37 protein-coding genes are annotated in these 41,951 nt (G+C 59.2%); 21 read left to right on the forward strand and 16 right to left on the reverse strand.

What is annotated here, in order from left to right:
- Positions 1–187: 187 nt before the first annotated feature.
- Positions 188–1,486 carry a fumarylacetoacetase gene (gene fahA, locus ACRER8_RS00065; protein ID WP_431744344.1) on the reverse strand — a complete coding sequence of 433 codons (1,299 nt, stop codon included), beginning with the start codon at positions 1,484–1,486 and terminating at the stop codon, positions 188–190.
- A complete protein-coding gene (gene hmgA / locus ACRER8_RS00070) occupies positions 1,483–2,799 on the reverse strand; it encodes a homogentisate 1,2-dioxygenase (RefSeq protein ID WP_431744345.1) in 1,317 nt (438 codons plus the stop codon). Before hmgA ends, fahA begins: the two co-directional genes overlap by 4 nt.
- Before the next feature lie 109 nt (positions 2,800–2,908).
- On the opposite strand from hmgA, the gene ACRER8_RS00075 reads away from it, so the two are divergent.
- Positions 2,909–3,697 carry an IclR family transcriptional regulator gene (locus tag ACRER8_RS00075; RefSeq protein WP_431744346.1) on the forward strand — a complete coding sequence of 263 codons (789 nt, stop codon included), beginning with the start codon at positions 2,909–2,911 and terminating at the stop codon, positions 3,695–3,697.
- A 184-nt stretch (positions 3,698–3,881) separates the two neighbouring features.
- Here the strand turns inward: ACRER8_RS00075 and hppD are convergent, their stop codons facing one another.
- The 3 genes from hppD to glcC form a co-directional block, all read right to left on the reverse strand.
- A complete protein-coding gene (hppD, locus tag ACRER8_RS00080) occupies positions 3,882–4,958 on the reverse strand; it encodes a 4-hydroxyphenylpyruvate dioxygenase (protein ID WP_431744347.1) in 1,077 nt (358 codons plus the stop codon).
- A 142-nt stretch (positions 4,959–5,100) separates the two neighbouring features.
- A complete protein-coding gene (gene maiA, locus ACRER8_RS00085) occupies positions 5,101–5,733 on the reverse strand; it encodes a maleylacetoacetate isomerase (RefSeq protein ID WP_431744348.1) in 633 nt (210 codons plus the stop codon).
- An 81-nt stretch (positions 5,734–5,814) separates the two neighbouring features.
- Complete coding sequence (glcC, locus tag ACRER8_RS00090; protein ID WP_431744349.1) at positions 5,815–6,588, reverse strand: transcriptional regulator GlcC; 774 nt, start codon at positions 6,586–6,588, stop codon at positions 5,815–5,817.
- Between the two features lie 460 nt (positions 6,589–7,048).
- Here glcC and glcD point away from each other — a divergent pair, with 460 nt between their 5' ends.
- The 5 genes from glcD to ACRER8_RS00115 all read left to right on the forward strand — a co-directional run bounded on the left by glcD (position 7,049) and on the right by ACRER8_RS00115 (position 13,694).
- Positions 7,049–8,548, forward strand: a complete 1,500-nt coding sequence (gene glcD / locus ACRER8_RS00095; RefSeq protein ID WP_431744350.1) for a glycolate oxidase subunit GlcD — start codon at positions 7,049–7,051, stop codon at positions 8,546–8,548.
- Between the two features lie 23 nt (positions 8,549–8,571).
- A complete protein-coding gene (gene glcE, locus ACRER8_RS00100) occupies positions 8,572–9,645 on the forward strand; it encodes a glycolate oxidase subunit GlcE (RefSeq protein ID WP_431744374.1) in 1,074 nt (357 codons plus the stop codon).
- A 3-nt stretch (positions 9,646–9,648) separates the two neighbouring features.
- Positions 9,649–10,872: a glycolate oxidase subunit GlcF gene (glcF, locus tag ACRER8_RS00105; protein WP_431744351.1), complete on the forward strand. Its 1,224-nt coding sequence runs from the start codon at positions 9,649–9,651 to the stop codon at positions 10,870–10,872.
- A 45-nt stretch (positions 10,873–10,917) separates the two neighbouring features.
- Entirely contained in the window at positions 10,918–11,325 is a 408-nt protein-coding gene (locus ACRER8_RS00110) for a heme-binding protein (protein ID WP_431744352.1), read from the forward strand.
- A 191-nt stretch (positions 11,326–11,516) separates the two neighbouring features.
- Positions 11,517–13,694 carry a malate synthase G gene (locus tag ACRER8_RS00115; protein WP_431744353.1) on the forward strand — a complete coding sequence of 726 codons (2,178 nt, stop codon included), beginning with the start codon at positions 11,517–11,519 and terminating at the stop codon, positions 13,692–13,694.
- Between the two features lie 210 nt (positions 13,695–13,904).
- Here ACRER8_RS00115 and ACRER8_RS00120 read toward each other — a convergent pair whose 3' ends face one another.
- Positions 13,905–14,921 (reverse strand): LacI family DNA-binding transcriptional regulator, encoded by a 1,017-nt coding sequence (locus ACRER8_RS00120; RefSeq protein ID WP_431744354.1) that lies wholly within the window; start codon positions 14,919–14,921, stop codon positions 13,905–13,907.
- Positions 14,922–15,194: 273 nt separating this feature from the next.
- Here ACRER8_RS00120 and ACRER8_RS00125 point away from each other — a divergent pair, with 273 nt between their 5' ends.
- The 3 genes from ACRER8_RS00125 (at position 15,195) to csrA (ending at position 17,904) form a co-directional block, all read left to right on the forward strand.
- Positions 15,195–15,731, forward strand: coding sequence for a gluconokinase (locus ACRER8_RS00125; protein WP_431744375.1), 537 nt, complete (start codon positions 15,195–15,197; stop codon positions 15,729–15,731).
- A gap of 115 nt (positions 15,732–15,846) precedes the next feature.
- Positions 15,847–17,199: a GntP family permease gene (locus tag ACRER8_RS00130; protein WP_431744355.1), complete on the forward strand. Its 1,353-nt coding sequence runs from the start codon at positions 15,847–15,849 to the stop codon at positions 17,197–17,199.
- Between the two features lie 516 nt (positions 17,200–17,715).
- A complete protein-coding gene (gene csrA, locus ACRER8_RS00135; protein ID WP_062380972.1) occupies positions 17,716–17,904 on the forward strand; it encodes a carbon storage regulator CsrA in 189 nt (62 codons plus the stop codon).
- A gap of 299 nt (positions 17,905–18,203) precedes the next feature.
- Here csrA and ACRER8_RS00140 read toward each other — a convergent pair whose 3' ends face one another.
- Positions 18,204–18,446, reverse strand: a complete 243-nt coding sequence (locus ACRER8_RS00140; RefSeq protein ID WP_431744356.1) for a DUF465 domain-containing protein — start codon at positions 18,444–18,446, stop codon at positions 18,204–18,206.
- A gap of 180 nt (positions 18,447–18,626) precedes the next feature.
- Between ACRER8_RS00140 and ACRER8_RS00145 the strand changes: the two genes are divergently transcribed.
- Positions 18,627–19,871: a M20/M25/M40 family metallo-hydrolase gene (locus ACRER8_RS00145; protein WP_431744357.1), complete on the forward strand. Its 1,245-nt coding sequence runs from the start codon at positions 18,627–18,629 to the stop codon at positions 19,869–19,871.
- A 146-nt stretch (positions 19,872–20,017) separates the two neighbouring features.
- Here ACRER8_RS00145 and ACRER8_RS00150 read toward each other — a convergent pair whose 3' ends face one another.
- Both ACRER8_RS00150 and ACRER8_RS00155 read right to left on the reverse strand, forming a co-directional pair.
- Positions 20,018–20,959: a ketopantoate reductase family protein gene (locus ACRER8_RS00150; RefSeq protein ID WP_431744358.1), complete on the reverse strand. Its 942-nt coding sequence runs from the start codon at positions 20,957–20,959 to the stop codon at positions 20,018–20,020.
- A 196-nt stretch (positions 20,960–21,155) separates the two neighbouring features.
- Positions 21,156–22,586 (reverse strand): pyridine nucleotide-disulfide oxidoreductase, encoded by a 1,431-nt coding sequence (locus tag ACRER8_RS00155; RefSeq protein WP_431744359.1) that lies wholly within the window; start codon positions 22,584–22,586, stop codon positions 21,156–21,158.
- Positions 22,587–23,498: 912 nt separating this feature from the next.
- Here ACRER8_RS00155 and ACRER8_RS00160 point away from each other — a divergent pair.
- Complete coding sequence (locus ACRER8_RS00160) at positions 23,499–23,813, forward strand: hypothetical protein (protein WP_431744360.1); 315 nt, start codon at positions 23,499–23,501, stop codon at positions 23,811–23,813.
- A 74-nt stretch (positions 23,814–23,887) separates the two neighbouring features.
- On the opposite strand, the gene ACRER8_RS00165 is transcribed toward ACRER8_RS00160, so the two are convergent.
- From ACRER8_RS00165 to ACRER8_RS00175, 3 genes are all read right to left on the reverse strand, one after another.
- Positions 23,888–24,307 (reverse strand): hypothetical protein, encoded by a 420-nt coding sequence (locus ACRER8_RS00165; protein WP_431744361.1) that lies wholly within the window; start codon positions 24,305–24,307, stop codon positions 23,888–23,890.
- Between the two features lie 388 nt (positions 24,308–24,695).
- The gene (locus ACRER8_RS00170; RefSeq protein ID WP_431744362.1) at positions 24,696–24,959 is read right to left on the reverse strand and encodes a DUF1652 domain-containing protein; all 264 of its coding nucleotides are present in this window, start codon (positions 24,957–24,959) and stop codon (positions 24,696–24,698) included.
- A 371-nt stretch (positions 24,960–25,330) separates the two neighbouring features.
- The gene (locus ACRER8_RS00175; protein ID WP_431744363.1) at positions 25,331–25,807 is read right to left on the reverse strand and encodes an N-acetyltransferase family protein; all 477 of its coding nucleotides are present in this window, start codon (positions 25,805–25,807) and stop codon (positions 25,331–25,333) included.
- A 404-nt stretch (positions 25,808–26,211) separates the two neighbouring features.
- On the opposite strand from ACRER8_RS00175, the gene ACRER8_RS00180 reads away from it, so the two are divergent.
- Entirely contained in the window at positions 26,212–27,144 is a 933-nt protein-coding gene (locus ACRER8_RS00180; RefSeq protein WP_431744364.1) for a hypothetical protein, read from the forward strand.
- 224 nt (positions 27,145–27,368) lie between these two features.
- On the opposite strand, the gene ACRER8_RS00185 is transcribed toward ACRER8_RS00180, so the two are convergent.
- The 3 genes from ACRER8_RS00185 to ACRER8_RS00195 all read right to left on the reverse strand — a co-directional run bounded on the left by ACRER8_RS00185 (position 27,369) and on the right by ACRER8_RS00195 (position 29,522).
- Positions 27,369–28,139 carry a molybdopterin-dependent oxidoreductase gene (locus ACRER8_RS00185; RefSeq protein WP_431744365.1) on the reverse strand — a complete coding sequence of 257 codons (771 nt, stop codon included), beginning with the start codon at positions 28,137–28,139 and terminating at the stop codon, positions 27,369–27,371.
- The gene (locus ACRER8_RS00190) at positions 28,132–28,755 is read right to left on the reverse strand and encodes a cytochrome b/b6 domain-containing protein (protein ID WP_431744366.1); all 624 of its coding nucleotides are present in this window, start codon (positions 28,753–28,755) and stop codon (positions 28,132–28,134) included. The genes ACRER8_RS00185 and ACRER8_RS00190 overlap by 8 nt, the downstream gene beginning before the upstream one ends.
- A gap of 161 nt (positions 28,756–28,916) precedes the next feature.
- Positions 28,917–29,522: a hypothetical protein gene (locus ACRER8_RS00195; protein WP_431744376.1), complete on the reverse strand. Its 606-nt coding sequence runs from the start codon at positions 29,520–29,522 to the stop codon at positions 28,917–28,919.
- A 291-nt stretch (positions 29,523–29,813) separates the two neighbouring features.
- Here ACRER8_RS00195 and ACRER8_RS00200 point away from each other — a divergent pair, with 291 nt between their 5' ends.
- Both ACRER8_RS00200 and ACRER8_RS00205 read left to right on the forward strand, forming a co-directional pair.
- Positions 29,814–30,509: a heavy metal response regulator transcription factor gene (locus ACRER8_RS00200; protein ID WP_431744367.1), complete on the forward strand. Its 696-nt coding sequence runs from the start codon at positions 29,814–29,816 to the stop codon at positions 30,507–30,509.
- Positions 30,510–30,544: 35 nt separating this feature from the next.
- Positions 30,545–31,876, forward strand: a complete 1,332-nt coding sequence (locus ACRER8_RS00205) for a heavy metal sensor histidine kinase (protein WP_431744377.1) — start codon at positions 30,545–30,547, stop codon at positions 31,874–31,876.
- A gap of 126 nt (positions 31,877–32,002) precedes the next feature.
- On the opposite strand, the gene ACRER8_RS00210 is transcribed toward ACRER8_RS00205, so the two are convergent.
- Complete coding sequence (locus tag ACRER8_RS00210; protein ID WP_431744368.1) at positions 32,003–32,671, reverse strand: polysaccharide lyase family 7 protein; 669 nt, start codon at positions 32,669–32,671, stop codon at positions 32,003–32,005.
- Between the two features lie 616 nt (positions 32,672–33,287).
- Here ACRER8_RS00210 and ACRER8_RS00215 point away from each other — a divergent pair.
- From ACRER8_RS00215 to ACRER8_RS00245, 7 genes are all read left to right on the forward strand, one after another.
- Positions 33,288–33,740: a MarR family winged helix-turn-helix transcriptional regulator gene (locus ACRER8_RS00215; protein WP_431744369.1), complete on the forward strand. Its 453-nt coding sequence runs from the start codon at positions 33,288–33,290 to the stop codon at positions 33,738–33,740.
- A gap of 5 nt (positions 33,741–33,745) precedes the next feature.
- On the forward strand, positions 33,746–35,836 hold the full coding sequence (locus ACRER8_RS00220; RefSeq protein WP_431744378.1) for an FUSC family protein: 2,091 nt from the start codon (positions 33,746–33,748) through the stop codon (positions 35,834–35,836).
- On the forward strand, positions 35,833–36,042 hold the full coding sequence (locus ACRER8_RS00225; protein WP_110948379.1) for a DUF1656 domain-containing protein: 210 nt from the start codon (positions 35,833–35,835) through the stop codon (positions 36,040–36,042). The genes ACRER8_RS00220 and ACRER8_RS00225 overlap by 4 nt, the downstream gene beginning before the upstream one ends.
- Positions 36,039–36,956 carry an efflux RND transporter periplasmic adaptor subunit gene (locus ACRER8_RS00230; RefSeq protein WP_431744370.1) on the forward strand — a complete coding sequence of 306 codons (918 nt, stop codon included), beginning with the start codon at positions 36,039–36,041 and terminating at the stop codon, positions 36,954–36,956. Before ACRER8_RS00225 ends, ACRER8_RS00230 begins: the two co-directional genes overlap by 4 nt.
- On the forward strand, positions 36,953–38,413 hold the full coding sequence (locus ACRER8_RS00235; protein WP_431744371.1) for an efflux transporter outer membrane subunit: 1,461 nt from the start codon (positions 36,953–36,955) through the stop codon (positions 38,411–38,413). The genes ACRER8_RS00230 and ACRER8_RS00235 overlap by 4 nt, the downstream gene beginning before the upstream one ends.
- Before the next feature lie 345 nt (positions 38,414–38,758).
- On the forward strand, positions 38,759–39,592 hold the full coding sequence (locus tag ACRER8_RS00240; RefSeq protein WP_431744372.1) for an aldo/keto reductase: 834 nt from the start codon (positions 38,759–38,761) through the stop codon (positions 39,590–39,592).
- A gap of 266 nt (positions 39,593–39,858) precedes the next feature.
- Positions 39,859–41,475 (forward strand): inorganic phosphate transporter, encoded by a 1,617-nt coding sequence (locus tag ACRER8_RS00245; RefSeq protein WP_431744373.1) that lies wholly within the window; start codon positions 39,859–39,861, stop codon positions 41,473–41,475.
- Positions 41,476–41,951: the final 476 nt, after the last annotated feature.

A 41,951-nucleotide genomic window follows, 5' to 3' on the forward strand; every position in this document is an offset into this window, starting at 1 on the left:
TAGGAGCCGGCTTGCTGGCGAACAGCGGTGTGTCAGCTACATGGGTATTGGCTGACACGACGCGTTCGCCAGCAAGCCGGCTCCTACAGTGAATAGCGGCGTGTCAGCTACGTGGACGTTGGCTGACACGACGCGGTTCGCCAGCAAGCCGGCTCCTACGGTAAGCGTTCGTCCAGGTCCGTGGGACTCAACCCACAATCACTCCACGACACTCGCCAAACCCAATAGCCACCTGGCCCTCTCGACGGCATCTTGCCTTGAGGATCACCTCGTCCCCCGCCTCGAGAAACTTGCGCGTCTCGCCGGAGGGTAACTCCACCGCGTGTTTGCCGCCTTCGGTCATCTCCAGCAGGCTGCCGAACTGCCCTGCCTGCGGGCCGGACAACGTGCCGGTGCCGAACAGATCGCCCGCCTGCAATTTGCAGCCGTTGACGCTGTGGTGAGTGACCATCTGCGCGACGGTCCAGTACATGTTCAGCGTATTGCTCAAGGCCAGACGCTGCGGCGCAATGCCCTGTTCTTTCATCTGCGCGGTCAGCAGCAGCACTTCAAGTTCGATATCCAGCGCGCCCTGCTTCTGATCCTGTTCGTCGAACAGATAGTCCAGCGGTTGTGGATCGCCAGACGGACGCTTGGGTTGTGCGGCGCGGAATGGCGCCAGCGCCTCAGCAGTTACAACCCAAGGGGAAATACTGGTGGCGAAGCTTTTCGATAGAAACGGCCCCAGTGGCTGATACTCCCAGGCTTGCAGATCGCGGGCAGACCAGTCGTTGAGCAGGCAGAAACCGGCGATATGCTCGCTCGCATCGGCAATGCCGATCGGCTCGCCGGCCTCATTGCCCTGCCCCATCCAGACCCCGACTTCCAGCTCATAATCCAGGCGCTTGCTCGGCCCGAATCCGGGCACATCCGCGCCGGGTGCCAGGGTCTGGCCATTGGGGCGTTTGACCGGAGTCCCCGACACGCACAGCGTCGAGGCACGACCGTGGTAGGCGATGGGCACGTATTTGTAGTTCGGCAGCAGGGGGTTGTCCGGGCGGAACAGCTTGCCGACGTTCATCGCGTGGTGAATGCCGACGTAAAAGTCGGTGTAGTCGCCCACGTGCGCGGGCAAGTGCATCTGGCAGTCACGCATCGGCACCAGCAGGGTTTCGCCCAACGCTTGCAGGCGTTCGCGCTGCGGGCTGTTTTCATCCAGGAGCTTCAACAGCTCGCGACGCAACGCCTGACGTGGCGAAGCACCCAAGGCAAAGAAATCATTGAGCTGCCCACGGCTGGCCGCCTCGGCGGCAACCCGCGAGGTGCCGTCGAACAGGTTCGCCTCGATGGCCACCTGCAGATCGAAAATGCAGTCGCCGACCGCCACCCCGCCACGCTTATCGAGGCCAGGACGGCTGAACACGCCAAATGGCAGGTTCTGCAGGGGGAAATCAGGATGCTCGTTGGCCGAGGTCACCCAACTGCGCAAGTGTTCAAGAGAGCTCATCGGTGGCTGTCCGTATCGAGGGGGATGAAGGTTCTGGCGATGCCGTTCCAGCAGGCGTCGTAGTCACTTTGCAACTGCGGGCACTGCAGTGCGTGGCGGCTGGGGCGCAGGACTTTGCCGGTCTCGAACATGAAAGCCATGGTCTGTTCGATCTTGTGCGGTTTGAGTTCGGCGCTCATGGCTTTTTCAGCAGTGGCATTATCTGGGCCGTGGGCGCTCATGCAGTTGTGCAGCGAGACACCGCCGGGCATGAAGCCCTCGGCCTTGGCGTCATAAGCGCCGTCGATCAGGCCCATGAACTCGTTCATCAGGTTGCGATGGAACCACGGTGGACGAAAGGTGTTTTCCGCCACCATCCACCGCGGCGGAAAGATCACGAAATCGACATTGGCCTGGCCGTGAGTCGCGCTTGGTGAAGTCAACACAGTGAAAATCGAAGGGTCTGGGTGGTCGTAGCTGACGGTGCCGATGGTGTTGAACAGGCGCAAGTCATATTTGTAGGGCACGTTGTTGCCGTGCCAGGCGACCACATCGAATGGCGTGTGCTCAAGCCGGGTGCCCCAGAGTTCGCCAAGGAATTTCTGCACCAGCACGGTGGGTTGCGCGCTGTCGTCGAAATGAGCCACCGGCGCCTGAAAATCCCGCGGGTTGGCCAGCCCGTTGCTGCCGATCGGCCCGAGGTCCGGCAGACGTAGGGCACAACCGTGGTTTTCGCAAATGTAGCCGCGGGCCTGCCCATCGAGCAATTGCACGCTGAACTTCAACCCGCGCGGGATAACGGCAATTTCTTGCGGCTCAATGTCAAGCAGGCCGAGTTCAGTGATCAGGCGCAAGCGGCCCTGTTGCGGAACGATCAACCATTCGCCATCAGCATTGAAGAATGCACGCTCCATGGAGCGGTTGGCGGTGTAGACGTAAACGCTGACGCCTTCGGCCTGATCCGGAGCCGAAGTGCTGGCCAGAGCGATCAGGCCCTCGATGAAATCAGTGGGCTCGGCGGGAATATCAAAGGCGTTCCAGCGCAGGCGGTTAGGGTTGATTGGCCCTTGCCCGCCGCCAATGATCTGCCGCTCCAGACGCTGAAACTGTGGGTGCGCTGCAGATGGTTTGATCCGGTACAGCCAGGTGCGTCGGGCTTCCGCGCGGGGGACGGTGAAGGCAGTGCCGGAGAACTGCTCTGTATAGAGGCCCAACGAATGGCGTTGCGGGGAGTTCTGGCCTACGGGCAATCCACCGGACACTGCTTCGCTGCTGAATTGATTGCCGAAGCCGGATTGATACCTCAAAGCCTCGGATGCAGGTGTAGTGAACATCTCGACCTCTTGTTCTTGTTTTACGTAAGCGGATTACGCATAACGTAATTTGAGTTTGCCGAACGGTCAAGCTATAAAGCAGCCTTCCCAATTGGCGCACTTCTCGCTCATGACCGAAGACACCGCAAATCCCACCGCTTCGCGCCAGCAGAAAGTGCAATCCGCCGAAGTCGGCATGGGCATCCTCAAGGCGCTGGCCGAACTCGCGCCTGCCACCTCGTTGTCAAAACTCGCCGAATACGTCGGCATGCCTGCCAGCAAGGTCCACCGCTATCTGCAAGCCCTGGTGGACAGTGGTTTCGCCGAGCAGGATCCGGCCACCAATCATTACCGCTTGGGACGTTCAGCCTTGCAGGTCGGTCTGGCCGCGCTGAGCCAGCTGGATGTGTTGAAAATCAGCGCGCCGGAGCTGATCGCACTGCGCGACGAAATCAACGAAAGCTGTTTCTTGGCGGTCTGGGGCAACAAAGGCCCGACGGTGGTCTACGTTGAACAGTCGTTGGGCGCGGTCACGCTGGTCACGCAGATCGGCTCGGTGTTGCCGCTGCTCAGTTCGTCTACGGGGCTGGTGTTCGATGCGTTTTTGTCGGATGCCGAAACCGCAGCATTGCGCGAAGCCGAGTCCACAAGCCTCAGTGGCAAACAATTGAAAGAGATCGACCGCCACATCAAGGAAATCCGCAGCACCGGTGTGCATCAGGTTCATGGCTTGCTCATGGCCGGGGTCAATGCCGTGTCGTCGCCGGTGTTCGCCATGGGCAGCAAACTGGTAGGCGTGGTCACGATCGTGGGTTCAGCGTCGGTGTTTACCGACGAGCGTCAGGCTGCGGCAGCGCAGCGGCTGCGGGAAACGGCGCAGGCCATCAGCGCACGGATGGGTGGGCACATGCCGGGCTGAGCCCTTGGGTTTACGTCGAACACAAACCTTGTGGGAGCGAATTCATTCGCGAAGCGGCATTCCAGGCGCTGGTTGTGCATCGCCTGCACTGGCCAATCGCGAATGAATTCGCTCCCACAGGTCAAACAGCATCAGCCATAAGACCTCAATCCCACACAGGTCAAATAACGTCAGCCGCGGGATTTCAATCCGCAGTTAAAACGCCACGACGCAGCTGATCACGCTCAATGGATTCGAACAGCGCCTTGAAGTTGCCCTCGCCGAAACCATCATCGCCCTTGCGTTGAATGAACTCGAAGAACACCGGCCCCATCAGCGTTTCCGAGAAGATCTGCAGCAGCAGCCGCTTACTGCCGCCCTCGCAGGTGCCATCCAGCAAGAGGCCGCGGGCCTTGAGTTCGTGTTCCGGCTCGCCGTGATTTGGCAGGCGACCTTCGAGCATTTCGTAATAGGTATCAGGCGGCGCGGTCATGAAGCGCATGCCCAGGGCCTTGAGACGGTCCCAAGTATCGATCAGGTCTTCGGTGAAAAACGCGACGTGCTGAATGCCTTCGCCGTTGAACTGCATCAGGAACTCTTCGATCTGCCCGGCGCCCTTCGACGACTCTTCGTTGAGCGGGATGCGGATCAAGCCGTCCGGCGCCGTCATCGCCTTGGAGGTCAGGCCGGTGTACTCGCCCTTGATGTCGAAATAGCGAAGTTCGCGGAAGTTGAATAGCTTTTCATAGAAATTCGCCCAGTACGCCATGCGCCCGCGATAGACGTTGTGGGTCAGGTGATCGATGAACTGTAGCCCCGCGCCTACCGGATGACGTTCGACGCCTTCAATGAACACGAAGTCGATATCGTAGATCGACGTGCCTTCGCCAAAACGATCGATCAGATACAGCGGCGCCCCGCCAATGCCCTTGATTGCCGGCAGACGCAGCTCCATCGGCCCGGTGGCGATTTCGATGGGCTGTGCGCCCAGTTCCAGGGCGCGTTTGTAGGCCTTTTGCGAATCCTTGACCCGGAATGCCATGCCACACACGGAAGGACCATGCTCGGCGGCAAAGTACGACGCTTCGCTGTGGGGTTCGTTATTGAGGATGATGTTGATCGCACCCTGGCGATACAGCGCCACGTTCTTGGAACGGTGGTTGGCGACCTTGGTGAAGCCCATCATCTGGAACACGGACTCCAGGGTATTGGGAGTCGGCGAAGCGAATTCGATGAACTCGAAGCCCATCAGGCCCATTGGATTTTCGTAGAGATCAGTCACGGTCTTGCTCCTGCTAAAAAGTAAAATGCACTGCGGCGAAGATCACTGTTCAGCGGGTGGCGCACACGGAATACCCCGTACGCTGCGGGCGAGGAAGTCGCCGAAGATCAATTGCAAACCAAGGATTTTCATGTAGGAAAGGTTACTCCGGCTTATCTAATTGCGCATCAGGGTGCGCTTTCTGGAAAGCCGGATGCTGCAACGCTAGCGCCTCGACCCGACAGATGCGCGGGAAGGCACTCAGATCGATATTGAAACGGCGCGCCGCGTAGAGCTGCGGCAGCAGGTAGACATCGGCAAGACCGACGGCACCAAAGCAGAAACCTTCGTCGCCGATCAGTGCTTCAACCGCGGCGAAACCTTCGGTGATCCAGTGGCCGATCCAGGCTGTCACATCACCCTCGTCGTGGCCCAGGCCGCGCAGGCGATTAAGCACCGCGACGTTGTGCAGCGGGTGAATATCGCAGCCGATCAGCGCCGCCACTTCACGATGCCGCGCGCGTTCGAGCAGATCGGCAGGTAGCAACGCAGGCGTCGGCGAGCGCTCTTCAAGGTATTCGATGATGGCCATCGACTGAATGATCACCTCACCTGCATCCAGCCTCAGCGCAGGAACCCGGCCCTGGGGATTGATTGCCAGGTAATCGGGCTTGCGGTGCTCGCCGCCGTCACGAATCAGGTTGACCGGGATCGCGTTGACGTCCAGGCCCTTCAGCGCCAGGGCAATTCGCACCCGATAGCTGGAGGTCGATCGGTAGTAGGTATAAAGATCCACGGGTAGGGCCTGTTTTCTTGTTATTTTCGTAAACGATTTACGCAATGCGTAAGTTGCGACATAAACCTGCGACTGTCAAGGTCAGGCCCAGCCCTCCAGCCGTAACGTCGCCCTGACCAGACGCTGCTCTTCGTTTTCGATTTCCCGCAGGTTTTCGCAGATGCTCTGGATATGCGCCACGGCGGCTTTGCGCGCCTGTTCCGGGAGTCGACCGGTGACGGCATTGTAGAGCCGGGCATGATGACGATCGATCTGGCGCTTTTGCGCTTCGCGGTGGTAGAGGTTGTTGACCGAGGCGAACACGGTATTGAGCAGCAGGTCGGTTAATGAGCGTAGGGTCTGGACCAGCACGGCGTTGTGAGAGGCCTCGCTGATCGCCAGATGAAAGGCATGGTCCAGCCGCGCATGGTCGGAGGCCGCCAGTTCGTGATCGTGGGCGGCGAGCAAGGCATCGTAGGCGCGGGTGATCAACACAAAATCGGCGTCGGTGCCACGCAGGACCGCCAACCGCGCGGACTCCCCTTCCAGCAGACTGCGGACTTCGAACAAGTCATACAGCGTACGCGGTTGCGAAGCGAACAGGTGCATGAGGGGCGAGGCATCGGTTATCCCCAAGCCGCCCATCTGCGCGACGAAGGAACCCTGGCCATGTCGGGTTTCGATGATGCCCCGGGCGCGCAGCAGCTTGAGGCCTTCACGCAGCGCCGTGCGAGAGACGCCGAGTTTTTCGGTCAGACGCCGTTCGGAAGGCAGCAACTGCCCGACCTTGAGCACACCATCGACGATCAGCCGCTCGATGCGTTCACTGACCACGTCGGCCACTTGTTGCGGGAGTTTTTTTGCGGGGTGTTCCATACCGTTTGGCTCCAACAAGGAAAGTCGATGCAACGCGAATTCTGTAGCAGCACGGCTTGCCGGCGATGGCTTCCTCCGAACCGGCTAACCCTGTAGAAGCCGGCTTGCTGCCGAATGCGGTGTAGCAGTCAATTCATCACGACCTGACACGCTCGGTTCGCCAGCAAGCCGGCTCCTACTTGTACGCGGTGCTCGGCGGACATGAGGCCAACTGGTATGACCAGAGACAAACCGAGAACCCGTCATCCGCATATTCCTGAACAAGCCATTGATTAACACCATTTTTTTTGAATATCACTGTGCAAATGCCGAAAAAAACTGGTTCGACCAGTGCATTGGGACATAGACAGTAAAGACCGCACGGCCAATGATGCAAGTCAGCCGTAGAACGTTCTGATCAAGAACGGGCCTCATATAAATACGCCCTTTATAAAAACAAGAAGGGAATTGCGAAGCCATCATGAATATTCTTTACGACGAACGCGTCGATGGCGCGTTGCCTGCCGTCGACAAGGCCCAGCTACTGCAGGCCTTGCAAGCGCGACTGCCTGATCTGGACATCCTCCATCGTGAGGAAGAACTGCGCCCTTACGAATGCGACGGTCTCTCCGCTTACCGCACCACGCCGATGCTCGTAGTGCTGCCAGAACGGGTCGAGCAGGTGCAGATGTTACTCAAGGTCTGCCACGAACGCGGCGTACCGGTGGTTGCCCGTGGGGCTGGCACCGGATTGTCTGGGGGCGCGCTGCCGCTGGAGAAAGGCGTGCTGTTGGTGATGGCGCGCTTCAACAAGATCCTGCACATCGATCCGGCCGGGCGCTTCGCTCGGGTACAACCCGGCGTGCGCAACTTGGCGATCTCTCAGGCAGTTGCGCCATATGACCTTTATTACGCGCCTGATCCTTCCTCGCAGATCGCCTGTTCCATCGGCGGCAATGTCGCCGAAAACGCAGGCGGCGTGCATTGCCTCAAGTACGGCCTGACTGTGCACAACCTGCTCAAAGTCGACATCCTCACCGTCGAAGGCGAGCGTATGGTGCTTGGTTCCGATGCGCTGGATACCCCTGGTTTCGATCTGCTGGCGCTGTTCACCGGCTCCGAGGGCATGCTCGGCATCATCACCGAAGTCACGGTGAAGCTGCTGCCCAAGCCGCAAGTGGCGCGGGTGCTGCTGGCTGCGTTCGACTCCGTAGAGAAAGCCGGTCGCGCTGTGGGTGACATCATTGCCGAGGGGATCATTCCCGGCGGGCTGGAGATGATGGACAACCTGGCGATCCGCGCCGCCGAGGATTTCATTCACGCCGGTTACCCGGTGGACGCCGAAGCGATTCTGCTGTGTGAACTGGACGGCGTCGAGGCCGACGTTCACGCCGACTGCGATCGGGTACGCGCGGTGCTGGAAAAGGCCGGCGCTACCGAAGTGCGTCAGGCCAGAGACGAAGCCGAACGCGTGCGCTTCTGGGCCGGGCGCAAGAACGCCTTCCCCGCGGTCGGTCGGCTGTCGCCGGATTACTACTGCATGGACGGCACCATCCCCCGTCGGGAATTGCCGGGCGTGTTGAAGGGCATTTCCTCGCTGTCCGAGGAATACGGCCTGCGCGTCGCCAACGTTTTCCATGCGGGCGACGGCAACATGCACCCGTTGATCCTGTTCGATGCCAACCAGCCGGGCGAACTGGACCGGGCCGAAGCATTGGGCGGCAAGATTCTCGAACTGTGCGTGAAAGTCGGCGGCAGCATCACCGGCGAGCACGGTGTGGGTCGCGAGAAGATCAATCAAATGTGCGCGCAGTTCAACAGCGATGAGCTGACGCTGTTCCACGCAGTGAAAGCGGCGTTCGACCCCAGCGGCATGCTCAACCCCGGCAAGAACATTCCAACCCTGCATCGCTGCGCGGAATTCGGCGCGATGCACGTGCACATGGGCAAGTTGCCCTTCCCTGAACTGGAGCGTTTCTGATGGGTGCCGAACGTCAATTGAATATCAGCGCTCAGGATCGCGATGCCAGCCAAGTGCTGCTCGAACAGGTCAATCAGGCGATTCAAGTCGGCCTGCCGCTGCGCATCCAGGGCGCCAACAGCAAGGCATTTCTCGGTCGAGAAGTGGCCGGTGAAGTCCTCGACACGCGCGTTCACCGAGGCATCGTCACTTATGATCCGACCGAGCTGGTGATCACCGCCCGCGCCGGCACTCCACTCAGCGAACTGAACGCTGCACTGGAACAGGCCGGACAGATGCTGCCGTGCGAGCCGCCGACATTCAGCGACGCCGGCGTAGGTGATGCCACGGTCGGTGGGATGATCGCTGCGGGACTGTCCGGGCCACGTCGGCCCTGGGCAGGGTCGGTACGCGATTTCGTGCTCGGCACCCGGGTGATCACTGGCCTGGGCAAGCATCTGAAATTCGGCGGCGAGGTGATGAAGAACGTCGCCGGCTACGACTTGTCGCGCCTGATGGCCGGCAGTTTTGGCTGCCTGGGCGTGATCACCGAAGTCTCGCTGAAAGTCCTGCCCAAACCGCGGCTGTGCACCAGCATTGCCCTGGAAATGGACAGCACTCGCGCCCTCGCCCGCCTGGCCGAATGGGGTCAGCAGCCGTTGCCGATCAGCGCCGCCAGCCACGATGGTCGCGTGCTGCGTCTGCGTCTGGAAGGCGGCGAAGGCTCGGTGGCGGCGGCCCATGATCGCTTGGGCGGCGAGTCCATCGATCCAGTTTATTGGCGTGCGCTGAACGAACATCGACTGGACTTTTTCACCGATGGCCGACCGCTGTGGCGCCTGTCGCTGCCAACCAACACCGGCGTGCTGGACCTGCCGGGCGAACAGTTGATCGACTGGGCCGGCGCGCAACGCTGGCTGAAGAGCTCCGCCTGCGGCAGCGAGATTCGCGCCATCGTCAACGCGGTCGGCGGCCACGCTACCTGTTACAGCCACGGCTTGGACGACACCCCGTTTCAGCCTCTGGCAACGCCGGTCTTGCGCTATCACCGCCAGCTCAAGGCGCAACTCGATCCGCACGGAGTTTTCAATCCGGGCCGAATGTACGCAGAGATTTGAATCATGCAGACCACCCTGAGCGAACACGCGAAAAGCCTGCCCCGTGGCGAAGAAGCCGAAAGCATTCTGCGCAGCTGCGTGCACTGCGGTTTCTGCAACGCCACATGCCCAACCTATCAACTGCTGGGCGACGAGCTGGACGGCCCACGCGGGCGGATTTACCTGATCAAGCAAGTGCTCGAAGGCCGCGAAGTCACCGAGAAAACCCAGCTGCATCTGGACCGCTGCCTGTCCTGTCGCAACTGCGAGACCACCTGCCCTTCGGGCGTGGATTATCACAACCTGCTGGACATTGGCCGCGCCGTGGTCGATGCCGCCGTGCCACGGCCGATGAGTCAGCGCCTGCTGCGCGAGAGCCTGCGCGCGGTGGTGCCCAACGCCGGGCTGTTCAAGACTCTGACGCAAATGGGCAATTCATTCCGGCCGCTGCTGCCTGGCGGTCTTAAATCCAAGCTGCCCGGCGACGTTCGCCCGGCCAAGTCCCGCCCCACGCAACAACATGCGCGTCAGGTGCTGATTCTGGAAGGTTGCGTGCAGCCCGGACTGTCGCCAAATACCAACGCGGCGACGGCGCGGGTGCTGGATCGGCTGGGCATCAGCGTCAAATCCATCGCCCAAGCCGGCTGTTGCGGCGCGGTGGACTACCACCTCAATGCACAGGAACAGGGCCTGCAACGCGCGCGACGTAACATCGACGCCTGGTGGCCGGGCATTCAGGCCGGCGCCGAAGCGATCGTGCAGACCGCCAGTGGTTGCGGCGCGTTCGTCAAGGATTACGGGCATTTGTTGCGCGACGATCCCGACTACGCGGAAAAAGCCGCGAAGGTCAGTGCATTGACCAAGGATCTGGTGGAAGTGCTGCGTGCTGAACCGCTGGAGAAACTCGGCGCCTGCACCAGCGCCAAACTGGCGTTTCATTGCCCGTGCACGCTGCAGCATGCGCAGAAACTCGGCGGCGCGGTAGAGTCGGTATTGACCCGATTGGGCTTCAATTTGACTACGGTGCCCGACAGTCACTTATGCTGTGGCTCGGCTGGCACTTACTCGATCACCCAGCCGAAGCTGTCGCAGCAACTGCGCGACAACAAGATGAATGCGTTGGAAAGCGGCAGACCGGAGGTCATCGCTACCGCCAACATCGGTTGTCAGACCCACCTTGCCAGCGCCGGGCGTACCCCCGTCAAGCACTGGATCGAACTGATCGAAGACGCCCTGCATCCAAGTTGATCGCAGGTCGTGCGGACCTTTTATGACCATCCTCAGGAGAACTGCATGAAAAGCAAATCCATACTGACCCAGACCGAAGTCACCCAGATCCTGGCCGCCGCCCGCAAAGAAGCTCAGGCCAACGGATGGGCGGTGTCCATCGCCGTGACCGATGACGGCGGTCATCTGCTGGGCTTCGAGCGCCTGGACGGTTGCGCGCCAATCGGCAGTTATATCGCTATCGAAAAAGCCCGCACCTCGGCCCTGGGCCGTCGTGAATCCAAGGGTTACGAAGAAATGGTCAACGGCGGTCGCACTGCCTTCGTCACCGCCCCCTTGCTGACCTCGCTGGAAGGCGGCGTGCCTCTGATCGTGGATGGGGAGACCATCGGCGCCGTTGGTGTGTCCGGTGTGAAGGCCGATCAGGACGCGCAAGTGGCCAAGGCCGGCGTTGCGGCGTTGAATGCGGGCTAAGCAGCCCGCAAACGCTGGTTCCGAATTTCCACTCAATCCATGACAGACCACGAATCTGTGGGAGCGAATTCATTCGCGATACGTCGGCAGGGTCGATGCATCGCCATCGCCTGGAAGATTTTTCGCGAATGAATTCGGTCCCACGGGCACTGCCCCGCCAGCAAACAGAATTTTTAAACGGAGAGTCCGAGATGACCGAATTCGTCAACTGCCACAATCTCAAGGTGGCAGCCAACCTGAAACGCTTCGTCGACGAGGACGTGCTCCCGGGAACAGGGCTGACCTCGGAGGTGTTCTGGGCTGATTTCGACTCGCTGGTCCACGACCTGGCGCCGATCAACGCTGATCTGCTGGTCGAACGCGAGCGTCTGCAGACTCAGCTCGACAAGTGGCATCAATCCAACCCAGGGCCGGTCACCGACATGCCCGCCTATATCGCTTTCCTGGACTCCATCGGCTACCTGCAACCGGTGCCGGGGGAGGTTCAGGCAACCACCAGCAAGGTCGATATCGAGGTCAGCGAGCAGGCTGGTCCGCAATTGGTCGTCCCTGCCGCCAACGCCCGCTATGCGCTGAATGCCGCCAACGCCCGCTGGGGTTCGCTGTATGACGCGCTGTACGGTACCGATGCGATTTCCAGCGCCAATGGCGCGGAGATCAAGGCCGGTTATAACCCGTTGCGGGGCGCCAAAGTCATCGCCTTCGCCCGCGCCCTGCTCGATGAAGCCGCACCGCTTGCATCCGGCTCACACGTCGACGCCAAGGCCTACGCCGTGGACAGCGGTGAACTGCTGGTCACCCTCACCGACGGTAGCCAGTCGCGCTTGGCACAGCCGGAAAAATATGTCGGTTATCAAGGCGAGCCGCTGCAGCCCGATGCGATCCTGCTGAAGAATCACGGCCTGCACATTGAAATCCAGATCGACCCCACCAGCCCGATTGGCAGTACCGACCCGGCGGGTATCAAAGACCTGCTGCTGGAGGCCGCGCTGTCGACCATCATCGACTGCGAAGATTCGGTGGCCGCCGTCGACGCCGACGACAAGCTGGTGATCTACCGCAACTGGCTGGGCCTGATGAAAGGCGACCTGACCGAAGAGTTGGTCAAGGGCGGCAAGACCCTGACTCGCCGCCTCAATCCCGATCGCGAATACACCGGTGCCGATGGCAGCCGCATCACGCTGCACGGGCGCTCGTTGCTGTTCATTCGCAACGTCGGTCACCTGATGACCAACCCAGCGATTCTCTATGACGGCAACAAGAAAATTCCCGAGGGTATCCTCGATGGCGTGATCACCAGCCTGATCGCCCTGCATGACCTGCACAATCGCGCCAACTCGCGGGCCGGCAGCGTGTATATCGTCAAACCGAAGATGCACGGCCCCGATGAGGTCAAATTCGCCGATCAGTTGTTCGGCCGCATCGAAGATGTTCTGAAGATCCCGCGTAACACTCTGAAGATGGGGATCATGGACGAAGAGCGTCGCACCAGTGTCAATCTCAAGGCGTGCATCAACGCGGCGTCGGCACGGGTGGCATTCATCAACACCGGCTTTTTGGATCGCACCGGCGACGAGATGCACACCTCGATGGAAGCGGGTGCGATGTTACGCAAGGGTGACATGAAGGCCACGCCGTGGATCAAGGCCTACGAGCGCAGCAACGTGCTGGTGGGGCTGGCATGCGGCTTGCGCGGTCGGGCGCAGATCGGCAAGGGCATGTGGGCGATGCCGGATCTGATGGCCGACATGCTGGAACAGAAAATCGCTCAGCCGAAAGCTGGCGCGACCACGGCCTGGGTGCCCTCGCCCACCGCCGCCACGTTGCATGCGCTGCACTATCACAAGGTGGATGTGAAGGCGATTCAGCAGGATCTGGAGAAGGTCGACCTGGACAGCGTCAGCGAGGAAATTCTGCTGGATCTGCTGAGCATCCCAGTAACCGCTGACCCGAAATGGACCGAAGATCAGATACGCGAAGAGGTCGAAAACAACGCTCAAGGCCTGCTGGGTTATGTGGTGCGTTGGGTCGAGCAAGGCGTGGGCTGTTCGAAAGTACCGGACATTCACAACGTCGGCCTGATGGAAGACCGTGCCACACTGCGCATTTCCAGCCAGCACATTGCCAACTGGTTGCGCCATAAGGTGATCGACGATCATTACGCGCTGGAAACCCTCAAGCGCATGGCCAAGGTGGTGGACAAGCAGAACGCCGGAGATGCGGCATACAAGCCGATGGCGGAGAACTTCGACAAGTCGGTGGCATTCCAGGCGGCATGCGCACTGGTATTCAAAGGGCGCGAACAACCGAGCGGGTATACCGAGCCGTTGTTGCATGAGTTCCGGTTGGCGTTCAAGAAGGAGTCTTGATCGGTACCAACGATCGTGCCCACGCTCAGCGTGGGCACGATCACAATCCAGCAAGGGTCGTGCGCTTGGCGCAATAGCTGTGGGAGCGAATTCATTCGCGATTCGGCAGTACGGTCAAAGACGATGTATAGACTGCGCTGGCCTCTCGCCAATGAATTCGCTGCCACGCGGTTTTGTGAAAGCCACGACCCCGAGCCAACAACGACAGCATCAGGTGCTTTCCCGCACCACCAACTCAAACCCCAGATCCACCTGCGCCTCCTGCACATTGCCATCCAGCAGCCCGAGCAATAATTGCGCGGCGCGCTGGCCGACCTGTTCGCGGGGGGTGCGGATCGAGGTCAGACGCGGGACCATGTGCGCTGAGGCCGGCAGGTCATTGAAGCCGATCAGCGACACTTGCTCGGGGATCTTGATCCCGCGACGCAGCGCTTCCAGAGTTGCGCCCTGAGCCAGGTCGTCGTTGCAGAAAAACACCCCGTCCACGTCCGGATGTTCGGCCAGCAGGCGGGCGAACAATTCCCCTCCCAGACCGATGGATGAAGGCAACGGCGAGGCCATCTGCAGGGTTTCGTCATACAGGCCCTCTTCTTCAAGGGCACTACGAAAACCGGTGCCGCGCTGGATCACCCGCGGGTCCAGTTGCGCGGATACATAAGCCAGACGCCGACGCCCGCGACCCAACAGATGCCGCGCGGCCGCAGCCCCCGCCTGCTGCTGGGAAAAGCCCACACACGGCTCTGCGCGAGCGGGATCAAGCTCCATCATGTGCACGCACGGCACGCCGCTGGCCGCCAGCAACTGTTGCGCCGCCTGGCTGCGATCGAAGCCGGTCAGCATGATGCCCCGGGGTCGGTTCGCCAGATGACTGCGCAGCAGGTTCTCTTCCTCGACAGGCGAGTAGTGGTAGTTGCCGATCACCACCTCCAGACCACGAGGACGCAAGACGGTCTGGATCGCCTCAAGCGTCTCGATGAACAGCTGGTTGGACAACGATGGCACCAGCACCACCACCGACTGACTTTGCGAGGATGCCAGCGCCCGCGCGGCAGGATTGGCGACATAGCCTAGACTCTGCGCAGCAGCGCGCACTTTCTCGACCAGCTCCGGCGCCACTGTCGCGATGCCGCGCAGGGCTCTTGAGGCCGTAATGGGCGAAACGGCGGCCAGTTTCGCGACTTCGTTGAGAGTGGGACGACCGGTGGAGCGGGAACCAATGCGTGTCATGCGTTGCCAACTGATTGGAAGTAGAAGCCGAAGGGGTTGCGATTGTGTCGGATGGGCTCTAAGGTAGCGCTATCTCACGGAGGCCGGCAACTTTCTTTGATCGTGTTGACGACCGAGGATGATGCATCTCATGTTTCAGCGAGATACCCATAACAATGACTACACCCGGAAACAGTCTTGCCGGACTTGCACACAATCTGGCAAAGACAGCGCTGTCTTCGGGACGAGGTTTTTATGACTACTGCTCCAAATGCTATATCCGCCGTCGTGGTAATGGGTGTTTCCGGCTGCGGCAAAAGCGCCGTCGGCGCTGAAATTGCCAAGAACAGCGGTGGACGTCTTATCGAAGGCGACGCCTTTCACCCCCAAGCCAACATCGACAAAATGAGCGCTGGCCATCCGCTCAATGACGAAGACCGTGCCGGCTGGCTCACCCGCCTGGGTGAAGAAGTCGCCAAAGCCGTGAAAAACGGCGAAAAACCGATCCTGACCTGCTCCGCCCTCAAGCTCATCTACCGCGAGCGTCTGCGCGCAGCCGTGCCGGGCCTGGGCTTCGTGTTTCTGGAATTGACCAAGGAATTGGCGACCGAACGTTGCGCGCACCGCCCAGGGCATTTCATGCCGGCCAGCCTGGTCGACAGCCAGTTCGCAACCCTCGAACCCCCTTATGGCGAAGATCGTACGCTGGTGGTGGACGCCGCCAAGTCGATCGAGACCCTTGGTGCCGATGCGGCTAACTGGTGGAGTGCTTCATTAACTTCTTCCACCGCCGCGTCGACTTCTTCCGCCACCGCTCACACCGGCTCTTGATTGAAGATCTGGCATGAGCAACAAAGATAGCGCTGTCTTATTTTGTACACACGGCAGTGAACCACAGCGCTGAGCAGTAGCTCCAAAAAAACAAAATACAACGGAGAGACACCCCATGTTCGGTATGACTCAAGACACGTATCTAATCGTTGATGCGTTGGTAACGATCATTGGCCTTGTGCTACTGATCACCAAGTTCAAAGTCCATCCTTTTATTGCACTGACCATCGCTTCGGGTTTTCTCGGGTTGACCTCCGGCATGCCGGTCGACAAAGTCATGAAAGCGTTCCAGGACGGTTTCGGCGGCGTGCTGGGCTTCGTCGGTATCATCCTTGGCCTTGGCACCATGCTCGGCAAGTTGATGGCCGACTCCGGTGGTGCCGATCAGATCGCCCAGACGCTCATCCGCCGCTTCGGCAAGGATCGCGTGCATTGGGCAATGATGTTTTCGGCATTTTTGGTCGGCATTCCGCTGTTCTTCGAAATCGGCTTCGTGCTGCTGATCCCACTGGTATTCATCGTTGCCCGACGCAGCGGTGTTTCCATCGTCAAGATCGGTATCCCGCTGCTGGCTGGCCTGTCGGCGGTGCATGGCCTGGTTCCGCCGCACCCTGGCCCGCTGCTGGCCATCGGCATCTTCAACGCTGATATCGGCAAGACCATTTTCTACGGTCTGATCGTTGCCCTTCCCACCGCGATCATCGCCGGTCCCATCTACGGCAACTGGATCTCCAAGCATATCCCTGGTAATCCGTCCAAAGAGCTGGTGGACCAGATTGCCAAGGAATCGACCAACGATAACCTGCCAAGCTTCGGTATCACGCTGGTCACTATCCTGCTGCCGGTCTTCCTCATGCTGCTCAAGACGTTCGCCGACGTGGCATTGCCTGACGGCCATATCTTCCGCGTGTGGATGGACTTCATCGGGCACCCGATCGCCGCCTTGCTCTTCGCCTTGCTGTTGGCGTTCTACACCTTCGGTTCGGCCCGCGGCTTCGGCCGTGAGCAGATCATCAAGCTGCTCGATCAGAGCCTGGCGCCAGTGGCTGCGATCATACTGATCGTCGGCGCTGGCGGCGGCTTCAAACAAATGCTGGTGGAGAGTGGGGTTGGCAACCTGATCGGTCACATGGCCGTGCAGGCACAGATCTCACCGATCCTTCTGGCCTGGCTGGTAGCCGGGGTGATTCGTGTCGCCACCGGTTCCGCGACCGTGGCGACCATCACCGGTGCCGGTATCGTGGCGCCGGTCGTGGCGTTGGTGCCGGGTGTCAACCGCGAGCTGTTGGTGCTGGCCACCGGCGCAGGTTCGTTGATACTTTCCCACGTGAACGATGCGGGATTCTGGCTGGTCAAGCAGTATTTCAACATGACCGTGACCGAGACCCTGAAAACCTGGACTGTGATGGAAACCATCCTGTCCGTGGTCGGTATCATTCTGATCATGCTGTTGTCGCTAGTGGTCTGATTAGCTGACCGCTGCATTCCATGCCCACCCTCGCGGTGGGCATGTCGTTTCTGCGAGCGGCGCAACCTGCAAGCACCCTGCCGATACCCGCAAACGACTAGTCTGTCGCTATTTCTCCCCAAGTTTAGAACTTTGCCTTCCCACAATTCGGATGTCTCCTACAATGCTCTAGGAGATCACGTACAGGTCGACTAATGAAAATTTCATCGCCGCCCGGCACGAGTTCTTTGCAATAAATGCGAAAGAAGTGTGCAATAGGCGCCGCCCCGAATCTGGCTATCAGGGTCATAGCCAATCCCTTCGGGGATTTACCGCCAAAAACAGGCAAAATTCGCATGCCGTTTGGCCTCAGGCAAAATCATGCCCATGACAAGAAGATAAACCTGGGGAATTAAAATCGTGCCAATGGCGTCATACTGATGAACGCATTTGGATGCACTCGGCAATCACCATCACCCAAAGGCTAACGCCAGCCTCCTGGTAGAGGCGCTTCAAGAGGCCATCAAGGAAAAGATTATGTTGATACTCACCCGCAAAGTCGGCGAAAGCATAAACATTGGTGATGAAATCACCGTTACCATTCTGGGCGTACAGGGCCTTCAGGTCAGGCTCGGCATCAATGCGCCGAAGAACGTTTCAGTTCACCGTGAAGAAATCTACAAACGCATTCAAGCCGAGATCGCGCCGAATCAAGAGCCGCAATGAACCGCCCGGTTCATCTTCTTAGCAAGTAGTCTGCTGCTCCCCGGCGGCAGACAAGAATGAACGGCGTAGTCCCTGACGCCGTTTTTTTTCGTCCGAACTATTGGATCCATAAGTGCCGCGGCGATTGTATTACCCGCTAACTAACGCACCACGGTTTATTAAGTCCGGTCCATTTCTCCAACCGCTCTATCGCGTACTTCAATGTATGCATCCTCGACGCAAAGAGTTCGCCATACAAAACAAAAACGGCCGGGATTCCGTGGAATACCAGCCGTTGAGACATACAGGCGCTGTGCTAATCAGCCGACTGGCTCCAGCTGCCGGACGATTTTGTCTTTGGCGAGCAGGCGCTTCTCCTTGAGTTTCTTCAGTTGATCATCCGAGACATCGCCCGCTGATCCTTCCTCTGCCTTGACGACGTCCGCATCGAGCGCGTCGTATTTTTCCACCAATTGATTGAGCTTGGCGTCTTTGCTGCGACGCTTGCTCAGCTCCTCTTTGGTGATCCCCAAATCCGCGAACAAATCGTGCTTGACCGGCATGGTGCGCTGCTCCTCTGACGACTGATGTTGAGTTATTGAGGCCAATGCAACGAGAAGGTTCGACGTTTCTGTCGAACGGCCGTCTGGTGGCTGAGGCGGACGCATTTGAAGATGCACAATCCTGTTCAAACCGCTAGGGTGTAATCCGACACAATTCCAAACAACATCAAGGATCGACACATGACTTCACCCTTTGCCCGTTCTGTGCTCGCCAGTGCCCTGACTCTGGGCCTTGCCTTTGGTGGCGCTGCCCCCGCTTTCGCTGAGCCAGACAAACAAGTGCAGTCCGACGCCGAGCAATACAAGGACGAAGCGCTCAAGCTGTTGGAGCGACTGGTCAACATCGACACCGGCTCGGGTTATGAACCCGGCCTGACTCAGGTCCGCGACATCACCGTCGGTGAGTTGAAGAAACTCGGCGCAACCATCGAAACCATTCCCAACACCGCGCCGGACAAAAGCAGCCATGTAGTCGCCACCTTCAAAGGCACTGGCAAGGCGAAAATCCTGCTGATGGCGCATATGGATACGGTGTTCAAGGAGGGCTCCGCCGCCGCCCGCCCCTTCACCATCAAAGATGGTCGTGCTTATGGCCCTGGGGTGATGGATGACAAAGGCGGGATCGTTGCCGGTCTGTATGCGCTGAAAATTCTGGAGAACCTGAACTTCAAGGATTACGCACAGATCACCTTCCTGCTCGACGCCAGTGAGGAAACCGGCTCCAAGGCAGCCACCGAACTGATTCAGAAAGTCGCCAAGCAACACGACGTGACGCTGAACCTTGAACCGGGGCGTCCAGCGGATGGCCTGGTGGTGTGGCGCAAAGGCAGCGCCACCGCGGTGGTCGAAGTGAAGGGCAAAGCGTCCCATGCAGGCGTGGCGCCGGAGCTGGGACGCAACGCTGCGATGGAAGCCGCGCATCAGATCCTGCAATTGGGCAAGCTGGGCGATCCCGAGAAGAAAACCACGATCAACTTCACGGTGCTCAATGCCGGGGATCGGGTCAATGTGATTCCGGACCAGGCCACCGCCAAGGCTGACGTGCGCGCAGCGGTGCCGGAAGAGTTCGACCGGATCGAGAAAGACCTGGCGCGGGTGTCGGCCGACAAACTGATTCCGGAAACCGAAGTCACTACCCGCCTCGAACGTGGTCTGCCCCCCATGCCGCAAACCGCGGAATCGGACAAGCTCGTCGACATCGCCCAAAGCATCTACGGCGAAATCGGCCGCAAGCTGACCATTGAAGGCAGCGGCGGCGCGGCGGATGCCAGCCTGTCGGCCGGTGTGGGCGTACCAACACTCGATGGCTTCGGCATCGTCGGCGGCAACATCCACACACCAGAGGAATATGCTGAGGTGGACAGCGTTTCGCCAAGGATCTACCTGTTGACCCGGATGATCATGGAGCTGGCGAAGGCGAAGTAATCACCCGTCGGCGAGTCAACGCTGGTCCCGTATGGGAGCGAGCTTGCTCGCGATGAGGTCATTAGACTTGCATCACATGTGGGGCTGGGCAGCCTTCGCAAGCCCACTCCCACAGGTTCATTGCCTGATGGATTTAGGTTTCGCAGTCACTTCTGCTCTCGTACTCTCCGCGCTTCATAGGATTTGAGGTTCAGATAAACGAAATCCAGCGCCGACAGTTCTCCGCTCACCGGCGTGTCGGCGCCAGGACGCCGGGCGATCATGTCGCCGATCAAGTGCTCGACCTCGATGGGCGCGCCGCGCTCGATGTCGCGCAGCATGGAAGCCGTCATCTTCGAGCCTCTGCTGGTCAGCATGGCCTGGAAACGCTGACGCACCTCACTGCGAACCGCATGGCCTGCATGCTCGGCGACACTGGCACATTCAGCCAGTAATCTGAGGACCAACGCCTCGCCATCACTTGCGATCACGTCACCGATGCTCGCTCGCATGGAACCGGTAATGCCCGCGCCGGTAGCGATGAAACACCATTTTTCCCACATCTCCAGAATGATCTGCTGACTCAGATTGGCGTCGAATCCTGCATGTTGGAGGGCTTCTGCCACCTTGAGGATGCGCGGCGTCAACACACCGCTCAGCTCGCCGAAAGACAACTGATTGGTGTCGTTCAGATGCAGAATCGCGCCTGAGGCATCGCGATCCAGAGAGATGAGGCACTGCCCACCCAGCACGTTGTCCGGCGTGAAACGCTCGGCCAGCCGGTCCAGGTGAGCCATACCGTTGAGCAATGGCAGGATCATTGTCTCGGGTCCGACTGCCGGGGCGAACGAATCCATGGCCGCGTCCAGATCGTAGGCCTTGCAACTGAGCAAGACCAGATCGAACGTCTGATCGAGCATCGGCGCCATGACATGGGGCGGCGACGGGTACAGAATATTGCCCAATGGGCTGCGCACAATCAGGCCGCTTCGGTCGAGTTCTTCTGCGCGCCCGGGACGGACCAGAAAGGTCACATCGCGCCCTGCTTCCAGTAACCGGCCACCGAAATAGCCACCTATCGCGCCTGCGCCCACGATCAAAATACGCATCTTGTGTCGTTCCTTATCGAGTCGGTCAGAGGTGCCCGAACACCCCAGAATAGATGAAAGCCTCGACTCTATCCAAAAGCTTGATGATGACCAACATATAAATGCGCCCGGTGATCCGACACAGGCCCGGCAAATTGCGGGTAAAAAAAATCCCGAACCACCCATGGTGGTCCGGGACACAGGCTTGCAAGGAGAGTCAGGATTGCGCGTTGGCCAATACTGGCCACAGGAACGGCTGGCGTTGCTCTTCGCGAATGGCCACCAGTCGGCGGCTGAGGCTGATTGGCTGTACAACCGGCTGTTGCAGTCGCGCCAGCACCGCATCGATCACAGCGCTACTGGCATCGTGGTGAAACTGCCAGACGCCATAAATCCGCCCGTCGAATGACGCCTCGCTGCCCAGGCGGGGGTCAACGCCCAGACCTGCGCCCAGTCCGAACAGATGCAGGCCATAGAGACGCTGGCCATTACTGTCGAGCGGGCAGCCGGACGGGTCGGAATCCACACCGCCTTTGACCTCTGTCAGACTGATGGCGCTGCCACCGGCGTAACTCATGGCAGGCAACAAAGGCTGATAGCCGGTGCATTGCACCACGACATCCGACTTTGCAAGAGCCTGGCGAGCCCTTTCAAACTGCTCCTCGGGGCCGTTCTGGGTCTGCAGCATCTGCACTCGCACGCCAGTTTTGCCGATGTGCCCGTTCGCCAGTGCTTCACGTCCGACGTCCAGAGCGCGATAACGCAGGCCGCCGGAGCGATTGACTCGACCGGATACCGGGCAGACGTCTTTCAACTGATCGAAGACATAACCGGCAGCCATCGCGGCCTGCGCCGTCTCGTAGAACAGTCGGATCGGCGAGCGATGCACCAGCGTCACTTCTTGCAGACCGGCGAACTCCAGCGCGTCGGCGAGATTTTCCAGCACCGAAAACGCGCTGTGAGAACCGCCCACCACGCTGACCCGACCTTTGCGCGCCAGCATCGGAGCGAAGTAGTCACGCAACTGCACGCCGTTCATGCGCAATAAGACGTCGGCGCTCAGCATTCTGGTCGATGGCGGCACGGCGAGACCTTGATCGGCGAGGCTGTGAAGCAGGTGCTGCGGATCTTGCCGCCCACCCAGGTTCAGAACCAGCGCGCGGCAGCGGATACGCCGGGAGCGCCCCTCGGACTCGACCCAGACTTGATACTCGTCGTCATGACTCACGACTTCGGTAATGGTGGTGCTGGTCCAGAGTTTCACACCGTAATGCTCGACGATGAAATTGAGCACCAGTGTCGAGGCCTCAGCCAGCAATTTGGCGACGTCCGACAGCTGCGGTGCGCTTTGCGCCTGGCGACGGATGCGCCAATAGGCGGGTGAGTGCTCAAGAGGCTCGAACACATCGCGCAACGCCGGATCGCGCAGACAGTCGAGAAATACGTCGCCCACCGAGTTGGCGGTAATCTGATACTCCCCCAGCCGGCCCGTACCGGGCGTCGGACTCGCATCGACAATGATCAGGCCTTCCTTGGCCAGCTCCGGCATAGCGCCACTTTTCAAAGCGTTGAAAAGCAACCCCATGCCTGCTGGTCCGGCCCCCCCTACTACGCAACCGCAAACGGTTTCCAGATGATCTCCATACATAATATTGACTCCGAACTTAGTCGATGCATTGAGCGCAGCCCGAACGACTGGCCCAAATAACAGGCACAACCAACCGGCCGCTCTGACGTGACTTCTTTTTATGTTGAAATGCTTATTTCGATGAAAACTGATAAAAACTCGAGGCATGACTACCGTCACGAGCAGCCGTGTAAGCAGGATTTAAACGGGAAGGATGTAATGCAAATCAAGTTCATTCAGCGCATTGAGCCAATGCTCTATTCCACGGACTCAAAGCCTAAACGCGATCAATTGGCACCAGTTGAAAACTCCATGCCAATCAATTACTTGACCAATCTATGACTTGGTCTCCGGAGACGCTACCGCCCTTTCGCGTAGCACCTCGAATCATTCATGAGCGCGAATTTCGAAATGAACCGGCTTTGCCACAAATGGTTACAAACCCAAAAACTGTAAAGCGATAGTTTCAAAAAAGCCGGAGAGTGTCAAATTTTCGAGAAAAAGCATAGATTATGGTTTTACGTATATAAGCGTTTGATTTATATAGATTTATTTTTTTGACGCCCAATTTCCGTTACTCCTGCTCGTTATCATATGATTTTAAAATCAAAAAACCCGATTTACTTCCTGGCACAAGTTTCCTCGCCACTAAAAGCACATGATTAGCGCCGACAGATTAGTCGTAATTCTGTCGTCGTTTTAACATCGCTTATTACGGAAATGCGAAAGACTCTCTTTCTTTTATTAATCATTCTACCCAACAGATTAATGGCGCCAGATTTTTAAATCGAAGCCCAAAGCGATTGCTTGGCGCCGTTTTTTGAACCGATGAACGGTCGCACTCTTTGACGGAAAAAACAGAACTATTTCAAGAAGATCCGCCTCAATTATCAGGCTTATGCTCACTTTTGAATGGATATAGAGGTCGCCGCCATGAATGCTGAGAAAAATCTTCGGTCCAGCATTGCCGAAATCGATTATTCACGGGACACACTGTTCGGTCCTATCCCCATGCAGGCGACTTGCCGGGTCAGGCTAGCCACCATCGAGCAGGACGGGCATACACTGCGCGAGCTGACAATCATTGGCGACGTGCCTGATTACCTGTCCAAGACATCGATCATCCGCATTGCGCTGGATGGCAGGATCGAGGCGGGTCCGGTTCGCGACCATTACGCGATTCAAGACAGCGGAGAGGAGCAGTTCAGACTGCTATTCGAGAACGAGCATCGGCGAAGGGTGCATTGATCGCTCGTGGCTCGTCAAAGAAGGTGTCGTCAACCAAAAGGATTTAGGCCCCGCCGACATCAGCGTAAGGACGTTCATGGAGTCTGAGCAGCGGGACGCAGATCTGAATGAGCATCGGCGTGCAAATCTTCATGCTGAAGAATCAATGTGCGACTGAGCGGCTCTTCACGTTCGGACCTCTCGTCCTCCGGTGCATAACCCTCGACCTTGAGTTCAACCTGCTGGCGATAACGCAAGCCGTCGAGCTTGGGCGCACTATCGAGAACCGGATCCGGCGGCAGAAGGCGCTGACGCTCCAATGCAGTCATGGGCGGCTGAAAAGACGCGTTTCGGGCCTCCAGTCGTTGCAGCATGATGAGAATGGCCGTCACGCACACCACCACGATGCCCAGGAGCAAACCGATGCCGAACACCACCTTGCGTCGACGCAGCATCCGTTTGAAATTCGCACCCCTTGGCAACGTCTGGACGCCCTCGGGCTGATTCTCAGCCATGCATTCCCCTTGAAATCGAAATCGGCGTTCTGCCGTTGTTCGCGACACTAAGATAAAAGGTAAATGAAGGCTTTGCCACAGGCTTTTGATGCTCGAACGCGTCATGCCTTCGAGCCCAAGCTTCACAGGCGACCCAGAGCCGAGAAGAAACGCAGACTCTGCCTTCTTCAATACAACATAGGCTTCACCCGCACTCGGACTTCGCGCGCAACCGCCAACGCCTTTATATCATTCGGGCAATCAACACAGGCCCATTAATGACACGGCTAAAGCTGCCAAAATAAATGTGCTGCACGCGCGGGAGAAAGAATATAAAAACGCCCACGAAAAGTGGAACTTCGTGGGCGTGATTTGCGCTGACGGCGCACAGCATGAAGTGCGTAACTGATTAACTGGCCAGTGCATGCAATTGCATGGGTTGCATGGTTTTCAATTCGGCGTGCAGTCTGGCAATCAGCTCGCTCAGCGCACGGCTGGTATCCAGCGTGTCGAGCTTGATGCCGGTAGCCAGCAGCTCCACGCGCTCTGTGACAGGGTCGATGACCTCCACTGTCATGGTGTCGTCGATGACGGTGCAATTGCAGCGCTTGGGCAGAAACGTACTTTCTATGATGCTGCGCAATTCAAGGTTCGAGAGGGTGCATGCGATCATTAGCGATTCCTCCTGAGGCGGCCTCTGTCACCACGCGTACAGCTCGTCGCCTAACTTATTATCAATGGCTTCCATGGATTTAACAGTTTATCCAGATTCGTCATTTGTACCTCGCGGCTTCTGGCGAATAACCAACTTATACGCCCCGCTCCATATTGAAGCAACTGTACGCCAGACAATGCTCACACTTGGGAATACCAATTATCCGCGCCATGAAGAATCGTTTCATCAATGAAAAACGGCGAGAAACATACCGCATTTATGCATGAGCAGTGAAGATCGACGGGCATAACACTCTGATCTCAGGCCTCTTTATGAGGCGTCCACTCGTCGGCAGTTGTAAAGCTGACCGACGAATGACATGGCCCATCTCATGCGTGAGTGAGACGCAGATGAATCAGGGCGACGCGGTTGCCGCGTTTGTCCTGCCGCTCTTCGATGGCGAATGGTTTGAACCCAAGTTTGGGGTAGAACAACAGACCAGGCACATTGTGGTTGAAGCATGAAGCTGTCAGTTCCTTGGCCTCGTGCTTGCCGAAGGCCAACTCCATCATGCAACCGATCATGTATCGCCCCACCCCCTTGGAGCGGGCGTGGGGCGCCATGATGACATTACCCATGGAGCATCGACCGCGGAAGTCGTAGCGAGAGAAATTGGCGAAGCCAACCACTTCGCCATTCAGCTCGATCACCGTGTTGTCCGAGCGCTGCTCGATGGAGTCGCTCAATTGCGCGGGTGTCAGGGGGAAGACCGCCTTGGGAAACATGTAGAAAAGCTCGTCAACACTCTGTGGCATGTCGCAGATGGCGGGGATGTCTTTTTCTTCCAGGGGACGATGCAGGAACATGGCGATTTACCTCTCGAAGAAACGGGAGCTGAGCGCAAACTATAAGTGAAAAACGCTGGCATCGACACATCATCGGGACCGCTTTAGAGCACATATATATGTCATCACCTCGACCCGGACTGTGCCGCACTGACCCTATCTGACACACGAATGTGGCCGCTTGTTTCGTCAAGTTCATCGCTACACGAGATACATGTGGCAAGCCTCTGATGCAGCTGAACTTATTCGAACCGGGCAGAACGCCCGCGTCAGCATGTCCGTTCATGCAATTTGCATGAGCTTCAGATCTTTAAACATTAATAACTCATTGATATTTAAGTATTTTTTTAATATCTCTGTCTGGCACAGGCACTGCAACAGTCTTTAGCGAAGTCACAACACAATTCGCACGGAGCAGTACAACAATGAATGTCTCGCCTGATTCTTACCCTGCCGCAGTTGAAGAACCCTCCAATGTCTCGGGCGTGTCCTGGGGCGCAATCCTCGCCGGTGCCGCGGGCGCCGCTGCTTTATCGCTGATTCTTGTCCTGCTGGGCTCGGGCCTTGGCTTCTCGGCAATGTCGCCATGGGCCAGCGAAGGCGCCAGTGCCAAAACCATTGGTATTTCCGCCGTGATCTGGCTGGCGCTGACGCAAATCATCGCTTCGGGTCTCGGCGGATACATTGCCGGTCGTCTACGCGTGAAATGGTCGAACATGCATGGCGATGAGGTGTATTTCCGCGATACGGCCCACGGTTTCCTGTCCTGGGCTATCGCAACCTTGGTCGCTGCGGTGCTGATCGTCGGCTCTGTTAGCGGGATGGTTGGCAGTGGCGTCAAAGCCGGTGCCAGCGCCGTAGCAGGCGTCGCCGGTACAGCGGCCGTTGCCGCAGGTTCCGCCGCGGGCAATACCAGTAGCGATCAATACGGCTACTTCGTTGACAGCCTGTTCCGCGATGATCGCCCTGCTGCCGTCAGCGACGATGCTGCCCGCGGCGTGGTGGTACGTATTTTCACCAAGACTATGGCTAACGATGGCCAGCTGGCTCCTGAAGACCGCACTTATCTGGCGCAATTGGTTGCCCAACGGACCAACTTGAGCCAAGCCGACGCGCAGGCTCGTGTGGACCAGGTCTACGGCCAAGCCAAGCAGGCTGTCGCTGACGCCAAGCTGAAAGCTCAGCAAGCCGCCGATACCGCTGCGAAAGTTGCCGCGATGAGCGCTCTTTGGACCTTCGTCGCGCTGCTTTGCGGTGCCTTCGTTGCCAGCCTTGCCGCAATCTGGGGTGGCCGTCGTCGTGACGCTGTGACCTACGTTGAAACCCGTGCCTACACCACCACTTCAAACATTCGCTGATCAAGGAGAAACACCATGCGCTCATTACTTCTGTGGTTCCTGGGTATTCCAATTCCGATCATTATCCTGATCGCGCTGTTCATGCACTGACAGAGTCGTAGACGATCCGCGCAGCGCCCTGAAACCCGGGCCTGCGCGGATTTTTTTTGCCTGTCCCAATACGAATTGGCGGCGGCAACACAACACTGCCCCAAACGCGATGCCTTTCAGGACAAACTTCGGCGTCAGATTCCGCTGAACCAGTTGTATCCCTGATCCTCCCAGTATCCGCCTGGATAATCGTTGGTGACGAAGATCTCGACGATATGCTTGGGATTCTTGAAACCCAGCTTGGTCGGCACCCGAACGCGCAACGGGTATCCGTAGTCTGGTGGCAGGGCGACTTCGCCGAAGTCCAGTGCCAACAGCGTTTGCGGATGCAGCGCGGTGGGCATGTCCAGGCTTGAATAGTAGCGGTCGGCGCATTTGAAGCCGACGAACCTGGCCGTGGTATCAGCGCCCACGTGCTCCAGGAAGGTCTTTAACGGCACTCCGCCCCACTGCCCTATCGCGCTCCAGCCTTCGACGCAGATCAGCCGAGTGATGTCGCTGCGCTGCGGCAATTTGCGCAGCCCGTCCAGGGTCCATGGCGCCTTGTCACGCACCAGTCCCGAGACTCCAAGTTTCCAGTCGGCCACGTCCAGGTCCGGGATATCGTCCTCGCTGTAGAACGCGTTGAACGGAAACGGGTTGCGGATCTGCGCCTTGCTGAACGTAGGCGCCAGTTTCTGGCCGCTGAACAGCCAGGCCTGAACCCGATCGTTCCAGCGCGACATGGCCCACAACACCTTGTCGACCTGATCGCCATCCTGCAGGTTGCAGCCACTGAGCATGGCCATGGCGCCTACCGTCAGACTGCCTTTGAGGAAGTGACGACGCTGAAGGTTTTCCAGCTGGGTCTGTTGCGCCGGCTCCAGTCTGAGGCGCTCGATGGCGCGTTTCTTCGGTTCAATCATGGTCGACCTTCCCGCCTTCTACAGTTCTGATCCCGCCGGTGATCATCGGCAACAGGGTTTTCGGCACCAGCAGTACCAGCGCCAGATGCACCACGACGAACGCGCCGATCGCCGCCATAGCTGCAAAATGCACGAAACGAGCGAAGTCATAACCACCGAAAAGGGCAGTCAGTTCCTGCAGTTGAATCGGCTTCCAGATTGCCAGTCCCGAGACCACGATCAATACCCCGGCCGCCAACACCAGCCAATACATCAGCCGCTGCACCGCGTTGTACACGCCCTTTTCATGCTTGAGGCGAAAACGCAGGGCGTCGAGCAGATCGCGCTTGACGGCCCTGGGGGTGACGGGCAGGAAGTCGCGTTTGAAGTGCCGACTGAACAGCCCGTACAGCAGGTAAATCAAACCGTTGATCACCAGCAGCCACATCACCGCAAAGTGCCAGGCCAGCGCCCCGCCGAGCCAGCCGCCCAGGGTGAAATCCTTGGGAAACGAAAAGCGGAACAGCGGCGAAGCGTTGTAGATGCCCCAGCCGCTCATGAACATGCAGACCATGCCGAAGGCGTTGATCCAGTGCGTGAGGCGAATGGGCCAGGGGTGGATTCTGGTTTTTTTCATGGACTCCCTCCGGCCACGGATACTTCTGTGGGAGCGAATTCATTCGCGAGACTCTGGCACAGCCGATACATCTTTATCGGCTGAACGATTGTTCGCGAATGAATTCGCGCCCACAGGTTTTACGTCAATCGTCTATTCAACGGTGGCTTAAATGCGTCAGGTTACATCGGCGGCTGGAAGCCATCCTTGCCCACCGCTACACCGCGCGCGGTTTTGCCATCTTCACCCGGAAAAACCACGACCTTGGCGCCCTTGACCAATTGATCGACCTTGCCTGCCTCGACATAAGCGATCGGCACATCGTCCGGCACCACCAACTGCTTCTCGCCACCCTTGTAACTCACACTCAAGGTGCGGCCATTAGCCTGAGTCAGCTTGCCCACGGTGCCGTTGGTCATGGTGCCGGTACTGCCGTCAGCGTTCTGCCAGCCGTAGTGACCTTCGCCACTGCCCTTGAGGCTCGCTTCGAAGACAGTGACTTCCAGGGCTTTGAGTGTGCCGTCAGCCTGAGGTGTGGCGGCAGAGCCGATGAAGCTGTCGGACTTGATTGACTCGACATCGGTCTTCGACACCAGGCGCACGCCGGTCTTGTCGGTCAGGCCGATGCTCTGATGGGCGCCGGCACGCGTGGTGAAGTTCAGGGTGTTGTTCTCGACGCTGTCGACCGTGCCACGCATTGGTTTGATCACCGGCATATCGGCGGCCGATGCCATCACGGCAGCGCTCAGCGCGAGCAGACCAAAGGTGGCGGACAGTGCAGTCTTCATTTTCATTGTGACTTTCCTTAAGGGCAGTTTGAGGAATTACAGTTGCGCTGCGAACGACGACCATCCTCCCCCCACCACCGGCACCGGACAATGACCGGCCGATGACATTTTTGTCATTCGTGGTGACTCGTTCGATGCTGAATATCGATGACAAAAATGTAACCGTCCTCACGCTCGCAGTTGGTTACACTCCGCAAACGACGCGGTATCCAGCCGCTTTGTGCGAGCTTTGCGACAGCCACCTGATATTGCGTCTGGCGTTGCCACCATGACGTCAAGCGAGCCTTCACGATGCACATCCTGCTTATCGAAGACGACACCAAGACCGGCGAGTACCTGAAAAAGGGCCTCAGCGAGTCCGGCTACAAGGTCGACTGGACGCAGCACGGCGCCGACGGCCTGCACATGGCGCTGGAACACCGCTACGACCTGTTGGTGCTGGATGTGATGCTGCCGGGTATCGATGGATGGCAAATCATCGAAATCCTGCGCGCCAGACAGGATGTGCCGGTGTTGTTTCTCACCGCTCGCGACCAGTTGCAGGATCGGATTCGCGGGCTGGAGCTCGGCGCTGACGATTACCTGGTAAAGCCGTTTTCGTTCACCGAATTGCTGCTACGCATTCGCACTATCCTGCGTCGCGGCGTGGTCCGTGAAGCCGATCACTTTCATTTGGCCGATCTCGAACTGGACCTGTTGCGGCGCCGCGTGACCCGCCAGCAACAGCTGATCACCCTGACAAACAAGGAATTCGCCCTGCTGCACTTGTTACTGCGTCGTGAAGGCGACGTCCTGTCCAGGACGCAGATCGCCTCGGAAGTCTGGGACATGAATTTCGACAGCGACACCAACGTGGTCGATGTGGCGATCAAGCGCCTGCGCAGCAAAATCGACCAGCCGTATCCCGTCAAACTGATCCACACCGTGCGCGGCATCGGTTATGTCTGCGAGGTGCGGCCGTGCGAGCCCGACGCCAACCCTCTCTGACCCTTCGTTCGACCTTGGCCTTTGCGGTCGTCGCGATGCTCGCCGTCGCGAGCGCGGGCATGTACCTGTACGAAACCATGAAAGCCTCAGTGATGACCCGCAGCGATCATGCAGTGCTGGCGCGGCTCGATCACTTTCGCAAACTGCTGCAATACGACCTGACTCTCGACACCCTGCAGAGCAGTCCCCAACTGTTCGAGAACATGCTGGACAGCGAGGACGACATTTTCATTATTGGTGAGCCTGGCAAGGCCCCGGTGATCATGGTCAATCCGCTGCACGCGCCGCTGCCGCCAATGCCGGTGGTCGAGCCCAATCAGCCGTTGAGTGTCGCTGACCTGCGCAGTGGCCTGGTCAACCCAGGCGTGCCACTGCGCGCTGCCACGGTGGCAGCGATGTCCGGCGGCAAGGTCGTGCACCTGACCGCCGCGCATCTGGCGGTCAAGGAAATGGCCACGCTGGCGAGCTTCCGTAACCGTATTCTGTTCTCCATCGCCCTGGCTTTTGCCCTCACCGCCGGGCTGGGTTATCTGTTGCTGCGCCGGGGCCTGCGACCACTGCGGCGGATGGCGGAGCACGCCACGGCCATTACCCCCGCACGCCTCGACAGCCGCATGGATAGCAGCGACACGCCGGTTGAATTGCAACAGTTGAGCGACGCCTACAACGGCATGCTCGACCGGCTGGCCGACGGCTATCAGCGCTTGACGCAGTTCTCCGCCGATCTGGCCCATGAGATTCGCACGCCCGTGGGCTCGTTAATGGGACATTGCCAGGTGGCGCTACGGCAACCGCGCACCGCTGATGAGTACCAACTGCTGCTGGCTTCGAACCTGGAAGAGCTTGAGCGCATCTCGCGAATGGTCGAGAGCATCCTGTTTCTCGCCCGCGCCGACGACGCCCAGGCGGCGCTGAATCGGCAGGCGCTGGATCTGACCGATGAACTGCAGAGGGTGACGGGGTATTTCGAAGGTCTGGCCGAAGAGCGGCGGATGACCCTGCGCACATCGGGGGACGGTCATCTGGATGCCGACCCGCTGCTGCTGCGTCGCGCCTTGAGCAATCTGGTGGCCAACGCGATTCGCTATGCCGACGAAGGCAGCGAGATCGAGATACGGGTGGTCGAAGACAGCCAACAATGCCGCATCGAAGTGGAAAACCGGGGGCCGGTCTTGAGCGATTCGGCCCTCGGCAAACTGTTCGACCGCTTTTACCGCGCTGACGCCTCGCGCCATCAGAGCTCGGACTCCAACGGGCTGGGATTGGCGATCGTCGCAGCAATCATGCGCTTGCATGGTGGTGAAGTGACAGTGAGCCAGCCGGTGGCGGGCAGGATTTGTTTTACCCTCGCCTTCCCGGCTACCTGACACTCCACGATGCGCGGAACGTGTAGCCGGCTTGCCGGCGAAAGCAGTGTGTCAGTCGACATTAATGTATCTGACCCGCCGCGTTCGCCAGCAAGCCGGCTCCTACATGATCGCGATCACAGCGTTTCAGGCCTTCTTATCGTGGGAAATCTGCAACTTGTAGAACGTTGCCGCTCCGCCCTCGGTCGCATAGCCGGTGTTGTCCTGGGTGTACACACCGGCCTTGAAATACAGCTGCTTGCTGTTCCAGCTGGCGTCCAGTTTGGCGCTCCATTGCATGTCGTGGGCATTGACCGTCAGGTTGCCAGCGGGAGTCAGGTGGATGGTGTAAGTGAAGCGCTCCCCGAGTAAAACACCCGTCGCAATCTGAATCACAGCCGGCTCCGAAGTCGGCGTGAGGCGGAACTTGGCGACGATGTTGCCGTTCTGGGTCTTTTCCTTGTACTGGTACTCCAACTTGATCAGCGGCTCGGTGCTGCCATAACAGTGAATCTGACCAATGACGATCTTGCCGGTCGACGGCACTTGGTCAACGGTCAGCGCCGCCCGCAGGAAATTGTCCGCCTGATTGTAGGTCCAGTTGTGCACGGCCCCGTTGGCGTAGGTTTCTCGCAATTCCGTGCGCGGATAGATGGCGTTGTCGGTCCGTGAACCTGTCACTGGCGCCCAGAAGAACAGCGTGTCTCCGGAACGGAAATAACCATCCTGATAGCCGCCGACCAGTTTCGGCGTGTCGATAGTGGCTGCAGGGATACCCACAGGTTCAGAAAGATTCCAAGTGGCGAGGTCGATCATGTTGCGCTCATGGATGCGCGGCGCGCATCAGCAAAGGAAAGTGTCTGGATAGGGGTTTTGCGCCCCGTTCCGGTCGCCTTTGCTATCGGCTGAATCAGTTGTTCTTTAACTCCCTTACCAGTCAAAAAACCGCCGAAATTGATCGATATTCGACTCGGGCCACCATTTGAACATCACTTCGTTCATACGCCTGATTGCGCGTTTTTTGATCAACGTGGCGCAAACCGGGACGATGGTGGTTTCATGATGCCGCCAGTTTTTTGAAGGGCCGTGATAACAGTCCCGAAAAAAGGTTCAAAAACGCCGATACAGGCCGACAGACGGTCGATTAAATCAGGGCCTGTAAAACGCTGCAGGAGCGAATTTATTCGCGATACGGATTTTTAGTCGGCAAATGTGCGTCGCCTGTAGCAGGCTCTCGCGAATGAATTCGTTCCCACAGGTTTAACAGCGCGGCGGCCCAAACCCGCTACAAACCGCCCATCTCCTCATCCACTTTTCATTTGACGAAAGAACATTGTTACCGGATATTAATAGTTAGGAACCTAATAGTACGGCGACTAATCATTCAGTGCCTAACCAAACCCCATCTATTGTTCAATCCAGTGGCACCCTCATGACCCTAGACTCACTGCAAATGCACATCACCGGCGGCGTGGTCGCGGCTTCCCGCCAATGGCGCCGAGTGTGTCAGACCACTTTGATGAACTATGGCGTGTCCGAGGCTTGCGCAGGTCCCCTGCTGATGATTGCGCGGCTGGGTGAAGGCGTACGTCAGGTCACGGTGGCGCAGGCGTGCGGACTGGAAAGCCCTTCACTGGTGCGCCTGCTCGATCAGTTGGGCAAAGCCAATCTGGTACAGCGCACTGAAGACCCGACCGACCGCCGGGCCAAAGCACTGAGCCTGACCGAAGAAGGCCGCACGCTTGCCAATTCCATCGAAGACGAGCTGATCCGCCTGCGCCGCGATGTTTTCAATGACATCGACGCCGCCGACCTGGAAGCCACCCTGCGCGTGTTCAAGGCGTTCGCCAAGGCCAGCCCCATGGGGCCGGAGCTGTCATCTTGAAAGACATGTTCAAAGGCTTTTTCCAAGGCGTTCCACCCTCGCGAGACTGGTTCTACGGCGTGCGCACCTTCGCCGCATCGATGCTGGCGTTGTATCTCGCACTGATTTTCGAATTGCCGCGTCCGTACTGGGCGATGGCAACGGTCTACATTGTTTCCAGCCCCTTCGTGGCGCCGACCAGCTCCAAAGCGCTGTATCGCGCGGCCGGGACTTTCCTCGGTGCCGCGGCGTCGGTGGTGCTGGTACCGATGTTCGTGCAGACGCCTTTTCTGCTGGCGGTGGTCATCGCTCTGTGGACCGGCACCCTGCTGTTCCTGTCATTGCATCTGCGTACGGCCAATAGCTACGCCCTGATGCTGGCGGGTTACACCATGCCGCTGATTTCCTTCCCGGTAGTGGACAACCCTCAAGCGGTATTCGACATCGCCGTGTCGCGGACCGAAGAAATCCTGCTGGGCATCGTCTGCGCCGCCGTGGTCGGCGCAATGTTCTGGCCCCGTCGCCTGGCGCCGGTGCTGGTGGACGCCATGGGCAAATGGTTCAAAGACGCCTCGACCTACAGCGACCTGTTCCTGGCACGCAGCGCGACTCCGGAAACCGTTGGAGCGCTGCGCACGGCCATGGTCGGCACGTTCAACAGTCTGGAGTTGATGATCGGCCAGTTGCCCCACGAGGGTGCTCACCGCCAGACCGTGCGTAACGCCAAGGAATTGCGCGGCCGCATGATCCATCTGCTGCCGGTGATCGATGCCCTGGACGATGCACTCTGGGCCCTGGAACGCCGCACCCCGGAGCTGGTGGCCGATCTCGCGCCGCTGATCCTCGAATGCCGGGACTGGGTGGAAACGGCCGCAGAGGGCGCGCCGGTCGAATACTGGCAGGCTCTGCACGCCGAGCTCGACCGCTTGCAGCCGACCCCGGCGCAGCTGGATGACCGCCGACAATTGTTGCTGTCCAACGCGCTTTATCGCCTGCGCGAATGGATTGACCTGTGGCAAGACTGCCGCAGCCTGCAATTAGCCATCGAAACCGACGATCACCGGCCTTGGCGCGCGGTCTATCGCCACTGGCGTCTGGGACGCCTGTCGCCGTTTCTCGACAAAGGCATGATGCTGTATTCAGTGGCAACTTCGGTGAGCGCGATCATCGTCGCCTCGACCCTGTGGATTCTGCTGGGTTGGCAGGACGGCGCCAGTGCCGTCGCGCTGGCAGCGGTGGCGTGCAGCTTCTTTGCGGCGATGGACGACCCGGCGCCGCAGATTTACCGCTTTTTCTTCTGGACGATGCTGTCGGTGATCTTCGCCAGCCTCTATCTGTTCGTGGTCCTGCCGAATCTGCACGACTTCCCGATGCTGGTGCTGGCATTCGCCGTGCCGTTCATTTGCGTCGGCACCCTGACCGTGCAGCCGAAGTTCTACCTGGGCACCCTGCTGACCATCGTTAACACTTCGTCGTTCATCAGCATCCAGAGCGCCTACGACGCCGACTTCCTCAACTTCGTGAATTCCAATCTCGCAGGCCCCGTGGGTCTGGCGTTCGCCTTTGTCTGGACCTTGATCGTGCGGCCGTTCGGCACGGAAGTGGCGGCCAAACGCCTGACGCGTTTCAGCTGGCGCGACATCGTGGCGCTGAGTGAGGAAGCGACCCTGGCCGAACATCGGCAGATGGGCGTGCGCATGCTCGACCGCCTGATGCAGCACTTGCCACGTCTGGCGATCACCGCGCAGGACACCAACATCCCGCTGCGCGAAGTGCGGGTGGCGCTGAACATGCTCGACCTGCTGGCCTACATGCCACGGGTTCATGCGGTGCCGCGGCAGTTGCTGCGTCAGGTGGCCACAGAAGTGGGCACATATTTCCGCGCCTGTCTCAAAGCCGGTGAGCGTTTGCCTGCACCCAAAGGTCTGTTGACGACCATGGACCGCGCCCGCCGCTCGCTGACCTTCGACTGGATGGGCGACGACGAATCGCGTCTGCATCTATTGCACGCCCTGAGCGGTCTGCGTCTGGCATTGCTGCCGGGTGTGGAGATCGTGGACGTGCTCGCCGAGCAAGAAGAACAACCGCCGTTTGGCATCGATGGAGCGCCACTGTGATCGGTGATCTGGATATCGGCGGGATTTTCCTGCCTACGTTTCTGGTGCTAATGGGCATCGCCTATGTGATTTTCCTGCTGGTTCACGCCGTGCTGTCGCGTGCCCACTTCTACCGCCTGGTCTGGCACCGGGCTTTGTTCAACGTCGGTCTATACGCTTTGCTGCTCGGCGTCGTGGATACCCTTAGTCGATACCTGATGAAATGAAAAAACCCCTACTGACTCTGGGCCGTGTGGTCCTGACACTGCTGGTTGTCATCCTCGCCGCGATCGTCGTCTGGCGCATGGTGATGTATTACATGTATGCACCCTGGACCCGCGACGGCCATATCCGGGCCGACGTGATCCAGATCGCCCCGGACGTCTCCGGGTTGATTCAAAAGGTTTCGGTATCCGACAACCAGGCAATCACCAAGGGCCAGGTGCTGTTTACCATCGACCAGGATCGCTTCCGTCTGGCCTTGCGTCAGGCGCAGGCGACCGTGGCCGAGCGCAAGGAAACCTGGGAACAGGCGCAGCGTGAAAACAAGCGTAACCGTGGCCTGGGCAATCTGGTGGCTCGTGAGCAGCTGGAGGAGAGCCAGTCCAGGGAAGCCCGCGCACTGTCGGCATTGAACGAAGCGCAGGTGGCGGTAGATTCCGCTCAATTGAACCTCGACCGCTCGGTGGTCCGCAGTCCCGTCGATGGCTACCTCAACGACCGCGCGCCACGGGATCGTGAATTCGTCAGTGCCGGGCGCCCTGTGTTGTCGGTGGTAGACAGCGCCTCGTATCACATCGACGGCTACTTCGAAGAGACCAAACTGGACGGCATTCACATCGGATCAAAGGTGGACATCCGCGTGATCGGTGACAACGCCCGTCTGCGCGGTCATGTGGTGAGCATCGTGGCCGGTATCGAAGACCGCGACCGCAGCAGCGGTTCCAATCTGCTGCCCAACGTCAACCCGGCGTTCAGTTGGGTGCGTCTGGCTCAGCGGATCCCGGTGCGTATTGCCTTTGACGAAGTGCCGATGGATTTCCGCATGATCGCCGGGCGTACCGCGACGGTGTCGATCATCGATGACGCCGTTGCTGAAGAGAACGCCGACAAAACCTCCGACAAAGGAGCCGCTCAATGAAACCCGGCGCGCGTCTGTTGATCGTGAGTCTGGGTGTGCTGCTTTCGGCCTGCACCGTGGTCGGACCGGATTACAAACTGCCGAAGGACGCTGCCGTCAATCGCCCTGATCTGCAGGGTGAGCTGGCGGGCTCCTCGACCAACGTGGTATCGGCGCCGGTCCCAGCGCACTGGTGGCGTCTGTACAACGACCCCAAACTCGACGAACTGGTGCATCAGGCGCTGGCGTCCAGTACCGACCTGCGTCTGGCCGCCGCCAACCTGCAGCGAGCACGTTATCAGACCAATGAAGCCGAGGCCGCCGGTGGTTGGAGCGGCAACGCCAAGGCTGGGGTACAGCGTCTGCAAGAGGCGGGACAGGCATACCTGCTGCCGGAGAAAGTGCCGGTGGCCAACGTCGGTGATGCCAGCCTGACTACGTCGTATCAGTTCGACCTGTTCGGCGTTCTTCAGCGCGGGATCGAAGCCGCCGAGGCCAGCACCGACGCCGCCCAGGCCGCCGTCGATACCGCGCGGATCACCCTGGTGGCCGACGTGGTGCGCTCGTACACGCAAATCTGCGCCGCCAACGAAGAACGCAACATCGCCCTGCACTCCCTGGAGCTGCAGCAACAAAGCCTGAGTCTGACCCAGCGCCTGCGCGATGCCGGTCGAGGCGATGAAACACAGGTCACCCGCTCGCAGACCCAGTACAAATCCTTGCGCGCCGACCTGCCGCGATACGAAGCCGCACAGAAAACCGGGCTGTATCGCTTATCGATGCTGCTGGCAAAGCCGCTGAATCAGTTGCCCAAAGGCGTGGCCGAATGCGCCGAGTTGCCGCACATTGCTCAAGTGATGCCGGTGGGCGATGGTGCCGCGCTGCTCAAGCGTCGTCCTGATGTGCGTCAGGCGGAGCGGCGACTGGCGGTGTCCAGTGCCGGAATCGGCGTGGCTACCGGCGAGCTGTATCCGGACATCAGCATCGGCGCCACGGTAGGCACCGTGGGTATCCTCAAGGAACTCGGCGAGCCGTCGACCAACCGCTGGGGGTTTGGTGGCGTGATCAGCTGGACCATCCCTTCCAACGGCGCCCGCGCGCGGATTCACATGGCCGAAGCCTCGAATCAGGCGGCATTGGCCCATTTCGACGGCGTGGTGCTCAATGCGATTCGCGAGGCGCAAACCGGTCTCTCGCAATACACCTCGTTGCTGGAACGTCGCGACGCTTTGGCCGATGCCGCGGAATCGGCGAAGCAGGCGGCCGACCAGACCCACCGTTTCTTCATGGCGGGCCGGGAATCCTTCCTCGCCGATTTGCAGGCCACCCGGACTTACACCGACGTGACCGCACAACTGGCAGCGGCCAATACCCAGGTGGCGATGGGACAAATAGACCTGTTCCTGGCGCTGGGTGGGGGTTGGGAGAATTCCGGACAACCGCCTGCTGCCGCCGCGCCGGAGCAGGCGAAGAAATAATCCCGAGGTGCCAGGAATGGCTTTTGAAGGGATCTATCTCTACCTTTCTGGCGTTGGATCGGGATTGACGGAACTCCCAGCCGGCACAGGCGCAGACTCAGAAGTGGCTTGGTGGAGATCAGACTGTGGGAGCGAATTCATTCGCGAGACTTAGGTCCAGACGACAGAATGTGTCGACTGTGCCGGCGTATAGCGAATGAATTCGCTCCCACAGTGGATCTGTGTCCAACCTCACAATCGCGCTTGAAGCCTGCCGCTTATCCCTCACAGCTACCTCTTGAATTGAACCCCTGCCCGCCTGCACTGCCTGAATTCTCTATACACCCATCGGCAGGAGACACCCTCATGCGCACGCTTCAACTGGCAGACAAAACCGTTCCCGTCATTGGCCAGGGCACTTGGCACATGGGTGAAGACCGTCATCAACGGCAGGCCGAAGTGTCTGCGCTGGAACTGGGCATCGATCTGGGCCTGACCCTGATCGACACCGCCGAAATGTACGGCGAAGGTGGTGCCGAAGAAGTGGTGGGCGAGGCTATCGCCGGCAAGCGCGATCAGGTCACGCTGGTGAGCAAGGTCTACCCACACAACGCCAGCCGCAAAGGCGTTGCCGCAGCCTGTGAGCGCAGTCTGCAACGACTGAAAACCGATTTCATCGATCTCTATCTGCTGCACTGGCCGGGGTCTTACCCGCTTGAAGAAACCGTTGAAGCCTTCGAGCGTCTGCGCGAGGCGGGCAAGATCGGTCGCTGGGGAGTGTCGAATTTCGATGTCTCGGACATGCTGGAGTTGAGCGCGTTCGCGTCCAGCAGCGGCTGCGCTACCAATCAGGTGCTCTACAACCCCGAAGAGCGCGGCGTTGAATACGACCTGATGCCATGGATGCAGAACGCCGCGATGCCGCTCATGGCCTACTGCCCTATCGGCCAGGCAGGCAAACTGTTGTCCAACCGCGCCATCCTCGAAGTCGCCGAGCGCCACGACGCCACTGCTGCGCAAATCAGCCTGGCCTGGGTACTGCGTCAGGACGGCGTGATCGCCATTCCGAAAGCGGTTGATCCTCATCATCTCGAGTTGAATGCCGCCGCTGGGGGCATTGAGCTGAGTCTCGATGACGAACGGCTGATCGATACTTCGTGGCCCGCGCCACAGCACAAAAAACGCTTGGCGATGGTCTGACCACGGCGCTCAACTTGTGGCAGTCCGGCTTGTTGGTGGTGCCTTTAAGATCGCCACCGCCAGCAAGCCGTGCTGCCAGAGATCGAGCCGCCCCATCATCCGATAGCAAATCGCTGCCACGCCGAGCGCCTCCCGCAGAAGCATGTTTTCGCCATGCCATCCGTCCCTTAGCCCAACAAATCCACGGCAAGCCTGATCTGTGTCGCGTACCTGTCATATTTTGAAATGATCATGTTCAGCATCCCATCTCAACAGGACTGTGAATCATGGCGACCCCCACACTGGCTCATGGCTCCCCGCAACAAGGTGCCGGGTTGAGTGCCCAATTCGGGCGCAAGCCCGGCGTTCTGACGATGGTTATTTTCTTCGTCGTACTGGGATTGGGCCTGTTGTACACGGCTTTCAGTCTGAAGCAGGACATGGATGATCTGGGCACGGTCGTGCTGACCTGGACCCCGTTCGTGCTGCTCGGCGTTGCGCTACTGATCGCTCTGGGCTTCGAATTCGTCAACGGTTTCCACGACACTGCCAACGCGGTGGCGACCGTCATCTACACCCATTCCCTGCCGCCGAACTTCGCCGTGGTCTGGTCGGGCGCGTTCAACTTCCTGGGCGTGCTGTTTTCCAGCGGCGCAGTGGCGTTCGGCATCATCGCGCTGTTGCCGGTCGAACTGATCCTGCAAGTCGGCTCGTCCGCCGGTTACGCAATGATCTTCGCGCTGTTGATCGCGGCGATCCTGTGGAACCTTGGCACCTGGTGGCTGGGCCTGCCGGCTTCGTCATCGCACACCTTGATCGGCTCGATCATCGGGGTGGGCGTTGCCAACGCGCTGATGCATGGCCGAGATGGCACCAGCGGCGTGGACTGGTCGCAGGCCACCAAGATCGGCTACTCCCTGCTGCTGTCGCCTCTGGTGGGCTTCACCTGCGCCGCGCTGTTGCTACTGGCCCTGCGCATGTTCGTGAAGAACCGTTCCCTGTACAAGGCGCCGGAGGGCAATACCCCGCCGCCGATCTGGATTCGCGGCCTGTTGATCCTGACCTGCACCGGCGTGTCTTTCGCTCACGGTTCCAACGACGGTCAGAAAGGCATGGGCCTGATCATGCTGATTCTGGTGGGCACCCTGCCGATGGCCTACGCGCTGAACCGCGCCATGCCGGCCGATCAGTCACTGCAGTTCGCCGCTGTCGCGCAAGTCACGCAGCAGGCGCTGACCAAGGTTGCGCCCTTACCGGCTCCTGCCGACTCGCGCCAAACCCTCTCCATTTACATTCGCGACAAGCAGCCAACGCCTGAGCTGGTGCCTGCCCTGGCAGTGATGGCAGGCAAGATCGGCGATCAGGTGGGCAGCTACGGCTCGCTGGCCAAAGTGCCGGCCGAAGCCACGGCCAACGTGCGTAACGACATGTATCTGACGTCGGAAGCCATCCGCCTGATGGACAAGAACAAGGTCGGCAATTTCGACGCCGACACCAAGGGCAAGGTGGACCTGTTCAAACAACAGATCGACACCGCCACGCGCTTCATCCCGCTGTGGGTCAAGATCGCGGTCGCCATCGCGTTGGGGCTGGGCACCATGGTCGGCTGGAAACGCATCGTGGTGACCGTCGGCGAGAAAATCGGCAAGACCCACCTGACCTACGCTCAGGGCGCGTCGGCCGAGGTCGTTACCATGCTGACCATTGGCGCAGCGGACATGTACGGGCTGCCAGTGTCGACCACGCACGTGCTGTCTTCGGGCGTGGCCGGCAGCATGACCGCCAACGGCTCCGGCCTGCAGATGCGTACCCTGCGCAACCTGGCGATGGCCTGGGTTCTGACGTTGCCGGCGGCGATCCTGCTGTCGGGCGGGTTGTATTGGTTCTTCACCCAGATTTTCTGATTCGCAGAGACTCCCGTGCTCTCCTTCGCAGGCGCCCAAAGCGCCTGTTTTTTTGCGCGCTGAAACACCATCTGTAGCAGTCCTGCGAGCCAGCGGTGTCGATCTAAAGGCCGTCACCGCCGGCAAGCCGGACTGCTACAGGGTTACGTCGTTCGAAAATCCGCGGTCATACGGGATTCCTGTGTAGGAGCCGGCTTGGTGGCAAATGCGGAGTGTCAGACACATAAATGCTGGATTACACACCGCGTTCGCCAGCAAGCCTGCTCCTACAAAATCGTGATCCATTCAAGTCTCCGGTCGTCTGCAATCCCCCTGACCATACGCCCCCACCAAACACGATCCACGTCCCAAGCCCTCACTGTTCGGCCATTGATGGCTACATTGGCCTGCCTAAGGGTTACGTCGTTCGAAAATCCGCAGTCATACGGGATTCCTGTGTAGGAGCCGGCTTGCTGGCGAATGCGGAGTGTCAGACA

Source organism: Pseudomonas sp. (genome assembly GCF_050739935.1).
Lineage (GTDB): Bacteria > Pseudomonadota > Gammaproteobacteria > Pseudomonadales > Pseudomonadaceae > Aquipseudomonas.

What these genes read in the sequence shown, in the direction of transcription:
- fahA (WP_431744344.1), bottom strand. Translation starts at nt 1,486, where the DNA reads ATGAGCTCTCTTGAACACTTGCGCAGTTGGGTGACCTCGGCCAACGAG.
- hmgA (WP_431744345.1), bottom strand. Translation starts at nt 2,799, where the DNA reads ATGTTCACTACACCTGCATCCGAGGCTTTGAGGTATCAATCCGGCTTC.
- ACRER8_RS00075 (WP_431744346.1), top strand. Translation starts at nt 2,909, where the DNA reads ATGACCGAAGACACCGCAAATCCCACCGCTTCGCGCCAGCAGAAAGTG.
- glcC (WP_431744349.1), bottom strand. Translation starts at nt 6,588, where the DNA reads ATGGAACACCCCGCAAAAAAACTCCCGCAACAAGTGGCCGACGTGGTC.
- glcD (WP_431744350.1), top strand. Translation starts at nt 7,049, where the DNA reads ATGAATATTCTTTACGACGAACGCGTCGATGGCGCGTTGCCTGCCGTC.
- glcF (WP_431744351.1), top strand. Translation starts at nt 9,649, where the DNA reads ATGCAGACCACCCTGAGCGAACACGCGAAAAGCCTGCCCCGTGGCGAA.
- ACRER8_RS00110 (WP_431744352.1), top strand. Translation starts at nt 10,918, where the DNA reads ATGAAAAGCAAATCCATACTGACCCAGACCGAAGTCACCCAGATCCTG.
- ACRER8_RS00115 (WP_431744353.1), top strand. Translation starts at nt 11,517, where the DNA reads ATGACCGAATTCGTCAACTGCCACAATCTCAAGGTGGCAGCCAACCTG.
- ACRER8_RS00120 (WP_431744354.1), bottom strand. Translation starts at nt 14,921, where the DNA reads ATGACACGCATTGGTTCCCGCTCCACCGGTCGTCCCACTCTCAACGAA.
- ACRER8_RS00125 (WP_431744375.1), top strand. Translation starts at nt 15,195, where the DNA reads ATGGGTGTTTCCGGCTGCGGCAAAAGCGCCGTCGGCGCTGAAATTGCC.
- ACRER8_RS00130 (WP_431744355.1), top strand. Translation starts at nt 15,847, where the DNA reads ATGTTCGGTATGACTCAAGACACGTATCTAATCGTTGATGCGTTGGTA.
- csrA (WP_062380972.1), top strand. Translation starts at nt 17,716, where the DNA reads ATGTTGATACTCACCCGCAAAGTCGGCGAAAGCATAAACATTGGTGAT.
- ACRER8_RS00140 (WP_431744356.1), bottom strand. Translation starts at nt 18,446, where the DNA reads ATGCCGGTCAAGCACGATTTGTTCGCGGATTTGGGGATCACCAAAGAG.
- ACRER8_RS00145 (WP_431744357.1), top strand. Translation starts at nt 18,627, where the DNA reads ATGACTTCACCCTTTGCCCGTTCTGTGCTCGCCAGTGCCCTGACTCTG.
- ACRER8_RS00150 (WP_431744358.1), bottom strand. Translation starts at nt 20,959, where the DNA reads ATGCGTATTTTGATCGTGGGCGCAGGCGCGATAGGTGGCTATTTCGGT.
- ACRER8_RS00155 (WP_431744359.1), bottom strand. Translation starts at nt 22,586, where the DNA reads ATGTATGGAGATCATCTGGAAACCGTTTGCGGTTGCGTAGTAGGGGGG.
- ACRER8_RS00160 (WP_431744360.1), top strand. Translation starts at nt 23,499, where the DNA reads ATGAATGCTGAGAAAAATCTTCGGTCCAGCATTGCCGAAATCGATTAT.
- ACRER8_RS00165 (WP_431744361.1), bottom strand. Translation starts at nt 24,307, where the DNA reads ATGGCTGAGAATCAGCCCGAGGGCGTCCAGACGTTGCCAAGGGGTGCG.
- ACRER8_RS00170 (WP_431744362.1), bottom strand. Translation starts at nt 24,959, where the DNA reads ATGATCGCATGCACCCTCTCGAACCTTGAATTGCGCAGCATCATAGAA.
- ACRER8_RS00175 (WP_431744363.1), bottom strand. Translation starts at nt 25,807, where the DNA reads ATGTTCCTGCATCGTCCCCTGGAAGAAAAAGACATCCCCGCCATCTGC.
- ACRER8_RS00180 (WP_431744364.1), top strand. Translation starts at nt 26,212, where the DNA reads ATGAATGTCTCGCCTGATTCTTACCCTGCCGCAGTTGAAGAACCCTCC.
- ACRER8_RS00185 (WP_431744365.1), bottom strand. Translation starts at nt 28,139, where the DNA reads ATGATTGAACCGAAGAAACGCGCCATCGAGCGCCTCAGACTGGAGCCG.
- ACRER8_RS00190 (WP_431744366.1), bottom strand. Translation starts at nt 28,755, where the DNA reads ATGAAAAAAACCAGAATCCACCCCTGGCCCATTCGCCTCACGCACTGG.
- ACRER8_RS00195 (WP_431744376.1), bottom strand. Translation starts at nt 29,522, where the DNA reads ATGAAGACTGCACTGTCCGCCACCTTTGGTCTGCTCGCGCTGAGCGCT.
- ACRER8_RS00200 (WP_431744367.1), top strand. Translation starts at nt 29,814, where the DNA reads ATGCACATCCTGCTTATCGAAGACGACACCAAGACCGGCGAGTACCTG.
- ACRER8_RS00205 (WP_431744377.1), top strand. Translation starts at nt 30,545, where the DNA reads ATGCTCGCCGTCGCGAGCGCGGGCATGTACCTGTACGAAACCATGAAA.
- ACRER8_RS00210 (WP_431744368.1), bottom strand. Translation starts at nt 32,671, where the DNA reads ATGATCGACCTCGCCACTTGGAATCTTTCTGAACCTGTGGGTATCCCT.
- ACRER8_RS00215 (WP_431744369.1), top strand. Translation starts at nt 33,288, where the DNA reads ATGACCCTAGACTCACTGCAAATGCACATCACCGGCGGCGTGGTCGCG.
- ACRER8_RS00220 (WP_431744378.1), top strand. Translation starts at nt 33,746, where the DNA reads ATGTTCAAAGGCTTTTTCCAAGGCGTTCCACCCTCGCGAGACTGGTTC.
- ACRER8_RS00230 (WP_431744370.1), top strand. Translation starts at nt 36,039, where the DNA reads ATGAAAAAACCCCTACTGACTCTGGGCCGTGTGGTCCTGACACTGCTG.
- ACRER8_RS00235 (WP_431744371.1), top strand. Translation starts at nt 36,953, where the DNA reads ATGAAACCCGGCGCGCGTCTGTTGATCGTGAGTCTGGGTGTGCTGCTT.
- ACRER8_RS00240 (WP_431744372.1), top strand. Translation starts at nt 38,759, where the DNA reads ATGCGCACGCTTCAACTGGCAGACAAAACCGTTCCCGTCATTGGCCAG.
- ACRER8_RS00245 (WP_431744373.1), top strand. Translation starts at nt 39,859, where the DNA reads ATGGCGACCCCCACACTGGCTCATGGCTCCCCGCAACAAGGTGCCGGG.